This is a genomic window from Gemmatimonadota bacterium, assembly GCA_041390125.1.
GTDB lineage: Bacteria > Gemmatimonadota > Gemmatimonadetes > Longimicrobiales > Gaopeijiaceae > JAGQIF01.
Genome location: JAWKQN010000009.1, coordinates 57672 through 113191, shown reverse-complemented (window position 1 = coordinate 113191; position 55520 = coordinate 57672). Strand labels below are relative to the sequence as shown.

56 protein-coding genes (2 of these 56 cut by a window edge) are annotated in these 55520 nt (G+C 71.3%); 15 read left to right on the top strand and 41 right to left on the bottom strand.

Annotation, left to right across the window (positions count from 1 at the left end; genetic code table 11):
* The 4 genes from R3E98_11030 to carA all read right to left on the bottom strand — a co-directional run.
* A protein-coding gene (locus R3E98_11030; GenBank protein MEZ4423938.1) for a glycosyltransferase family 9 protein crosses the window boundary here: on the bottom strand, positions 1 to 14 show its 5' portion. Its footprint begins 1135 nt before the window's first position; only the first 14 of its 1149 coding nucleotides appear in the window; its start codon is at positions 12 to 14; its stop codon lies beyond the left edge, outside the window.
* Between the two features lie 6 nt (positions 15 to 20).
* Positions 21 to 272, bottom strand: a complete 252-nt coding sequence (moaD, locus tag R3E98_11025) for a molybdopterin converting factor subunit 1 (GenBank protein ID MEZ4423937.1) — start codon at positions 270 to 272, stop codon at positions 21 to 23.
* A gap of 149 nt (positions 273 to 421) precedes the next feature.
* A complete protein-coding gene (locus R3E98_11020; GenBank protein MEZ4423936.1) occupies positions 422 to 730 on the bottom strand; it encodes an HU family DNA-binding protein in 309 nt (102 codons plus the stop codon).
* 170 nt (positions 731 to 900) lie between these two features.
* The gene (gene carA / locus R3E98_11015) at positions 901 to 2034 is read right to left on the bottom strand and encodes a glutamine-hydrolyzing carbamoyl-phosphate synthase small subunit (GenBank protein MEZ4423935.1); all 1134 of its coding nucleotides are present in this window, start codon (positions 2032 to 2034) and stop codon (positions 901 to 903) included.
* Between the two features lie 162 nt (positions 2035 to 2196).
* Here carA and R3E98_11010 point away from each other — a divergent pair, with 162 nt between their 5' ends.
* Positions 2197 to 2748: an RNase H family protein gene (locus R3E98_11010; protein ID MEZ4423934.1), complete on the top strand. Its 552-nt coding sequence runs from the start codon at positions 2197 to 2199 to the stop codon at positions 2746 to 2748.
* A gap of 28 nt (positions 2749 to 2776) precedes the next feature.
* Here the strand turns inward: R3E98_11010 and lipB are convergent, their stop codons facing one another.
* From lipB to R3E98_10975, 7 genes are all read right to left on the bottom strand, one after another.
* Positions 2777 to 3451, bottom strand: coding sequence for a lipoyl(octanoyl) transferase LipB (gene lipB, locus R3E98_11005; GenBank protein MEZ4423933.1), 675 nt, complete (start codon positions 3449 to 3451; stop codon positions 2777 to 2779).
* A gap of 7 nt (positions 3452 to 3458) precedes the next feature.
* Positions 3459 to 4856: a dihydrolipoamide acetyltransferase family protein gene (locus tag R3E98_11000; GenBank protein ID MEZ4423932.1), complete on the bottom strand. Its 1398-nt coding sequence runs from the start codon at positions 4854 to 4856 to the stop codon at positions 3459 to 3461.
* A 145-nt stretch (positions 4857 to 5001) separates the two neighbouring features.
* Entirely contained in the window at positions 5002 to 6066 is a 1065-nt protein-coding gene (locus R3E98_10995; GenBank protein ID MEZ4423931.1) for an alpha-ketoacid dehydrogenase subunit beta, read from the bottom strand.
* A 9-nt stretch (positions 6067 to 6075) separates the two neighbouring features.
* Entirely contained in the window at positions 6076 to 7134 is a 1059-nt protein-coding gene (locus R3E98_10990) for a thiamine pyrophosphate-dependent dehydrogenase E1 component subunit alpha (protein ID MEZ4423930.1), read from the bottom strand.
* A 10-nt stretch (positions 7135 to 7144) separates the two neighbouring features.
* Positions 7145 to 7549 (bottom strand): preprotein translocase subunit SecG, encoded by a 405-nt coding sequence (secG, locus tag R3E98_10985; GenBank protein MEZ4423929.1) that lies wholly within the window; start codon positions 7547 to 7549, stop codon positions 7145 to 7147.
* 134 nt (positions 7550 to 7683) lie between these two features.
* Complete coding sequence (tpiA, locus tag R3E98_10980; GenBank protein MEZ4423928.1) at positions 7684 to 8433, bottom strand: triose-phosphate isomerase; 750 nt, start codon at positions 8431 to 8433, stop codon at positions 7684 to 7686.
* The gene (locus R3E98_10975) at positions 8430 to 9647 is read right to left on the bottom strand and encodes a phosphoglycerate kinase (GenBank protein MEZ4423927.1); all 1218 of its coding nucleotides are present in this window, start codon (positions 9645 to 9647) and stop codon (positions 8430 to 8432) included. The genes tpiA and R3E98_10975 overlap by 4 nt, the downstream gene beginning before the upstream one ends.
* A 230-nt stretch (positions 9648 to 9877) precedes the next feature.
* On the opposite strand from R3E98_10975, the gene R3E98_10970 reads away from it, so the two are divergent.
* A complete protein-coding gene (locus tag R3E98_10970) occupies positions 9878 to 10600 on the top strand; it encodes a YebC/PmpR family DNA-binding transcriptional regulator (protein ID MEZ4423926.1) in 723 nt (240 codons plus the stop codon).
* 112 nt (positions 10601 to 10712) lie between these two features.
* Here R3E98_10970 and R3E98_10965 read toward each other — a convergent pair whose 3' ends face one another.
* From R3E98_10965 to R3E98_10890, 16 genes are all read right to left on the bottom strand, one after another.
* Entirely contained in the window at positions 10713 to 11477 is a 765-nt protein-coding gene (locus tag R3E98_10965) for a TonB family protein (GenBank protein ID MEZ4423925.1), read from the bottom strand.
* 44 nt (positions 11478 to 11521) lie between these two features.
* Positions 11522 to 12100, bottom strand: coding sequence for a sigma-70 family RNA polymerase sigma factor (locus R3E98_10960; GenBank protein ID MEZ4423924.1), 579 nt, complete (start codon positions 12098 to 12100; stop codon positions 11522 to 11524).
* A 94-nt stretch (positions 12101 to 12194) separates the two neighbouring features.
* A complete protein-coding gene (gap, locus tag R3E98_10955; protein ID MEZ4423923.1) occupies positions 12195 to 13214 on the bottom strand; it encodes a type I glyceraldehyde-3-phosphate dehydrogenase in 1020 nt (339 codons plus the stop codon).
* A 14-nt stretch (positions 13215 to 13228) separates the two neighbouring features.
* A complete protein-coding gene (locus R3E98_10950) occupies positions 13229 to 13963 on the bottom strand; it encodes a double zinc ribbon domain-containing protein (GenBank protein ID MEZ4423922.1) in 735 nt (244 codons plus the stop codon).
* Positions 13960 to 14793, bottom strand: a complete 834-nt coding sequence (gene aroE, locus R3E98_10945) for a shikimate dehydrogenase (GenBank protein ID MEZ4423921.1) — start codon at positions 14791 to 14793, stop codon at positions 13960 to 13962. Before aroE ends, R3E98_10950 begins: the two co-directional genes overlap by 4 nt.
* Positions 14790 to 15293, bottom strand: coding sequence for a low molecular weight protein arginine phosphatase (locus R3E98_10940; protein ID MEZ4423920.1), 504 nt, complete (start codon positions 15291 to 15293; stop codon positions 14790 to 14792). The genes aroE and R3E98_10940 overlap by 4 nt, the downstream gene beginning before the upstream one ends.
* Complete coding sequence (ispD, locus tag R3E98_10935; protein ID MEZ4423919.1) at positions 15274 to 16575, bottom strand: 2-C-methyl-D-erythritol 4-phosphate cytidylyltransferase; 1302 nt, start codon at positions 16573 to 16575, stop codon at positions 15274 to 15276. The genes R3E98_10940 and ispD overlap by 20 nt, the downstream gene beginning before the upstream one ends.
* A gap of 4 nt (positions 16576 to 16579) precedes the next feature.
* Entirely contained in the window at positions 16580 to 18004 is a 1425-nt protein-coding gene (gene dnaB, locus R3E98_10930) for a replicative DNA helicase (protein MEZ4423918.1), read from the bottom strand.
* On the bottom strand, positions 18001 to 18813 hold the full coding sequence (locus R3E98_10925) for a uracil-DNA glycosylase (GenBank protein MEZ4423917.1): 813 nt from the start codon (positions 18811 to 18813) through the stop codon (positions 18001 to 18003). Before R3E98_10925 ends, dnaB begins: the two co-directional genes overlap by 4 nt.
* Positions 18810 to 20048, bottom strand: coding sequence for a bifunctional phosphopantothenoylcysteine decarboxylase/phosphopantothenate--cysteine ligase CoaBC (gene coaBC / locus R3E98_10920; GenBank protein MEZ4423916.1), 1239 nt, complete (start codon positions 20046 to 20048; stop codon positions 18810 to 18812). The genes R3E98_10925 and coaBC overlap by 4 nt, the downstream gene beginning before the upstream one ends.
* Before the next feature lie 4 nt (positions 20049 to 20052).
* On the bottom strand, positions 20053 to 20268 hold the full coding sequence (gene rpoZ, locus R3E98_10915) for a DNA-directed RNA polymerase subunit omega (GenBank protein MEZ4423915.1): 216 nt from the start codon (positions 20266 to 20268) through the stop codon (positions 20053 to 20055).
* Positions 20269 to 20361: 93 nt separating this feature from the next.
* Entirely contained in the window at positions 20362 to 20982 is a 621-nt protein-coding gene (locus tag R3E98_10910; protein MEZ4423914.1) for a hypothetical protein, read from the bottom strand.
* 59 nt (positions 20983 to 21041) lie between these two features.
* Entirely contained in the window at positions 21042 to 21689 is a 648-nt protein-coding gene (gmk, locus tag R3E98_10905) for a guanylate kinase (protein ID MEZ4423913.1), read from the bottom strand.
* 67 nt (positions 21690 to 21756) lie between these two features.
* Positions 21757 to 22647 carry a YicC/YloC family endoribonuclease gene (locus R3E98_10900; GenBank protein MEZ4423912.1) on the bottom strand — a complete coding sequence of 297 codons (891 nt, stop codon included), beginning with the start codon at positions 22645 to 22647 and terminating at the stop codon, positions 21757 to 21759.
* Positions 22648 to 22682: 35 nt separating this feature from the next.
* On the bottom strand, positions 22683 to 24347 hold the full coding sequence (locus R3E98_10895; GenBank protein ID MEZ4423911.1) for a TonB-dependent receptor: 1665 nt from the start codon (positions 24345 to 24347) through the stop codon (positions 22683 to 22685).
* 158 nt (positions 24348 to 24505) lie between these two features.
* Positions 24506 to 25996 carry a leucyl aminopeptidase gene (locus R3E98_10890; GenBank protein ID MEZ4423910.1) on the bottom strand — a complete coding sequence of 497 codons (1491 nt, stop codon included), beginning with the start codon at positions 25994 to 25996 and terminating at the stop codon, positions 24506 to 24508.
* A gap of 731 nt (positions 25997 to 26727) precedes the next feature.
* Between R3E98_10890 and R3E98_10885 the strand changes: the two genes are divergently transcribed.
* Positions 26728 to 28068, top strand: a complete 1341-nt coding sequence (locus R3E98_10885; GenBank protein ID MEZ4423909.1) for a DNA polymerase Y family protein — start codon at positions 26728 to 26730, stop codon at positions 28066 to 28068.
* A gap of 72 nt (positions 28069 to 28140) precedes the next feature.
* Here R3E98_10885 and R3E98_10880 read toward each other — a convergent pair whose 3' ends face one another.
* Complete coding sequence (locus R3E98_10880) at positions 28141 to 28572, bottom strand: carboxypeptidase-like regulatory domain-containing protein (GenBank protein MEZ4423908.1); 432 nt, start codon at positions 28570 to 28572, stop codon at positions 28141 to 28143.
* Between the two features lie 327 nt (positions 28573 to 28899).
* On the opposite strand from R3E98_10880, the gene R3E98_10875 reads away from it, so the two are divergent.
* Together R3E98_10875 and R3E98_10870 are read left to right on the top strand one after the other, a co-directional pair.
* A complete protein-coding gene (locus tag R3E98_10875) occupies positions 28900 to 29124 on the top strand; it encodes a hypothetical protein (GenBank protein MEZ4423907.1) in 225 nt (74 codons plus the stop codon).
* Between the two features lie 23 nt (positions 29125 to 29147).
* The gene (locus R3E98_10870) at positions 29148 to 29345 is read left to right on the top strand and encodes a hypothetical protein (protein ID MEZ4423906.1); all 198 of its coding nucleotides are present in this window, start codon (positions 29148 to 29150) and stop codon (positions 29343 to 29345) included.
* A 33-nt stretch (positions 29346 to 29378) separates the two neighbouring features.
* Here R3E98_10870 and R3E98_10865 read toward each other — a convergent pair whose 3' ends face one another.
* Genes R3E98_10865 through R3E98_10850 form a run of 4 tightly spaced genes read right to left on the bottom strand, consistent with a single transcriptional unit; the run spans position 29379 to position 32883 of the window.
* A complete protein-coding gene (locus tag R3E98_10865; GenBank protein ID MEZ4423905.1) occupies positions 29379 to 30830 on the bottom strand; it encodes a sodium:solute symporter family protein in 1452 nt (483 codons plus the stop codon).
* Complete coding sequence (locus tag R3E98_10860) at positions 30827 to 30952, bottom strand: hypothetical protein (protein MEZ4423904.1); 126 nt, start codon at positions 30950 to 30952, stop codon at positions 30827 to 30829. Before R3E98_10860 ends, R3E98_10865 begins: the two co-directional genes overlap by 4 nt.
* Before the next feature lies 1 nt (position 30953).
* Positions 30954 to 31640: a hypothetical protein gene (locus R3E98_10855; GenBank protein MEZ4423903.1), complete on the bottom strand. Its 687-nt coding sequence runs from the start codon at positions 31638 to 31640 to the stop codon at positions 30954 to 30956.
* Positions 31641 to 31653: 13 nt separating this feature from the next.
* Positions 31654 to 32883: a membrane dipeptidase gene (locus tag R3E98_10850; protein ID MEZ4423902.1), complete on the bottom strand. Its 1230-nt coding sequence runs from the start codon at positions 32881 to 32883 to the stop codon at positions 31654 to 31656.
* A gap of 118 nt (positions 32884 to 33001) precedes the next feature.
* On the opposite strand from R3E98_10850, the gene R3E98_10845 reads away from it, so the two are divergent.
* The 4 genes from R3E98_10845 (at position 33002) to R3E98_10830 (ending at position 36166) form a co-directional block, all read left to right on the top strand.
* Positions 33002 to 34081 (top strand): aromatic ring-hydroxylating dioxygenase subunit alpha, encoded by a 1080-nt coding sequence (locus tag R3E98_10845; protein ID MEZ4423901.1) that lies wholly within the window; start codon positions 33002 to 33004, stop codon positions 34079 to 34081.
* A 126-nt stretch (positions 34082 to 34207) separates the two neighbouring features.
* Positions 34208 to 34480 carry a hypothetical protein gene (locus R3E98_10840; GenBank protein ID MEZ4423900.1) on the top strand — a complete coding sequence of 91 codons (273 nt, stop codon included), beginning with the start codon at positions 34208 to 34210 and terminating at the stop codon, positions 34478 to 34480.
* A complete protein-coding gene (locus tag R3E98_10835) occupies positions 34470 to 35744 on the top strand; it encodes an aconitase X catalytic domain-containing protein (GenBank protein ID MEZ4423899.1) in 1275 nt (424 codons plus the stop codon). Before R3E98_10840 ends, R3E98_10835 begins: the two co-directional genes overlap by 11 nt.
* Positions 35741 to 36166 (top strand): DUF126 domain-containing protein, encoded by a 426-nt coding sequence (locus tag R3E98_10830; GenBank protein ID MEZ4423898.1) that lies wholly within the window; start codon positions 35741 to 35743, stop codon positions 36164 to 36166. Before R3E98_10835 ends, R3E98_10830 begins: the two co-directional genes overlap by 4 nt.
* Positions 36167 to 36183: 17 nt before the next feature.
* Here the strand turns inward: R3E98_10830 and R3E98_10825 are convergent, their stop codons facing one another.
* Entirely contained in the window at positions 36184 to 36903 is a 720-nt protein-coding gene (locus R3E98_10825) for an SIMPL domain-containing protein (protein MEZ4423897.1), read from the bottom strand.
* 140 nt (positions 36904 to 37043) lie between these two features.
* On the opposite strand from R3E98_10825, the gene R3E98_10820 reads away from it, so the two are divergent.
* Positions 37044 to 40121: a hypothetical protein gene (locus tag R3E98_10820; GenBank protein MEZ4423896.1), complete on the top strand. Its 3078-nt coding sequence runs from the start codon at positions 37044 to 37046 to the stop codon at positions 40119 to 40121.
* Between the two features lie 212 nt (positions 40122 to 40333).
* Positions 40334 to 41206, top strand: coding sequence for a DUF4097 family beta strand repeat-containing protein (locus R3E98_10815; protein MEZ4423895.1), 873 nt, complete (start codon positions 40334 to 40336; stop codon positions 41204 to 41206).
* Between the two features lie 3 nt (positions 41207 to 41209).
* On the opposite strand, the gene R3E98_10810 is transcribed toward R3E98_10815, so the two are convergent.
* On the bottom strand, positions 41210 to 42205 hold the full coding sequence (locus R3E98_10810; protein MEZ4423894.1) for an aldo/keto reductase: 996 nt from the start codon (positions 42203 to 42205) through the stop codon (positions 41210 to 41212).
* Between the two features lie 330 nt (positions 42206 to 42535).
* On the opposite strand from R3E98_10810, the gene R3E98_10805 reads away from it, so the two are divergent.
* A complete protein-coding gene (locus R3E98_10805) occupies positions 42536 to 42898 on the top strand; it encodes a type B 50S ribosomal protein L31 (protein MEZ4423893.1) in 363 nt (120 codons plus the stop codon).
* Positions 42899 to 43021: 123 nt separating this feature from the next.
* On the opposite strand, the gene R3E98_10800 is transcribed toward R3E98_10805, so the two are convergent.
* From R3E98_10800 to R3E98_10780, 5 genes are all read right to left on the bottom strand, one after another.
* The gene (locus tag R3E98_10800; protein ID MEZ4423892.1) at positions 43022 to 44620 is read right to left on the bottom strand and encodes a DHA2 family efflux MFS transporter permease subunit; all 1599 of its coding nucleotides are present in this window, start codon (positions 44618 to 44620) and stop codon (positions 43022 to 43024) included.
* Positions 44617 to 45708 (bottom strand): HlyD family secretion protein, encoded by a 1092-nt coding sequence (locus R3E98_10795; protein MEZ4423891.1) that lies wholly within the window; start codon positions 45706 to 45708, stop codon positions 44617 to 44619. Before R3E98_10795 ends, R3E98_10800 begins: the two co-directional genes overlap by 4 nt.
* A gap of 43 nt (positions 45709 to 45751) precedes the next feature.
* The gene (locus tag R3E98_10790) at positions 45752 to 47104 is read right to left on the bottom strand and encodes a TolC family protein (GenBank protein MEZ4423890.1); all 1353 of its coding nucleotides are present in this window, start codon (positions 47102 to 47104) and stop codon (positions 45752 to 45754) included.
* Positions 47101 to 47748, bottom strand: coding sequence for a TetR/AcrR family transcriptional regulator (locus tag R3E98_10785; protein ID MEZ4423889.1), 648 nt, complete (start codon positions 47746 to 47748; stop codon positions 47101 to 47103). The genes R3E98_10790 and R3E98_10785 overlap by 4 nt, the downstream gene beginning before the upstream one ends.
* Positions 47749 to 48046: 298 nt before the next feature.
* Entirely contained in the window at positions 48047 to 49690 is a 1644-nt protein-coding gene (locus R3E98_10780; GenBank protein ID MEZ4423888.1) for an amidohydrolase, read from the bottom strand.
* Between the two features lie 138 nt (positions 49691 to 49828).
* On the opposite strand from R3E98_10780, the gene R3E98_10775 reads away from it, so the two are divergent.
* On the top strand, positions 49829 to 51622 hold the full coding sequence (locus R3E98_10775) for a M1 family metallopeptidase (GenBank protein ID MEZ4423887.1): 1794 nt from the start codon (positions 49829 to 49831) through the stop codon (positions 51620 to 51622).
* A 106-nt stretch (positions 51623 to 51728) separates the two neighbouring features.
* Here R3E98_10775 and R3E98_10770 read toward each other — a convergent pair whose 3' ends face one another.
* Both R3E98_10770 and R3E98_10765 read right to left on the bottom strand, forming a co-directional pair.
* Positions 51729 to 53123, bottom strand: coding sequence for an MBL fold metallo-hydrolase (locus R3E98_10770; protein ID MEZ4423886.1), 1395 nt, complete (start codon positions 53121 to 53123; stop codon positions 51729 to 51731).
* Positions 53124 to 53211: 88 nt separating this feature from the next.
* Positions 53212 to 53898 (bottom strand): methyltransferase domain-containing protein, encoded by a 687-nt coding sequence (locus R3E98_10765; protein MEZ4423885.1) that lies wholly within the window; start codon positions 53896 to 53898, stop codon positions 53212 to 53214.
* 95 nt (positions 53899 to 53993) lie between these two features.
* Here R3E98_10765 and R3E98_10760 point away from each other — a divergent pair, with 95 nt between their 5' ends.
* Positions 53994 to 54797, top strand: coding sequence for a succinate dehydrogenase (locus R3E98_10760; protein MEZ4423884.1), 804 nt, complete (start codon positions 53994 to 53996; stop codon positions 54795 to 54797).
* A protein-coding gene (locus R3E98_10755) for a fumarate reductase/succinate dehydrogenase flavoprotein subunit (GenBank protein ID MEZ4423883.1) crosses the window boundary here: on the top strand, positions 54797 to 55520 show its 5' portion. The gene runs 1088 nt beyond the window's last position; only the first 724 of its 1812 coding nucleotides appear in the window; the start codon lies at positions 54797 to 54799; its stop codon lies beyond the right edge, outside the window. Before R3E98_10760 ends, R3E98_10755 begins: the two co-directional genes overlap by 1 nt.

Genomic DNA, 55520 nt, shown 5'->3' with positions numbered 1-55520 from the left:
TCGAACCGCTCCACCGTGGATCAGCCCCCGGCGACGGGGGGGATCAGCGCCACCTCATCGCCGGCGGACAACGGTCGGTCCGGGCGCGCGTAGCGGTGGTTGACCGCCACGGCGGGCTGCTCCGGGAGGCGCGCGAAGCCGCCGCCCCGGGACCGGAGGGCGCTGACCAGGTCGGCCACGGTGGCGCCGTCCCGGAGGTCGACCTCGACCGAGCCGGTGCCGGCCAGGTCCCGGTAGGCGGCGAACAACAGGGTCTGGACGCGAAGGCTCATGCGTGCGCTACACCGGCGTCCGCGAGCGGGGTTCCGGGCTCGTGTCGGACCGCGCGGGTCCGCCGGGTCGGCCGCTCGTCATGGCGGAGATGAAGTGGATGCGCCCAACACGATGTACGCCAACGTGTTCGGCGGCGACGCTCCCGCGGCTATTCCTCGTCGTCGTCCGGAAGCTCGAGCCGAGCGACCCGGGCCCGCAGGTGCTTTGAAGGCTTGAAGACCGGGACGGCACGCGACGGGACGCGGACCGCATCCCCGGTGCGGGGATTGCGCGCCATGCGGCTACGGCGGCCTCTCACCTTGAAGGTGCCGAAGCCGCGGATCTCGATGTTCTCGCCCTTGGCGAGGGCGGATTTGAGGGCGTTGAGGAATCCATCGACGACGAGGGCACAGTCCTTCTTCGTGACCCCCGGCCCGATGGCCTCTGCCACCTGTTCCACCAGATCGGCCTTCGTCATGCCAACCTCCTCGCTGCCAGCCCTGGGGCGGGGCTGCCCCCGGGGGCAGGGCCGGTGACGGGGGGTGTTGAGGTCCCCCTGAAAGGCCGAAGGGTAACGGGGCGATCGTCCCAACGTCAAGTGGGAAGCGGACCTACGGTCCCCGGTCGGCCCCGGGGCCGACCGCCGTCTCAGCCCTGGGGTCGTCCGGCGCGGGATTCGAGGAGCGCCAGGAAGTCGTCGAAGAGGTAGCGGCTGTCGTGGGGTCCGGGTGCCGCCTCGGGGTGGTACTGCACGCAGAAGACGGGTCGGCTCCGGTGACGGGCGCCTTCGCACGTGCCGTCGTACAGGTTGACGTGCGTGAGCTCCAGGTCGGGAGCGCCCGGGATCTCGCGCCCTTCCCCCATGCGGACGGCGAATCCGTGGTTCTGGGCCGTGATCTCGACGGTGTCCTTGTCGAGGTTGCGCACGGGGTGGTTACCGCCGTGATGCCCGAACGGAAGCTTGTAGGTGTGGCCCCCGAAGGCGCGGCAGATGAGCTGATGCCCGAGGCAGATCCCGAACACCGGGACGTCGCGGGCGGAAAGCTCGCGGATCGCGTGGGCCGCCTGCCCGACCGCCGCGGGATCTCCCGGCCCGTTCGATACGAACAGGCCGTGGGGTCGCAGCGCGTCGATCCCGGCGAGGTCGGTCCCGGCCGGCACGACCGTGACGCGGCACCCACGCTCGGCGAGCAGCTTCGGAGAATGCGCCTTCACGCCGAAGTCGTAGGCGACCACGTGGAACCGCTCGCTCCCCTCCGCGGGGATCTCGTACGGTTCGAAGGTGGAGACGCCCGTGGCGAGGTCGAGCCCTTCCATCGCCGGCTGCGCGCGGATGCGCTCGAGCAGGCCGTCGGCGTCCTCCGTGGTCGGCGCGATCGCGCCGCGCATGGCACCGACCGAGCGGATGTGGCGCGTCAGCGCCCGCGTGTCCACGTCGGTGATGCCCACGACGCCATGGCGGGCCAGATAGTCGGGGAGGGCTTCGGTGGCGCGCCAGGAGCTGTGCAGACGCGCGATCTCCCGCACGACGAACCCGGCGACGCGCGGGAGCGCGGACTCCTCGTCTTCGGCATTGACGCCGTAGTTGCCGATCAGCGGGTACGTCATGGTGACGAGCTGCCCGGCGTACGACGGATCGGTCAGCACTTCCTGGTAGCCGCTCATCGAGGTGTTGAACACCACCTCACCGAACGCCACGCCCTCCGCACCGAGGGCGGTGCCGTCGAAGCGACGGCCGTCTTCCAGGAGAAGGTAGGCGGGCGTTCCCGCGGGTCTGACCATGTCGGCCCCAAAGCTAGAGCACCGCACCGCGCGGTCAACCCGTCCGCGCCGACACGGGGCTCTGCGCGGCCCCTCGGGCCCTGCGGGGCTCTGGCCGACGCCGGGACATCGTCACAAGTTGCGCCCGCCCGACCGCCCTTCCCTACCACGCCCCGAGGTCCGATGCAGACGGTGGTCATCCACGTGGACGAATCCTGCCTGGGCAACCAGTTCCAGCACCGGGCGACGCCCGGGGGCGCAGGAGGCCTCCTCGAGATGCAGATCGACGGTCGTGTGGCCCGGCGCGACCTGTGGATCTCCGAGCCCGACACGACGAACAACCGGATGGCGCTGCTCAGCGCCATCGAGACGCTGTCGGCCCTGAGCCGGCCCTATGCCGTCGAGCTCGTCTCGGACTCCCAGTACCTGGTGAAGGGCATGAACGAGTGGATCCACGGGTGGAAGCGACGGGGGTGGCAACGCAAGGGCGGTGCGATCGAGAATCTCGAGCTGTGGAAGCGGCTGGACGGGGTCGCCGCGCAACACCAGGTGCGCTGGAGCTGGGTGCGCGGCCACGCCGGCCACCCCAGGAACGAGTACGCCAACCATCTCGCGACCCGGGCCGCGCAGGAACAGGACACGTCGGGCGGGCTGGTCGAATCGGGATTCCTGGCCTGGCTCGCGGAAGAGCGGGCCCGAGGACGCTACACCACCTTCGACCCCGACCGCGGCTAGCCGCCCCGGACGTCCGGCCCCGCCGCGCTCAGCGTGCCACGCGCCCGAAGCGGTGCGCGAAGGCCGCGACGACCACGTCCTCCACCTCCGCGACGTCGATCCCACGACCGAGTGCGTCCGAAACGCTGGTCACGCGCTCGTTGTCGATCCCGCACGGGACGATCGTCCTGAAATAGGCGAGGTCGGGCGCGACGTTCAGCGCGAAGCCGTGGCTCGTGATCCAGCCCGACGAGACGCGTACTCCGATCGCGGCCACCTTGCCCGTCGGCAGCCACACGCCGGTCAATCCCTCGCGCCGTCCGGCTCCATCGACCCCGAGCGCCTCCAGCGCGTCGATCAGGACCGCCTCGAGGTCACGCAGATAGCGATGGAGGTCCTTGCGGTCCGGCTTCAGATCCAGGATGGGATAGCCGACGAGCTGGCCGGGTCCGTGATAGGTGACGTCGCCCCCACGTCCCACTTCGTGCAACTCGATGCCCAACCGCGCGCGCTCGCCGGCGTCCGCCAACACATGGGCCGTATCGCTCGACGCGCCCAGGGTGATGACATGGGGATGCTGCAGCAGCAGGAGTTGATCGGGGATCTCCTCGCTGCGTCGCTGGGTGACAAGGTCGGCCTGCAGCGCGAGCGCGTCCGGATATGCCACGGTCCCGAGCCGGCGCACCTCGAGGGTGCGCACGGCGCTCGGGACCGTTCCGTCCATGGTGCGCCTACGCGTCTTCGGGGAACGCCTCCAGCAGCTCCTTGAGATCGGAGAGGAAGCGCGCCGCGTCGGCACCGTCCACGATCCGGTGATCGTAGCCGAGCGAGAAGAACGAACGCTTGCGGATGGCCAGCGAATCCGCACCCGTCGTGGGATCGCTCACCACCACCACGCGCTTCTCGATGGCGCCCGTGCCCAGGATGGCCGACGTCCCCTTGGGGATGATGGGCATGCCGACCAGCGTACCGAGCACACCGGGGTTGGTGATCGAGAACGTGGCGCCCTGGATCTCCTGCGGCTGGAGCTGGCGGCCACGCGCGCGCTCCGCAAGGTCGATGATCTTGCGGCCCAGGCCCACGAGCGACAGGTCGGCCGCGTCGTGGATGACCGGGACGATGAGGCCCGGATTCAGGTCCACGGCCATGCCCAGGTTCACGCGACCGCGGTAGATCACGTTGTTGCCGGACACCGCCGCGTTCACCATCGGATACTGGCCCAGGAGGCGCGCGCAGGCCCACGCGACGAACGTGGTGTAGCTGACCTTCACGCCCTGCTGATCCCACGACGCGCGATGCTGTCGGCGCAGGTCGTCGATGCGGGAGAAGTCGATCTCGATGAACGAGTGGACGTGGGGCGCCACGCGCTTGGCCAACACCATGTGTTCGGCCGTGAGTCGACGGATCTTGTCCATCGTCTCGACGCGGTCACCTTCGCGCACCGGGAACTCCGGATGGTGCACCTCCCCGTAGAAGCGCTGCCACAGGTCGGACGGCGCAGCGGAAGGCGCCGAGGCCGCGGGTCGCGCGGGCGCCGCCGGGGCGGACGCCGCGGCCGCCGGAGCGGCGGGCTGCGACGGAGCGGAGGGCCCCTCCTCGATGTGCTTCAGGATGTCGCTCTTGGTGACGCGACCCGCGTGCCCGCTGCCGGAGACGGACGCGATGTCGATCCCGTGCTCCTCGGCGATCTTGCGCACCACGGGCGTGGAGCGCTGGCGTAGCCGCTCCTCCGCGCTGTCGGGCGCCTGACCGGTTCCGTTGGCGGGCGCGGCCGCCGCGGCAGGTGCCGCGGCCGGGGCGGAGGGCGCGGGCTCGGACGCCTCGGCCGGGCTCGGGGCCGCCGCCGGCGCGTCCGGCGCCGGTGCGGCCGGGGCGGCGGCGGCGCTGACGTCGGTCTCGATGTAGGCGACGACCGTGCCCACCTCGACCGTCTCGCCCTCCCCCACCTTCACCTCGGCCAGGACCCCGGCGGACGGCGCGGGGATCTCGGCGTCCACCTTGTCGGTGGAGATCTCGAGGATGGGCTCGTCGCGCTCGACGGGCTCGCCCACCTGCTTGAGCCACTTCGACACCGTTCCCTCAGCGATCGATTCCCCCATCTGGGGCATCGGAACTTCGATGCGAGCCACGCGTCACTCCGTCTGTTGGGTCTTCTCGGGCGTCCGGTCACCCGGGGGCGGTGCGGCCCGCACATACCCCCCGGTCGCGCCGGGTTTCCTCGGTCATCCGTCCGAACGCTCCCCGCAGGCACGCGACGTGCCCGTCGGGAGCGGCCTAATAGCGAGCCAGATAGCGTCCCGCCGTGACGATGTCGTCCGTCTGCGGCAGGAAGTAGTCCTCCAATGTCCCCGCGTAGGGCACGGGCGCGTCGATGGCGGTGACACGCAGGATCGGCGCGTCCAGCCATTCGAAGGCCTGTTCGTTCATCCGCATGGCGATCTCGCCGGCGATGCCCCCGGTGCGGGTGTCCTCGTGCACGATCAACAGCCGGCCCGTCTTGCGGACCGAGTCCCGGATGGCTTCGTCGTCCAGCGGGAGCAGGGTCCGCAGGTCCAGCACCTCCACCGAGACCCCGTCCTCGGCGTGCAGCACCTCCGCCGCCTCCAGGCTCCGGTGGACCATCATGCCATACGTCACCAGGGTCAGGTCCGTCCCCTCCCGCACGACCCGTGCCTTGCCCAGCTCGACCGTGTAGTCCTCCCGGGGCAGGACGGCCCGCAGGGCCGGAGCCCGGTAGAGGGCCTTGTGCTCCTCGAAGATCACGGGGTCGTCGTCGCGGATGGCGGCCTTGAGCAGCCCCTTGGCATCGTACGGGTTGGACGGATAGACGATCTTCAGCCCGGGCGTGTGGAAGAACGCCATCTCCACATTCTGCGAGTGGAAGGGTCCGCCCCGGTTGCCGCCGCCGACGGGACCCCGGATCACGAGCGGCATGGGACCGCTACCGCGGTACAGCGACGTGGCGATGTAGTTGGTGATGACGTCGTAGGCCGGGGAGACGAAGTCCATGAACTGCATCTCCACCACGGGCCGCAGCCCCATGTGGGCCGCGCCCGCGGCCGCGCCGGTGAACCCGGCCTCGGAGATGGGCGTGTCGATCACCCGCTGCTCGCCGAAGCGGTCCAGGAATCCCTTGGTGACCTTGAAGGCGCCGCCGTAGACCCCGATATCCTCCCCCATCAGGAAGACCCGCGGGTCGCGCTCCATCTCCTCCCACAGCGCCTCGGCGATGGCCTCCAGCATGGTGGCCGGCTCGCCGCGCTCCGTGCGCAGGGTGTGCTCCGGCCGTTCGGGCGCGGTCCCGGCGCCCGCCGGCGCTCCCTCGAAGTTGAAGGACATCGTCTCGTATCAGGCAGGAAGGGGCGGTTGGGCACGCGTCCAGGGGATGGGCGCGTCGAAGTCGCTGCGCACCTGCTCGCCGGCCTCCCGGGCGTCGGGCGCCGGCTCGCCCACGGCGCGCTCGGCCGCGATCCGCACCTCCTCCTCGGCGGTGCGGACGTGATGGTCCAGCTCGGAGCCGGGGATGCCGTGCTCCTGCTCCAGCACGTGTCGGAAGCGTGTGACCGGGTCGCGCGCCTCCCAGTACGCCAGCTCGGTGGCCGGAACGTAGTCCTGCGGGTCGTGCTGGGCATGCCCGAGGCGCCGATACGTGCGCAGCTCCAGGAGGGCCGGTCCGGCTCCGCGTCGCGCATGCTCGACGGCGCGGACCGCCGCCGCATGCACGGCGAGCACGTCGTTGCCGTCCACGGACTCGGCGTGCACCCCGTAGCCGGCGGCCTTCCCGGTGAAGCTCTGCAATCGGGTCTGCCGGGAGGTGGGCGTGGAGAAGGCCCACTGGTTGTGCTCCAGGGCGATCACCATGGGACACCGCTGCGCGGCTGCGAAGTTCACGCCTTCGTGCCAGGCACCCGTCGACGTCTGTCCGTCGCCGCCGAACACGAGGCCCACACGGTCCTCGCCGCGCAGCTTGAACGCCAACGTGATGCCGGCCATCACCTCGGCCATGGTGCCGAGCGGTGAGACGGGGCCCAGCAGCCCGCGCTGGAAGTCGGACCAGTGCACGTTGGCCTCGCGGCCCCGGGTGGGACCGGTCCCCCGCGAGAGATACTGCCGGAAGTAGTCGACGGGTGTGCCCCCCATGAGGAAGACCGCGCCCGTGGCGCGCACCGTCTGCCCGATGATGTCCCCGGTGCCGTCGGTGCGGCGGCGCAGGGCCCAGGCGGCTCCCACGGCGGACGCCTCCTGCCCCAGACCGCGATACACGCCCCCCTTCACGTGCCCCTGCTTGAAGAGCAGCTCGAGGCGCTCCTCGGCGGCGCGACCGAGCACCATGGCCCGGAAGATCGCGACGAGATCGGTGCGGGAGAGCCCCGGAGCCGGGTCCCCGTCGGACGCGCCTGGGGCCACCGACGGCCCTCTACTGCCCGGGGTTGCCCGGGTCGTCGGACGGCGGGGTGTCCCCGCCGGGCGTGTCGGTGGTCGGCAGCGGCTGATCCGTCACGCCGGGCAGCACCGGTGCGGGCTGGCTGGTCACGGGAGCCTGGGGCTGCAGGATCGACTGCGGCGCCTGGGCCCGCGAGGACATGATGGACAGGATGAGCGCCAACGCCATGAAGACGCCGCCGGAGATCCACGTGGCCCGGGTCAGGACGGTGGTGGCCTGGCGGCCGCCCAGCACGTCACCGGTGCCCGAGCCACCGCCCATGGCGGCCAGCCCGCCACCCTTCCCCGCCTGGAGGAGGACGACGATGCCGAGGAAGATCCCGACCAGGACCATCAGGGCGAGCAGGAGTCCGTACATGGGCTGCCAGAACCCGCGCATGCGCGCAGTTGGGGTGACGACTGGAACAGTCGAAAAAGCTCTCGAAGGGGTCCGGACCCGTCAACCCGCGGCGGCCCGGACCCGACGGCCCCAGGGTCGGCCGGGGCTCCGGTGGCGGCCCCGATCGCGGAGCCTCAGCCGCCCGCCTCGACGATGCGGGCGAAGTCCGTGGGCTTCAGGCTGGCGCCGCCCACCAACAGCCCGTCCACGTCCGCTTCGGCCAGGAGCTCGGCGGCGTTGTCCGGCTTGACGCTGCCTCCATACAGCAGGGGCACGGCGTCGGCGCGCTCGGTGCCGAGGGCCGCGCGCAGGTGGCGGCGCAACGCCGCATGCGCGGCCTGGGCATCCCCGGGGGTGGCGGTCTCGCCCGTCCCGATGGCCCAGACGGGCTCGTAGGCCACCCGCACCCGCGCCTCGGGGGCGCTCCGGAAGGCGTCCAGCACCGCGTCCAGCTGGCCCAGGATCACCTGCTCCACCCGCCCGGCCCGGCGCTCCTCGAGGGTCTCTCCCACGCAAACGACAGGCACGAGCCCGGTGTCGAGGATCCGCTGGGTCTTGCGGGCCACGTCCTCGTCCGTCTCGCCGAACAGGTGGCGACGTTCGGAATGACCCACCAGCGCGTGCGTGGCGCCGGCCTCCACCGCCATGTCGGCCGACACCTCCCCGGTGAACGCGCCCGATGCCTCCCAATGGACGTTCTGCACGCCCAGGGCGATCCGGTCGGGGGCGGCCTCGCGGGCCGCGGCGAAGCTGAGGGTGGGTGGAAAGACCAGGACCTCCGCGCGGGCGCCGGACAGGTCGGGCAACCCCTTGAAGAACGCCGCCGCGGCCGCAGGCGCATGGTTCATCTTCCAGTTTCCGGCCACCACCACCGCGCGGCTCATGAGGCCTCCGCGGGGCTCAGGGCCTCCACGCCCGGAAGCGCGGCTCCCGCCAGCAGCTCGAGCGAGGCCCCCCCACCGGTCGACACGTGCGTCATCCGCTCCGACACCCCGGCCACCTCCGCGGCGAGCGCGGAGTCCCCGCCTCCGATCACCGCCAGGGCACCCTGGTCGGCGGCCCGGGCCACGGCTTCTGCCAGCGCGAGCGTACCGGCCGCGAAGGGCTCCATCTCGAAGACCCCCATGGGGCCGTTCCAGACCAGCGTACGGGCCCCGGCCACTTCGTCCGTGTACAGGCGCACGGTGTCGGGGCCCACATCACCGATCCGGTCGCCCGGCTGCACAGCCGTGCGGGAGACCACACGGGTCCGGGCATCCGCTGCGATCCGGTCCGCCACCACGCAATCCACCGGCAACAGCAGCCGGTCCCCGGCCCGGTCGAGCAGCTCCTTGGCCATGTCCACGCGGTCGGGCTCGACGAGGGAATCCCCGGTCTCGAGGCCGAGCGCGAGGAAGAAGGTGTTGGCCATCGCGCCGCCGATGATGAGTCGGTCCACCCGGCCCAGCAGGGCTTCCACCACGTCGATCTTGCCCGAGATCTTGGCGCCGCCCAGCACCGCCACGAACGGACGCTCGGGATCGGCGAGGGCGCTGCCCAGGAACCGCAGCTCACGCTCCATCAGCAGACCGGCGACCGCTGCCCCGCCCTTGGCCCGAACGGCGCGCGGCAGCGCCTCGGTGCTGGCGTGCGCGCGATGCGCAGCCCCGAACGCGTCATTGACGTAGACGTCCGTGAAGGACGCCCAGGCCTCGCCCAGCGTCCCGTCGTTGTCCGTCTCCCCCGGGTCGAAGCGCGTGTTCTCGAGCAGCAGGAGCTCCCCGTCCGACAGCGCCCCGACGGCCTCCGTGACGTCGGGCCCCTTCCAGTGGGGCAGGAAGCGCACAGGAGCGCCCAGCAGCGCGGAGAGCCGCTCGGAGACGGGGGCGAGCGAGTAGCGGGGGTCGGGCGCTCCCTTGGGACGACCGAAGTGGGAGAGCAGCACCAGACGCGCCCCGGCCTCCCGCAGACGGCGCAGCGTGGGCAGCACGGCGGTGATCCGGGTGTCGTCCTGGACCTGCCCGTCGTCGGAGACGGGAACGTTCAGATCCAGACGGACGGTGACCGTTCGGCCCCGCAGAGCCGCCTCGGGAAGGTCGTCGATCGTCTTGCGTCGCATGGATGTCGGGGCGGGAAGGTCGGGCCGGGGCGGGCCCCCGGGTCGGTGTCCCGAAGCTGTCACGCGACCCGGCGGAAGGGAAGCGCACGCGGGTTGGACCGGGAGCCGGGGCGGCGGCGCGCCTCCGACGGACTCCGAGGTCCCATTCGGCCGGGCCGGCCCTCGCTCCCGGCGCGCAATGGTGTAGCTTGGTCGCCGTGACCTGAATTCCTCTCGGATCCGACATCGGCATGGGACGTATCTTCGAGACCCGGAAGGCGACGATGTTCCGCCGCTGGGACCGTATGGCGAAGCAGTTCGCCCGCATCGGCAAGGACATCGCGATCGCAGTGAAGGCGGGCGGGCCGGTGCCCGAGAACAACCCGGCCCTCCGGCGCGTCATCCAGAACGCGCGCGCCGTGAACATGCCCAAGGACAAGGTGGAGGCCGCGATCAAGCGTGCCTCCGGACAGGGCGCGGAGGTCTACGAGGAGATCCTCTACGAGGGGTACGCGCCGCACGGTGTGGCCATGCTCGTCGAGACCGCCACGGACAACCCGACCCGCACCGTGGCCAACCTGCGCTCGCTCATCAACCACTGGGGCGGAAGCCTCGGCACGACGGGAAGCGTCGCGTTCGCGTTCAAACGCATGGGGGTCTTCCGTCTCGATCCGGAGGGCATCGACGCCGAGGCCCTGGAGCTGGACCTCATCGATCACGGGCTGGAGGAGATGGGGGAGGGCTCCGGCGAGAAGGGCGAGCCCCACCTCGTCATCCGCTGTGCGTTCGCGGACTTCGGGCAGATGCAGCGCGCCTTCGAGGAGCGGGGAATCGCGCCGCTGTCGGCCGAGAGCGAGTACATCCCGCTGAACCCCACGGAGCTTCCGGAGGACCAGGCCAACGAGGCGCTCGAGCTGCTCGACCGGATCGAGCAGGACGACGACGTCCAGCGGGTCTTCCACAACCTGGCGTAGGGGCGTCCGTCGGCGGACCACGGACGCGCCCGTCGGGCGTACCCTCCGCGCGGCAGCGACCTCCAGCGACGGCGGATGCGCCCGCGCAGGGACGCCGATCCGCGGACGCCGGCTAGGGGATCCGCCCCGGCTGCACGGATTCGATCCCCGAGAGCGTGCGGCTCCCCGGGGCGGCCTGCACGTTCACGTCGAACTCGACCCACGTGCCCACGGGCTGTCCGCGTCGGCGCGCCGGCGTGAACCGGAAGTGCTCCGCGGCGCGCAGCGCGGCCGCATCCAGCGCGGCGTTGCCGGAGGTGCGCGCCACCTGGCGGTCGGCCACGCTGCCGTCGGCCTCGACCCACAGGATCAGGCGCACCACCCCTCCCACCCCTTGCCGCTCCAGGCGGTCGGGATAGAACCAGCGCACCAGGTCGTCGACGCCGTCTCGATCGAGCAGGGATGGATACGCGTCGTACGGCGCCAGGTCGGCGAGCGTGCCCGACCACGGTGCCGGCGTCTCCACGGGCTCGGCCTCCGGTTGGGCCGCGGCCAGGGGGATGAAGACCGGGTCCTGCTCCAGGTCGGTGCTGCCGGGTGGCTCGAGGGACACCGGCACGGGCCGCGGAGCGACCTCCGGGGCGCCTCCAAGCCGGGTCTGCACGGCGCCGAGCAGCTCGACGATCGACGCCCGCGCCGACGGCGCGGCGATCAGGCCGCACAGCAGCACGATCGAGGCGGCCATCAGCATGGGCACCCGCGTCCGCGGGCGGGGGCGGGTCCAGCCGCGCCGGGCGGCGTCCTCCAGCTCGGCCCGGAGCTCCGGTCCGAACGAGGGCCGCTCGTGGATGTCGATCGTCTCCAGCTCCCGATGGAGCTCGAGCAGGTCGGCAGGCATCTGTTCTCTATCGCGAGAGGCGAGCATCTCGTCCTCGTGGAGGGTCAACTCCGCTCGACCGCATCGAGGTCGAGCGTGTCCTTCAGCCGCTTGAGCGCCCGGTGGATCCGGACGGCCACGGCGTTCTGGCTCACGTCCATGGTCTCGGCGATCTCCTGGTTGGAGAGGCCGGTCCCGTAGCGGAGCGAGAGGATCTCCTGGTCCGAGCGCCGAAGGCGCTTGCTGGCGTTCAGGATGCGCTGCACGCGCTCTTCCCGCACCAACCGTACCTCGGGCGAGTCGTCGCCCGACACGAGGTCCGGCACCTTGTCCAGCGAGACGTGCAGCGAGCCACGCCGCCGCAGCGCCCGCAGGTGGTCGGTGACCGCGTTGCGGGCGATCCGTAGCAGCCAGGTACGCGGCGAGGCCTTGGCGGGATCGTAGCGCCCGAAGGACCGCAGCGCTTTCAGGAAGACCTCCGAGGTCACGTCCTCCGCCGCCTCGCGGGTGGCAAGGCGGAACCGCACGTACCGGAAGACCGTGGGCCGGTGCTCATCGTACCAGACGACGAAGTCGGCCGGAAGCGCGCTGCCCGGCGCCGCCTGCGCGTCGGTGCGCGCCCTCGAGAGCTTGGAGTCTCGCATCGGCCGGACCATACGAGGAGGAGGAGAGGCTCGTTACACCCTGGAGCCCGACCCGCGGGCCCCGGCGCGTGCCGGGACCCACGGAGGTCAGCCGTCAGACGTTCACGCCCAGGCGCTCGCCCACGTAGGCGGTCAGATCGACCACGCGCTGCGAGTAGCCCCACTCGTTGTCGTACCAGGACATGACCTTGACGAGGGTCCCGGACACGTTCGTGGACAGCCCGTCCACGATCGAGCTGGCGGGGTGGCCGGTGTAGTCGATGGACACCAGCGGCTCGTCCGAGTAGGCCAGGATGCCCTGCAGGTCGCCTTCGGCGGCCTCGCGGAAGGCCTGGTTGACCTCTTCGGTGCTGGTGGCCTTTCCGACCGTGGCCACCAGGTCCACCACGGACACGTCCGGTGTGGGGACCCGCATGGCGATGCCGTCGATCCGTCCCTTCACGGTGGGGAGCACCAGGCCGGTCGCCTTGGCCGCGCCCGTGGTGGTGGGGATGATGGACATGGCGGCCGCGCGCGCGCGCCGCAGGTCCTTGTGGGGCGCGTCGAGGATCTGCTGGTCGTTCGTGTAGGAGTGGACCGTGGTCATGAAGCCGTTCTCGAAACCGAACCGGTCCAGCAGGACCTTGACCACCGGCGCGAGACAGTTGGTGGTGCAGCTGGCGTTGGAGATCACGTGGTGGCTGTCGGGATCGTAGGCCTCGTGGTTGACGCCCATGACCACGGTGATGTCCTCCTTCTTGGCCGGCGCGGAGATGATCACCTTGCGCGCCCCGCCCTCGAGGTGCGCGGCGGCCTTGTCCCGGTCGGTGAAGCGACCCGTCGACTCGATGACGATGTCGATCCCCAGATCCTTCCAGGGAAGCCGGGCCGGGTCCTTCTCGGAGAGCACCTTGAGCGCGTCGCCGTCCACGACGAGCCCGTCGTCGGAGAGCTCCACCGTACCCGGGTAGGCCCCGTGGACCGAATCGTACTTGAGCAGGTGCGCCAGCGTGGCGTTGTCCGTCAGGTCGTTGACGGCCACGAAGTCGAGGTCCGTGCGGCCGGATTCCTTGGCCGCGCGCAGGACGTTGCGGCCGATGCGGCCGAAGCCGTTGATGGCGACGCGAATGGCCATGTGCGGTGGAGCTCCTATGGAGGCGTCGCCCGGGCTCCCGGAGGAAGGGTCCGTGCGAACGTGACGATCGCGAGGCGGGCGAGGCCGGCCCGGGAGAGCGCGCCCGCGACGGCGGCGGCGGTCGCTCCCGTGGTGAGGACGTCGTCCACCAAAATGAGTTCGGCCCCCCGGAGCCCGCTCCGCGCCGCGGACCGCACCCGAAAGGCCTGCACCACGTTAGCCATGCGCTCCAGGCGAGGCAAGGCGACCTGGGAGCGTCGGGCGGGGGCCCGCTCCAGCACGTCGAAGACGTCCAACCCCGCCTCCAGGGACAGCTTACGTGCGATCAGCTCAGCCTGGTTGTAGCCCCGGATCCGGGCGCGGCCGGGCGTGGTCGGCACCGGGACCAGCACGCCGCGCACCCCCGCCAACAACGGTGCCATGTGCGCGGCCATGAGGTCGGCCACCCGCCACCAGCCCTGGTACTTGAGGCCGTGCACCAGCCGCACGGCGGGACCGTCGAAGGCGACCGCGCTCCGGGCCCACGCCAGCGACGCGGGCCAGCCGGCGCACTCCCGACAGGGCAGCCCCTCCGCACCCGTGCCCCGGGGCACCCCGCACCGGTCGCAGCGGGGCCACGGGAGCGGGGCCAACCGGAGCCTGCAGCGGGCGCAGAGCGGGTCGGATGGGACGGCGAGGGGGCCGAGGCAACCCGGGCAGGCGGGCGGGAGCACCCGGTCCAGAAGCCGGGCCCACCCGCCGGGCCTCATGCCGGTGCCGGAAGCCCCAGCGCGCGCTCCATGGCCTCCACGGGAGCCGGCTCCCCCCACCAGCGCTCGAACGCCACCGCACCCTGGTGGAGCAACATGGCGCTCCCGTCCGCGCTCGGCAGTCCCGCCGCACGAGCGTCCCGGAGCAGCGCGGTATCGCGTCCGTAGAGGAGGTCGAAGACCGCGCCCACCTCCCCGACCTGGCGCAGGTCCAGGGGCCGGGCATCGCTCGCGCCCAGCCCGAGGGAGGTGGAGTTGACGACCAGGTCGAAGCGCTCGCGGGCCAGGGACTCCACCGATTCGACGACCCGCACGCGCTCGCCGCCGATGCGCCGCGACACCGAGCGCGCGCGCTCCACGGTGCGGTTGAGGAGGGCCACGTGCTCCACGCCTTCGTCCAACAGGGCCACCAGGACGGCGCGCGCGGCGCCGCCGGCGCCCAGGAGCAGCACCCGCCAGCCGACGCGCGATCCGGGGAACGAGAGGTCCAGGGCGCGGCGGAAGCCCTCCACGTCGGTGTTGTCTCCGCAGATCCGCCCGTCCTCCAGCCAGAAGGTGTTGCAGGCCCCGGTGCGGCGGACATCCTCGGTGCCTTCGTCGACCACGCGTGCGGCGCGCTCCTTGTGCGGCAGCGTCACGTTCCCGCCGCCGCCGGCCAGCGCGATCCCCCGGAGCATGTGCGGGAAGGAGGCCTCGTCGCAGCGCAGCGCCACGTAGACCCCATCCTTGTCGGCGGCCGCCAGGGCCGCGTTCTGCATCAGCGGCGAACGCGAATGAGCGACCGGATCGCCCAGCAGGGCGAAGATCCGTGTGGCCGATGTCACGCTCATGGGGCCACCACCGGCTCCAGACGGGTCAGCACGCCGTCGATCCAGCGCTCGAGCACCCGCCACGTGGCCCGGTAGGCGTCGATGCCCTGCCCGATCGGATCGGGGACCGATTCGGCCACGCCCCCTCCCAGCTCCGCGAGGAGCGCCACCCGCTCCCCCGCCCCGAGCCCGGCCGCCATCTCCACGTGGCTGGCGGTCATCCCCAGGATGACGTCCGCGCGCGTCACGTCCTCCGCGGACAGCGGCCGACTGCGGTGGTCCTCCAGGTCCAACCCGTGCTCCGCCGCCACGCGACGGGCCTCCTCGGCGGCCGGGCCTCCGCGGCTTGCGAATGTCCCAGCCGACCCCACCTCCACGTGCGGCCAGCCCCGCCGCCGCACCTGCTCCCGGGCGATGACCTCCGCCATCGGGCTGCGACACGTGTTGCCCGTACACACGAACAGGAGCCGGTAGGGCTCCGGGTGGGGAGCCTCGGGGACGTCAGCCGTCGAGTCGGACATGCTCGCGGATCCTCGCGGGAGGGAGCGCGCCTGCGCGTATCAATCTGGGCGTGGGCCCGGTCATGTCCACGAGCGTCGAGGAGGCGCCGCCGGAGACCGGCCCCGCGTCGATCACCCAGACGGAGGCGTCGGCGCCCAGCGCCTCCAGCGCCTCCAGCGCACCCCGGCCGTCCGTGGCCGGCGGCTGTCCCGGCGCGTTCGCGCTGGACGACGTCAGGGGGGCCCCCAGCCGCCGGACGATCTCGGTGGCCACCGGGTGGGCATCCACCCGGACGGCCACCCCGCCTTCGGGCCCACGCACGCCGGCCGGAAAGGTCCGCCGGGGATCCCCGACGATCAGGGTGAGCGGGCCCGGCCAGAACGCCCGGGACAGCCGACGCGCCTCCTCCGACCAGGCCAGGCCGGGCGCCGCATCCGGACCTTCCAGCAGGATCAGGAACGGCTTCCGGGCCACTTCGCGGTGCTTCAGGCGCGCGAGCGCCGCCACCCCCTCCGGGGTGGCCGCGCCCCCGAACCCGTACACGGTGCCGGTCGGGTAGGCGATCAGGCCGCCCGACCTGACGTGGGTCACGAGGGCCGCCCAGCCCCGCTCGGTGGAGGGCGGGGCGCTCCGCCTCGGCGCACGCGCCAGCAGGCTCTCCGCCACCGCCCGGTCCTCCGGCACGGTCACCTTCAGGTTCCAGCGGCTGCCCTCCACGACCTGCACGGGAAGCCCTGCCCGCTCGAGCAGGGCGGCGTCGTCGGTCCCGTCCACGCCGGTGGCGCGGGCGGCCGCGTGTGCGTGCTGCAGAAGCGTACGCGGGAAGACCTGCGGCGTCTGGACCTGCCAGAGGCGACGTCGGTCGGGCGTCCCCTGCACCACTCCGTCCTCCACCTCCTTGATGGTGTCCACGGCGGGATGACCGACCACCGCCGCGATGTCCTGAGCGGCGACCGCAAGGCAGCGGTCGAGCGCACCCAGGTCCACGCGCGGTCGGGCGGCGTCGTGTACCACGACCGTGTCGATCCCATCCGGAAGGACATCCAGCCCGGCCGCCACGGATGCCGTGCGGGTCTCCCCGCCGGGCGCGACGCGGACGCGCGGGGCCAGCTCCTCCACCCAGTCGGGGACCGCGGCGCCGGGGGGCAGCAGCACCACGACGACCTCGACCCGCGGATCGGCCAGGAAGACGTCCAATGACCAGGCCAGGAGGGGACGGCCGGCCACCTCGAGGAACGCCTTGGGCGCACCGCCCATGCGGACGCCCGCACCCGCCGCCGGAAGCACCACACCGACGCGCACGCGCTCAGAACTCGCCGAAGTCGTCGGCCGCCGCCACCGGCGCGGTGGCGTGCCGGTCCACCGAGTCGAAGCGCGTGTACGCCTTGTTGAAGTAGAGCTCCACCCGGCCGGTGGGGCCGTTGCGCTGCTTGGCCACGATCAGATCCGCCTGTCCCTCCACGTCACGCGCACGGTCCAACTCGCCTGCCTGGATGAGATAGTACTCCTCGCGGTACAGGAACATGACGATATCGGCATCCTGCTCGATCGAGCCGGATTCCCGCAGGTCGGAGAGCTGCGGCCGGTTGCCACTGCGCTGCTCCGGCGCACGACTGAGCTGGGAGAGCGCGATCACGGGCACGTCCAGCTCCTTGGCCAACGCCTTGAGCCCGCGCGAGATCTCACTGACCTCCTGCTGGCGGTTCTCGGAGCGCTTGCCGCCCGACATGAGCTGCAGGTAGTCGATCACCACCAGGCCCAGGTCGGTCTCCGCCTTGAGGCGCCGCGCCTTGGCGCGCATCTCCAGGAGCGAGATGCCGGCCTGATCGTCGATCCAGATGGGCGCCGTGTTCAGGTGCGCCGCAGAGGCAGCCAGGCGCTGGTACTCGTCGGCATCCAGCTGTCCCTTGCGCAGCTTCTGCAGATCGATGCGCCCTTCGGCGCAGAGCAGGCGCTGGACGAGCTGTTCCTTCGACATCTCCAGCGAGAAGATGCCGACCTTCACCTGGTGGTCGATGGCGGCGTTCTGCGCCACGTTGAGCACCCACGACGTCTTCCCCATCGACGGACGCGCCGCCACGATGATCAGGTCGCCCGCCTGGAGCCCGGACGTCATCTTGTCCAGATCGGAGAATCCGCTGGGTACGCCGGTGATGCCGGACTTCGACTGCTGCAGATGCTCGATGTGCTCGAACGCCGGCCACAGGATCTCCTTGATCCAGACGAAGCCTTCGCGTTCCTGGCTCTGCGCCACCTGGAAGATGCGGGACTCCGCTTCATCCAGGATCTCCTCCACGGCGCGCTCGCCCTGCTCGTACGCATCCTGGATGATGGAGGACGCCTGCTCGATGAGGCGCCTCAGGATGGCCTTGTCGCGCACGATGCGCGCGTGGTAGGTGATGTTCGCGGCGGTCGGCACCGCGTCCAGCAGCTCCGACAGGTACTGCACTCCGCCGGCCGATTCGAGCTCGTTCGTCTTCTTGAGCTCTTCGGAGACCGTGATGACGTCGATGGCCTGCGCCGTCTGGAACAGGCGCACCATGGCGCGGAAGAGCCGGCGGTTGGCTTCCCGCGAGAACATGGCGTCGTTGAGGATCTCGACGACCTTGGTGACCGAGTCCGGATCGATCAACATCCCACCCAGCACCGACGCCTCCGCCTCCAGCGACGAGGGTGGGCGCCGATCGAAGCGCGGTGCGGCGGCCGAGTACGCGTCGGGGACGGCGGTCATGCGGAAGCGTCCATCACGTCACGCAGGAGTTGCAGGTCGTCCCACGTCAGACGCGTCCAACCCTGGTTGCGTAGCAACGCGGCTGGATGGTAGGTGACGACGAGCGGTGTGCCTTCGTAGGTATGCACCGTGCCGCGCAGCTTGCCGATGGGATCCGAGGTGCCGGTGAGAAGTTGGGCCGAGAACGTCCCCACGGCCAGTAGCGCTTCGGGCTGCACGAGCGCGAGCTGGCGCTTCAGGTAGGAGGAGCACGCTTCGATCTCGTCCGGGAGCGGATTGCGGTTCCCCGGCGGCCGACACTTGAGCACGTTGCAGATGTAGACCGATTCGGTGCGGGAGAGGCCCACCGCCGCCAACAACAGATCGAGGAGCTGCCCGGCGGCACCGACGAAGGGCAGGCCGGTCGCGTCCTCGTTCGCACCGGGTGCCTCCCCGACCACGACCAGGCGCGCATCGGGCACGCCGTCGGAGAACACCACCTGCGTGCGCCCTTCGGCAAGGCGACAGCGCGTGCAGCCCAGCGCCTCCTCCCGTAGCGCCTCGTAGGCGTCGCCGGCAGGAGGAGTGGCGTGGGCTGGCGACCCGGCCCCGCGAGCGGAAGCCGTGGACGACGGCGCGGTCCGCGGAGTCGCGACGGACGGCGCGGATGCGTCCCGGTGCGGTGCCGTCGGAGGCGGGGCGGCCACGGGCAGCGACAGGCCGCCTGCGAGCAGAGCCCGCAGCGTACCGGCCTCGGCAGTGTCGAGGAAGACATCCCGCCCCCCCAGCTCGATCTGCTGCGCCAGGTACCGGCGCAGGGCGTCGCTCACGCGGGCAGGCGCGAGCGCGCCGCGCCCACGCGGTCGAGGATGAGTTCGGCGAGCTCCGTCTTGGGCATCAGCGCGACAGCCTCGATGCTCCCGTCCGCTGCGACGAGGGTCGCGCGATTGGTCTCCACGTCGAGACCGGCATCGGGCTCGTCCGCGGGATTGGCGACGATCAGGTCGAACCCCTTGCGCGCCAGCTTGCCGCGCGCGCGCTCGACCAGGTCCTCTGTCTCCAGGGCGAATCCCACGGCGAAGCTTCCGCTCTTGCGCAACGGGGTGAGGCTCGCGGCCACGTCCGGGTTCTCGACCGTATCGACGGTGGGCGCACCACGCTCGCGCTTGAGCTTCTGCGCGGCCGGGCTCCGGGGCCGGTAGTCGGCCACCGCGGCCGCGAAGATCAGCACGTCCGCGTGCGGGACATGGTGGGACGCCGCCTCCAGCATCTCCTCCGCGCGCTCCACGCGCTCGACCCGTACGCCCACCGGGTCGGGGAGCGCGGTAGGCCCCGCGATCAACGTCACCTCCGCACCCCGCCGCCAGGCGGCCTCGGCCAGCGCCCACCCCATGCGTCCGGAGGAGCGGTTGCCCAGGTACCGGACGGGATCCAGCGGCTCGCGCGTGGGCCCGGCCGTGATCAGGACGGAGCGCCCGTGCAGCGGTCCGGGGCTCTCCAGGGCTCGGCCCACGTGCGCCACGATGTCGTCCGGCTCCAGCATGCGACCCGCCCCGGAGGCCTCCCCGTGGGCGAGCGCTCCGGTGCCCGGTCCGGCGATGCGGTAGCCGAGGACGTCCGCGAGATGGCGGACGTTGGCAGCCGTCTGCGGATGCTCCCACATGGCGGTGTTCATGGCCGGGCAGAGCACGACCGGAGCGCGCGTCACCAGCAGCGTGGTGGTGAGCAGGTCGTCGGCGCGCCCCTGGGCCGCGCGCGCCAGCAGGTCGGCCGTGGCAGGGGCCACGCAGACCGCGTCGGCGTCTTGACCCAGCCGGATGTGGAGGGCCGCGCCGTCCGTCTGGAAGAGATGGGTATGGACGGGCCGACCGGTGACGCCTTCGAACGAGAGTGGCTGGACGAACCGGGTGGCACCCTCCGTGAGGACGACATCCACGACGCAGCCGAGGCGGGTCAGGTCCCGCGCCACCTGGACGGACTTGTACGCAGCGATGCCCCCCGAGACGCCGAGCACCACCCGGCGACCCCTCCAGGGGCGACGTGGGGTCAGCTCCCGTGGGGCCACGGGACTACTCGTTGCGGCGGCGGCGCTTGACGAGCCGGAATTCGATCTGACCGGAGGTCAGAGCCTCCAGCGCCCGCGTGGTGAGCTTCTTCTGCTCCCCGAGGCTCATGGCCTCGTGCGGGAGCGCGTTCAGCTCGCGGGCATACTTGGCGGAGACCAGAACGCCCAGGTACTTGCTCTGGGTGCTGGCCGCGATCTCGGCAGGGGTGAAGACGCGCATCGGGGCTCCTTCGGGGTCGTGCGGGCCGGTGCGGGAAAGATCGGAAGTATAACCCCCCGTGGGGTGTGCGGTCAGGGGGGCGGCCCCGGGCGCTCAACGGGAGCGGACTGCGTCTCCTCCTCCTTCTCCGGACGGGCGGGTCCCTCGTTCCGGGAGCCGGGCCACCCCGAGCTGCCGGGCACAGGCGTCCGCGTAGGCCCGGACCCGCTCTCCGGCGATCGTGTCCGGATCCGCGGTCAGGAGGCGGACGGTGCGGCGGCCATCCCGGTGGACCAGCTCCACCTGCTGGACCGTTCGTCCCACACCGTAGCGGGCGGGAAGCAGCACGCGCCGCAGGGCGATACCCTCGAAGCCGGAGTAGGGCTCGGTCCACCCCGCCCTCCCGGTGAGCCCACGGCGCGACATCGTCACCGTGTCGGCGTCGAACCGAAAGGTCCGCTCGACGAGCAGCGTGCGCGCGGCGGTGACCGCCATCCAGGCGCCGAAGACCGCGAACGCGGCCAGGGGCAGCACCAGGTCCCACGGACGGGGCGTGCGGGGGAGCACCCGCGCGAGGCCGACCGCCCCCAGGAGCAGGAGCCCCACCCCCAGGATCAGGAGCACGGCCCCGGTGACCCTGGCCGCGGGCACGACGAGGAGCGCGGGACGCTGCCCCAGGTCCACGAAGGGGGTGTCCCGGGTGAGCATCTGGGGTCGGGGGACCGGACTCGACATCGAACCAGAGTATCGGGGAGAGGCGCCGGGAGGCACCCCGGCCCCGCCCACACCAGGGCTCAACCGCCCTCGCGGGCCAGCTCGCCCTGGAGGGTCGCGGCGATCTCCGTGACCCGGTCGCGGAGCTCCGGGGCCGCCGCCGTGGACGGCGGTCCGCTCTCCGCCCAGCCCCGCAGTACCCGCACCGTGTCCTGGACGTCCTCGTTGACCAGCAGATGCCGGAAGCCGCTCGCCTGGTCGAGCTCGTCCAGGGCGGTGCGCAGCCGCGCCCGGGTCTCGGCCTCGGTCTCGGTGCCCCGACCGCGCAGGCGCTCCAGGAGCACCCGGCCCGAGGGGGGCAGCAGGAAGACGCAGACCGCGTCCAGCACCTTCGCCTGGACCTGGAGCGCGCCCTGGACGTCGATGTCCAGGACCAGGGTGCGACCCTCGCGGCGCGCGGCCGCGAAGTTCTCCAACGGGGTGCCGTACAGCCGACCGTGCACCTGGGCCCACTCGGCCAGCTCGCCCCTGGAGATGCGGGCGCGGAAGGTCTCCTCCTCCAGGAAGTGGTAGTCCACCCCATCGCGTTCCTGGCCGCGGGGGGCGCGCGTGGTGGCCGACACGGAGAAGACGTAGCGGGGATCCGTGCGCACCAGCGCGTGCGCCACCGTGGTCTTGCCCGTCCCACTGGGCGCCACGAGGACCAGCGCCGACGCGCGTCCGCTCATGGCCCCGTCTGCGGGCGGGCGGCGCCGGAGGGCACCGCGCTCGAGGGAAGCCGCCGTCCCGAGCGGCTCACTCGACGTTCTCCACCTGCTCGCGGATCCGCTCGATCTCCTCCTTCATGCCCACCGCCGCACGCTGGATGGTCGCGTCGTTGGCCTTGGAGGCGATGGTGTTGGCCTCGCGGTTCATCTCCTGGACCACGAAACCGAGGCGCTTCCCCACCCCCTCGTGATCGGGGCCGTCCAGCGCCTCGGTGAAGAGCTGCACGTGCGAGCGCAGCCGCACCAGCTCCTCGTTCAGGTCCCAGCGCTCGGCCAGATAGGCCACCTCGCGCGCCAAGCGGTCCTCGTCCACCTCCACACCCTCGGTGAGCTCGCGGATCTGCGTCCGCAACCGATCGCGCTCGGCGAGCAGACGTTGCGGTGCGCGCTCCTCCACGACCGCGGCCAGCTCCAGCAGCACGCCCAGGGCGCGTCGCAGATCGGCCTCGAGACGCGTGCCTTCGGCGCGCCGCTGTTCGACGAAGCCCACCAGCGCGGCGCGTGTCATCTCCACGAGGAGGTCTTCCTCGATCTCGAAGACGCGCGCCCCCGGATCCGCGCGGAAGAGGTCGCTGAAGCGCGCCATGGTGCGCAGGTCCGGAGGGCCGGCCAGACCCAGCTCCTCCTGCATCTGCAACAACGCACCGTGATAGGCACGGGCCCGCTCCAGATCCAGCTCGGGGAGCGTGCCGTCGCGGGAGATGCTGCCACGCTCCCAGCCGAGCGAATACGTCACGTGTCCGCGCTGCACGGACTCCTTCAGCAGCTCCACCACGCGGGCCTCCCAGCGGTCGGCGCCGGAAGGGAGACGGATGCTGGAGTTGAAGAAGCGGTGGTTGACGCTCTTGATCTCGACGCGGAGGGTGCCGCGCTCGGTCTCGCGCGTGCATTCTCCGAATCCGGTCATGCTGCGGATCATTCAGATCTCCGGAAAGCGGTGCGGCCAGCCGCCGTTCAGTTCCACAAGGCCCAGCGCACGCCGTACGCCGCGCGTGTGAGCGGAAGCAGCCGGTCGGGGAAGTCCTGGTTGTTGCGGCGGATGGTCAGGTTCTCCCAGGTCACGAAGAGCTGGACGGAGACGATCCGGATGTGCAGGCGCGCGAACCAGCTCTGGTGGAAGGGCACCTGGGCGAGCGTCGGCGCCGCACCCGCGGTGCTGGTATCGGCGACGAACACGTCCATGGCCTCGCGCTCGCGCACGCCCGTCTCGATGAGCACCTCCAGGTTGCCCGTCGGCAGGAAGGTGTCATGGAAGAGCACGCTGGCGTCGTACTGCAGTCGCGGCAGGTAGGGCCAGGGCGCCTCGTCGTCCCAGAGCACCGCGCTCCCGCGCGCCGACAATCCGTCGAAGATCAGGAGCGGGAGGGTGGCCTCCGCCTCCCAGCCCTGCCGCTCGCCACCCGCGACCCGGCCTTCGGTGGCGTCGAAGACGAGGCCGTACGGGGAGATGGAGTCGACGTCCAGCGACAGCCGCGCGCCCCGCAAGGTGACGCCGGCAGCGGCGAAGGACGCGCCCAGACGTCGCGTGGTGCGCTCGTCGAGCGCGCGCGGCGTGGACGGAAATCCCGCGAAGAGCGAATCGTCCGGCGAGATGACTCCTCGCCAGGGCACGCCGACGCTGCCCCGGTCCAGCTCCGCGAAGACGGACACGCCGTACAGCGGGGCCGACCACGCGGACAGGTGTGTGCGCAGTGCGCTGACGCCCTCCCACGATTCGCGACGGAGCCCGGCACCGACCCCGCCGAACGTGGTGGAGGCGAGCGTGGCACGCGCGTCCATCGTCCAGGACGGAAGCCCGTCTCCGTCGATCCGCCGGACCGAGCCGTCGACGCGCGCGCCCTCGCGTGACCATCCCGCCTCGAGTCCCACCTGGCGCACACCGGGAACCGAGAACGAGTCGCTGGCCTCCACCGACGAGGACGTTCCGAACACACCCAGCGTGAGATCCTCCGTGGGCGCGAAGCGCATGCGTCCGATCCAGTCCGTGCGGTCCACGTCGGCGGGCGCGTAGACGCTGCGCTGGGCCGAGCGCTTGAGCAGGGACACCTCCGCGCCGAAGCGCTCACGCGGCGCGATCGTGTAGCGCAGGAAGGCGCCACTCGCGACGCCGCGGTCCTCCCCACCCCGCCCGCGGGTATCCACGCGGTCGAGCGTGGCCACCAGCGAGCCACCGGGTGCCCGCGGCAACGCGAAGGTGCCCCGGAAGAAGTTGGTCTCCAGGTCGCCGGTGCCGGCTTCGATCTGGCTGTAGGGACGCGGATCGTCGAACCGCCGGCTGTCGAGTCGGATCTCGACACCACCGGGAGCACGCTCCACGCGCACGCGGTCCAGCCCCGCGAGCCCGACCAGGGACAGGTCCACGACGCCCCCCTGGAGCGGCACCAGCTCCACGCCGTCCTGGATCACGCGCACGCGCCCCGCCGTGGCGCCGAAGGCGGCCGCGACCATCGGCGCGCCGTAGTCGCCGCCCTGCACGATCCGGAGGCCGGGGACGGTGCGCAGCAGGTCCGCCAGCGTCAGCCCCGGAGCGAAGTAGATACCGTCGCGCTCCCACACCCACACCCCGGCACGCTCGGGCCGGAGCGCGACCGGATCGGCGAGCCCGGGGAGGTTCACCACCGCGGCAGAGTCAGCCGGCGCAGCAAGAGCAGTCGTGTCCGCGGGTAGGCTGTCAGGCGCGGCCTGCGCGCCGAGACCCGCCGCGGCGCACGCGAGAACGACGAGCGCTCCGGCCGGAACGGACGCCGGCCGGAGCGCTGCGTAGCTCCTGCGGGGACTCAGGCGGCGCGCGTCCGCACCCATTCGAACAGGAGGCGGGTGGGCACGCCCAGGGCGCCTTTCCGCTGATAGGGAAGAGCGCCGTCTCCGTACGCGGTGCCCGCGATGTCGAGGTGCGCCCACGGGACGTCGCCCACGAACTCCTTCAGGAACATGGCGGCCGTGATGGTGCCCGCCGGTCGGCCGCCCACGTTCTTGAGGTCGGCCACGTCGCTGTCGAGCTGCTTGCGGTATTCGGGATAGAGCGGCAGGCGCCACACACGCTCGCCGCTGCGCGCTCCGGCCTTCTCCAGCTCGGACACGAGGCGGTCGTCGCTCCCGAGCACGGCGGCGGCCTGGTGGCCGAGCGCGATGACCACGGCACCCGTCAGCGTGGCGCAGTCCACGATGGCCGCGGGTTCCTGCTCGACGGCGTAGGCGAGGGCGTCCGCCAGGATGAGACGGCCTTCGGCGTCGGTGTTGATGACCTCGATGGACTTGCCGCCGTAGCTCCCGATGACGTCCCCGGGCTTGGTGGCGCTTCCCGACGGGAGGTTCTCGCTGGAGGGCACGATGCCGATGACGTTGGCGCGCACCTTGGCCTCCGCGATGGCCTGCATGGCGCCGATGACGGCGGCGCCCCCGGACATGTCGTACTTCATGTCCTCCATGCCGGCGGCGGGCTTGATGGAGATGCCACCGGCATCGAAGGTCAGCCCCTTGCCCACCAGGATGAGGGGCGGATCGGCAGCCCGCCCGCCGTTGTGCCGCATCACGATCAGCCGCGGCTCCTCGACGGACCCGCGCGAGACGGACAGCAGGGCGTGCATGCCCAGCTCCTCGAGGGCGGCCCGGTCGAAGATCTCGATCTCCAGTCCGGCCGCCTCGGCCATCTCCCGCGCCTGTTCGGCCAGGTGCGTGGGCGTGGCCACGTTGCCGGGGCGGGACTGCAGGGTACGCGCGAGGTTGGCGCCCCGGGCCGCGGCCAGGCCGTCGCGCACCTCGCGGTTGAGCTGCCCCCGCGTGCCCCCCGGTACGATCAGCTCGAGCGCCTGCACGCGAGGCTTCTCCTTGCCCGGTTCGGCCGGAGCCTTCAGCTCCTCGAAGCGCCAGGCGGCCAGCACCGCACCTTCCACGGCGGCCCGCGCCAATTCGCCCGCCCGTCGTCCCACGGTGGGAAGCAGGAGCGACACCGTGCCGGTCCGGGCCCCTTCCGCGGCACGCACGGCCCGGCCGGCCGCGCGGCGCATGCGCTCCTCGTCGAAGTCCCCCTTGGCACCCAGACCCAGCACCAGGACGCGGAACCGCTCCTCGCCCCTTCCTCCGGCGAGCAGCTGCTGCTCCCCCTCGTCGGTGCGGATCTCGTTCGCGGCCAGGGCGTCCTCGACGACGGCGCGGATGGTGTCCGGGACCACGGCGGGGACGGCGTTCTCGCCGGAGAACAATCCGAACGCGAGGAAGGACGGAGCGGTGCGGGCGGGCGTGGAACGGGTGCTCAGCGAGACATCCATGGACCCCCTCTACTGGCTCTCGTGGATGGCGGTTCCGGCCGGATCCGCCACGGGTTCGTGGTCGGCAGGCGCGAGACGCCACGGCTCCCCGGAGACGCGTGCGGCTGGAACCCGGAGGCCGGGCTGCCACGGACGCTCACCGGCTCCGCTCCTCCGACGTGAAGACGGGGGCGGACGCGGGGGAGGTCATGACGGGCTCGTGGCTCCGGAAGATGGGTCGGGGTGCGCGGCGGGCCGGCGTGGAGGCCCGAAGCTAGACGGACCCCGGAGGAGCGACAAGGCGAGACGGACGACCGGTCGGAGGTCGGTTCCGCGCGTCCAGGGAAGCGCACCGGAGCACGCGGCGGGCTCGAGCCGAGCCGGCGGAGCGGGCACCTGACCGCTGGCGGTCACCGGGTGGCCCATTTCGTGCCAATCCGTCTTGACGAAGGTGCCGTCAGGATCAATGTTGTACGGCCCCTACGCGAAGCGAACGCGAGTCGGCTTCCAAGAGAACTGACGACCGGGAAAGCGTTGCCGGTACAGGGTTTTGAACCGGGCCCTGTGATCGGATCCCGTCTCTTGGAAGCCGACTTTTCGCGTCTCGGCGGCGGACCGTTCGCCGCGCTCTCGTTGCAAGATCGCAACAACCCGGTGTAGCACTCCCACACCCTTGCTGCCTGTCCCACCCGCCCTCTATCTTCGACTTTCGGTTTTTGTTCGGTCACCCAAGGCTGTCTGGGACCTTTCCCATGTCGGACGCCCTCCATGCGCACCTGTCCCAACTGTCGATCCGCCAGGGCCGCTACGCCCATACCGAAGTGCGCCGCGAGCCTGGAAGCCGTCTGGCCCTGTGCCTGTGGCTGCCCACCTTCGAGCTGCGCCTGGAGCTGGCCCGCACTCCCGAGCTGGACACCACCTCGGTCGCGCTCCTGTCTCCCCGTGAGGGAGCGCGTCGGGAGATCTGGCAGGTCTCGGAGCGAGCCGCCGAGGCCGGTGTCCGCCCCGGCATGCTCGTCTCCCAGGCGGTGGGCCTCTCCCCGGCGCTGACCCTGCTCGAGCCCGACCCGGCCCACTACGATGCGGCCATGGACGAGATGCTGGAGGCGCTCTCCGGCGTGAGCCCGGTCCTGGAGCCCGCGGGTCGCGGGCGCATCTATCTGGGGATGGACGGGCTGGGACGGCTCTACGGCTCGCCGGTCCAGCAGGCCCACCGGGCGCTCCGGACCCTGCTGGCCGTCCTGCCCCGCCCCCTCGTGGCCTCCATCCGGGCCGGGTGGGCACCGGGCCGCTTCGGGGCCTGGGTGGCGGCCGTCTCCGCCCCGCCCGGTCGGCCCCGGGTGGTGCGGGAGGAGGAGCTGACCGCCTTCCTGGCCCGCTGTCCCGTGAACGCGCTTCCGCTGGAGCCCCTCACCCTGGAGCGCCTGGAGCGGCTGTCCCTGGGCACGCTGGGAGAGCTGTGCGCGTTGCCCGAGTCCTCGCTGGTGGCCCAGTTCGGGGAGGATGGCCGCAACGCCTGGGCGTGGGGCACCGGTCGCCGCATCGATCCCGTCCGGCCCTGGCACCGTCCCCGCCCCATTCGGGCGGCGCTGGACTTCGCCACGCCGATCGGGCAGTCCGAGACGCTGCACGGGGCGCTGGACCGCCTGCTGGAACGCGTGCTGGGACGGCCGGAACGGCGCGGGCGCAGCGTGCAGGGTCTCCGCATGGCGGCCCGCTTGGAGGGGGGTGGATCGTGGGGGGTGGAGGCGGTGCTGAAGGACCCCACCTCCGAGCGGGCCCGCCTGGCGTTCGTGCTCAAGAACAAGATGGCGCTCTCCCCCCCGCCCCGGGCGGTGGAGGCCCTGATGGTGGAGGTCTTCGAGTTCGGCGCCCCAGCCTCCCAGTCCGAGCTGTTCTCGCGGGCGGAGAACTCCGGCCGTGCGGCCGACGGCTACGGCCTGGCCAGCGGCGAGGTCCCGCGGGGGCTGCGCGAAGCCGTGCGCGAGCTCAAGCTCAAGATCGGCTTCTCACCCCTGTTCCGGGTGGTGGAGGTGGATCCGTGGTCGCGGTTGCCGGAGCGCCGGCACGCGCTGCTGGAGTTCGATCCGTAAGGGGCTGGGTCGTGCTCTTCACCCGCATGCGCTGAGCTCGTCCACGGCGCCGGGACGAACCCTGGCGCCACCTCACAGGCTCGCCAGCACGAAGCTCTGTCGCACCACCGCATCCGCCACCAGGTCGATCTGCCGCTGCAGCGTCTCCCCCGCGATCGGCACGTAGCCGAGCGGCGGCTCCACCGTCAGGGTCCAGAAGCCGGGATCGATGGCGCTGAAGCGGTACTGGCCGCGGGAGTCCGTCACGGTGCTCCGGGCCACGCCGTCGCCGCCCACCAGGGTGACGCGCACACCGGCCACGCCGCCGCCATCCGTGTCGAGGACGTCCCCTTCGATGGTGGCGCCGTCACCGAAGGCGGTGAGCGCCCCGGTCTGGCCGTCCCGGCAGGCCGCCACGCCCACACCGAGCGCGAGGGCGACCACGAACCAGCGGACGGTCGCAGCGAGGAGGGAGCGCGAGACGGTCAGGGGGGCGGATGGCCGCCCCGGGTGCGATGTGCGCATGGAAGACGACTCCTGCTGTGGCGACCCCGAGAGATCCTCTCTACCCGACGGGGACGGGTCGGAGCCACCGGGCCAGGGGGTGGAGCCCGGGGGACTGGACAGCGGACGCGTGTGGCGGGCGGTCCCGCACCTGCCGCGGCGCCTCCGCGACAGGCGAGGGCGAGCGATGGAGCGTCACCTCAGAAGCAGGTTCGGACCAATCGATCCATGACACTGACAGACAACAGGTTATGACTTCCCGCATGGCCAGCCCGGCCCGCGGAACGCGGATTGCCAGGTGCGCTCGGAAGACTGCTGCCCGCGCCTCCTGGAGATCGTCAGCACCTCATGATCCGTTTCCGCATCGTGCTTCCGCTGCTTCTCCTGACCGCGACCGCCTGCGCCGGCTCCTCCCCGCTCGCCCCCGAGACGGAGACCGCACCCACGGACGGGCCGATCCTCCCGACCCCGGACGAGCTGGGTGGCCCCAAGATCAAGAAGGGCGGATTCGATGAGGTCGAGCGCGTCCTCCTCGTCGGAGCGTCGGCGCCCGCGCCGTCGCGCACGCGCTGAGCTCTCCTCTCCACCTCGACGCCATGCGCCCCGCCACCGACCGTCCCGACCTGTTCGACCTCACCAGCGACGGCGAACGCGCGCTGCGCACCGGCGATCGCTCCGCGCTTCGGACCATCCTGCACGACCTCGCCGATCTCTGGGACCGCACGGGTCAGGCGGAGCTGGCTCGGGAGGTCCGACGCTACGCCCAGGACACGATCCCGCGCGACCGGGAGTAGACCGGCGGCCGGAGCCTCGTCCCGGTTCGCGACCTACCCCAGCGCCGATTCGTCCGGGGTCCCCGCGCCCGTCCGGAAATAGGGCTCCCAGGCGCTGGCCGGGGGTGGGGGCGTGAGCAGGCTCACCGTCACCAACAGCACCGCCGAGACCAGGAAGCCGGGCAGCACCGGATCCAGCGTCCCGGGCCCCCATGCCTTCCACCCGAGCGTGGTGATCAACCCGCCGAGCATGGCCGCCGTGGCCCCCTCCCGGGTGGCCCGGCGCCACAGCACCCCGCCCACCACCGGCATGAAGAAGCACGCGGCCATGAGCGCCGTGAAGAGCAGCACGATGAACTGGACCAGCTCGCCCTCCCCCACCCCGGCGAGCACGAGCACGACCGGCAGCGTCCCCACCACCAGGATGCCGATGCGGTCGACCCAGCGGCGGCGGGCGACGCTGCCGTCGGGGGCCACGAGGTTCTGGTAGAGGTCCACCGACAGCGCGGAGCCGGCCACGATCAACAGCGAATCCACCGTGGACATCATGGCCGAGACGATGGCGGCCAGCAGCACGGTGCCCATCACCGGAGGCAGCACGGCGGACGCGACCATGGGCATGGCCAGGTCTCCCGTGGAGAGCCGCGGGAAGAGCACGATGCTGGCGAGCGCCAGGATGAACACCAGCAGGTTGATGCCGGTGCTCATCAGGATGGCGAAGAGGATCCCGCGGCGGACCTGGACCATGTCCCGCATGGCGAAGAGCCGCACGAGCCGCTCGGGCGTGGCCACCGATCCCAGCAGGAACGAGAGCCCCATGGTGAACAGCAGGGCCGGCGGCAGCCCCTCCCACGTGAACACGGTGGGCCGGGCCGCCTCCACCAGCTCGAAGAGGGCGGCGGTGCCCCCCACCTGCCGCAGTGCGAGCGGAACCGCGAACAACACCCCGGCGGCCATGATCAGGAGCTGCAGGAAGTCCGTGTAGACCACCGCCACCATGCCACCCACCACCGTGTACAGCAGCAGGATGGCGGTGAAGCCGATCATGCCCCAGGACGTGGGGATACCGAAGATCGTATGCGCGATCAGGCCGCCGGCCACGATCTGCGCCTGCACGTACACGACGGTGGCGATGAGGATGATCACGGCCGCGAGCCCGCGCACACGCTTCGAGTAGTAGCGCCGCTCGATGAAGGCCGGCAGCGTGAGCTGCCGGACACGCGTGAAGCGGGGCGCCAGCACCGCGGCCAGGAACCAGTAGGCGAGCGGGATGGACAGCACCAGCCACGTGAACGACCACCCTACCGTGTAGATCACACCGATGGTGCCGATGAAGGTGCCGGCGCTCACGTGCGTGGCCGCGATGGTGGCCCCACCCACCAGCCAGCCCAGCTTCCCGCCGGCGATCCAGTAGTCGGCCTCGCTCTGCGTGCGCTTGAGGCTCAGCCACCCGATCGCGAACACCAACGCGAAGTAGGCCGCGAAGACCATAACGCGCGTGCTCATCGGTCCCCGTCCCCGCCGTGCTCCTGCCGCTCCCGGCGCTCGGTGCGCACCATCCAGAGCGAGTACGCGACCACGATGACCGCGAAGGCGACGAACACGCCCCAGAAGACGAAGCGGTCCACGTCACACGCTCCGACGTAGATGACGCCAGCCGAGCATGCCCACGCCCGCGATCACTGCCACCACGAGCGCCTCGAACACCCCCACCCCGGTCAGGGCGCTCGCATCCGCCGGACGGGCGCGCACGCGCACCAGGGCGGGCATGGTGGACAGGTCCAGCCGGTAGCGCCCCTCCCCATCCGCGCGGAAGCCGGACGGAAAGCTCTCCACCAGGCGGGTGTTCGACGCCAGACGGATCTCCGCGGTGAAGAAGTCCGCGGCCACAGCGCCCACGCCGGTCCCGGGCACGAACAGCGGCACGGCCGCGCGCGCATCCGCGTCGCCCGGACCGGGCACGGGCACGGGCACCACGTAGCGCAACTCCACCTGCGCGGTGTCGAGGCCCACCGCAGGCGCCTCCGCCATCCACCGGCGGCCCTCGGCGCGCACGGCCAGCGGAATGGTCCTTCCGTCGCGCACCAGCACGAGGTCCTGCGGCGCCGCGTCCGTGAACGCCAGGGCGGTGAGCGGGAACGCCCGTCCCACGTCCGACATCCGCGCCTGGAGACGCACCTGGACCTGCGCCTCCGCGAGGGTCACTTCCGCGCGCATTCCGTGCAGCATGCCGGCCCCGGCGGTGTCTTGAGCCGCCGCCGGCAACGCCGCAGTGGCAAGCAGGACGCTCACCCCCCACGCGTGCTTCAGGACCATGGACCGGTCCGGCTCAGGGCCACACCTGGTCCAGCACGCGCAGCACGTTGCCGCCCATCACCTTGGCGATGTCCTCGTCGGAATGGCCGGCCTTCACCAGCCAGCGCAACAGGTTGTGCGAGCCTTCGGTGGGGTTCTCCAGGCCCCGCACGTACGGGACCCGCTCGAAGCCCGGAGCGGCCGGACGGTCGGCGGCCGCATTGCCGGCCCGCGACTCCTTGATGGAGAGGTTGGCCGCGTACACGTCGTGCAGCCCCACGTGGTCCCCGTAGAGGGTGTCGGGGCCGAACGCGACATGATCGATCCCCACCAGCGCCCGGATGTGCTCGAAGTGGTCCATGAACGATTCGAGCGAGTGCTTGGGATGGTCGGGGCTCACCGTGGTGTGGGGCGCGCACTCGATCCCGATGACGCCTCCCTTGGCCGCGCACGCTTCCAGCACGTGGTCCGGCGCCAGGCGGTTGGAATCCCACAGCGCGCGTGCCCCGATGTGCGAGAGCACGATGGGTCGCTCCGACCACTCGATCGTATCCAACGTGGTCTGGTCCCCGCAGTGCGAGCAGTCGATCAACATGCCCACCTTGTTCATGCGCTCCACCGCGCGGCGGCCGAACATGGTCAGGCCACCGTCCCGCGGCTCCTTGAGTCCGGCGCCCAGCTGGTTGCCCTCGCTGTACGCGATCCCGAGCGCGCGCACACCCAGCCCGAACAGGATCTCGATCCGGTCCAGCTCGTTCTCGATCATGGCGGCGCCTTCCATCGACGCCACCCACGCCACCTTGCCCTCGCGCTTGGCGCGATGGATGTCGGACACACGCGTGGCGTGCAGCACGAAGTCCTGGTGGGCCAGATCGCAGAGCCGCATGCCCAGGTCGTGCACCACCTCCGTCCACTTCCATCCGTGCTGGGAGTGGATGGTGCAGATGCCGTCCATGAGGTTGTCGAAGACTGCATCCCACTGCGCGTGCGCCAATCCCTCGAAGGCGGTGGGCATGCGCCCCGTACGCATCATCTCGGGCGTCTGGTGGATGTCGGCCGGGAAGAGGCCGAGGTGTTCGTGCAGGGACACGAGCGGCACGCGGCTGGCGATCCGCTCGGCCCGTCGCTCCTCCTCTTCCTCGAGCGGGACGCTCCAGCCCGGCACGCGCTCCAGCTCGGGCGTGAGCTCGAAGGCATGGTAGTCGGTCCCGGGCTCCAGGTAGTCGAAGGAGCGGTATCCCTTGTAGGCGGTCTTCGGCGGCATGGCAGTCGGGGACGGGGAGCGAAGGGTGGGACGGGGGGCAAGCTACGGCGCGTCCACCCGGGCGGCGACCTCGGGCAGCCGCTTGCCACGAGGCCCGCGCCCCCGCTATCACGGCGGCATGGACCGACCCGTCGTCGACCCCGACATCCGCCGCGCCTGGACCACGCCGTCAGCCACCTACGGCGATCCGGCCGCCTTCGAGCGCCAGCGCGAGCGCGTCTTCGCGCGTTCCTGGCAATGGGTGGCCGACGCGGACCGTGTGAAGGCACCCGGCCACGTCCTGCCCTTCACGCTGCTCGAGGGCTGCCTGGACGAGCCGCTGGTGCTCGCGTGCGGTGAGGACGGCCGGACGCGTTGCCTCTCCAACGTGTGCACGCACCGGGGCGCGCTGGTGGTGGAGGGGGAGGGACACGTGCACGCGCTGCGCTGCCGCTACCACGGTCGGAAGTTCGGCCTGGACGGCCGCTTCGCGTCCATGCCCGAGTTCGAGGGCGCCGAGGGCTTCCCCTGTGCATCGGACGACCTGCCCGCGCTGCCGCTCGAGCGCTTCGGGCCGCTGTGGTTCTCCGCGCTGGATCCCGCGGTGTCGTTCGCGGAGTGGATCGAGCCCGTGCGGGCCCGCACCGCCTTCCTGCCGTGGGAGCGCGCGGTCTTCGACGCGTCGACCGCGCGCGAATACTATCTCGACGCGCACTGGGCCCTGTACGTCGACAACTACCTGGAGGAGTTCCATATCCCCTACGTGCACGGCGGCAGCCTGCAGGGCCTCGACTACGGCGCCTACCACACCGAGTGCTTCGACCACGGCAACCTCCAGATCGGTGTGGGGCGTGAGGGGGAGCCCGCGCTGGACCTGCCGGCCGACCACCCGAACGCCGGAACGCGGGTCGCGGCGCTCTACTTCTGGCTCTTCCCCTCCACGATGCTCAACGTCTATCCGTGGGGTCTGTCGCTGAACGTGATCGAGCCGTTGGGTCCGTCGCGGACGCGCGTGCGCTTCCGGCCCTACGTCTGGGACGCGTCCCGACGCGCCGGGGTGGGTGGGGATCTGCACCGCGTGGAGATGGAGGACGAGGAGATCGTCGAGTCCGTCCAGCGCGGGGTGCGCTCGCGACTCTACGACCGGGGCCGCTTCTCGCCCCGGCGGGAGGTAGGCACCCACCACTTCCACGTGCTGCTCGAGCGGGCGCTGGGCTGACGCGGGAACGCGGATCCGGCGCGCCGTCGGGACCGTGGCGCTCGCGTGTCCCCCTCTTCACCGGCCCTTGGCACCCCGTCTCGCCCCCTCCATATTTCGGTTTTTATTCGGGTACCGGATGGCTCCATGCGCGCACGTTCCACCTCCTCCCAACGCCTCCGCCCTCTGGGCGGTCCCCTTCCCGTCCACGTGGACGCGGACCGCAGCGGCACACCCCTGTCCGTGCGCGCCCGGAGTGGTCGTGGCCAGCGCGTGGCGCAGGTCCGTGAATGCTGGCGCGTCGACGACGAATGGTGGCGCGCCCCGGTCTCGCGCCTGTATTTCGAGGTGGTGCTGGAGAACGGCCGTCCCCTGACGCTGTTCCACGACCTCGTCGCCCGGAGATGGTTTGCGCACTGACGGCCCGGTCCTGACCGCCGAGGAGCAGGCGCTGCTGGCCGGTGAGGGCGGCGCGGGCGTGGCCCGCGCGCTGCGCGTGGTCGTGGCGGCGGCCCGCTTCCTCGATGCGCCCCGTCTGGTGGCGGTGAGCTCCGCGCACGTGGACGGCTGCCTCTACCACGGGGACGGCGGCGTGGAGTACGCCGAGCGCCTGGTCCGGGAGGGCGCGCGTGTGCGTGTCCCGACCACGCTGAACGTCGGGGCGCTCGACCTGCTGCACCCGGAACGGGTGCGCGCGGACCCGCACGCCACCCGCATGTCCGCCCGGTTGATGGAGGCGCACGTCACGCTGGGCTGCACGCCCACCTGGACCTGCGCCCCCTACCAGGCGGGGCACCGGCCCGCGGTCGGCAGCCAGGTGGCCTGGGGCGAATCCAACGCGGTCGCGTTCGTGAATTCCGTGCTGGGCGCCCGCACCAACCGCTACGGCGACTTCCTGGACGTCGCCTGTGCCATCAGTGGACGGGCCCCCTGGTCGGGCCTCCACACGGACGAGGGTCGGCTCGCCACGCTCCTGGTGGAGCTGGGTCACCTCCCCGCCGACCTGCGGGCCGCCGACGTCTTCTACCCGGTGCTGGGCTCCTGGCTGGGACGGCACGCCGGTGGTCGGGTGGCGGCCCTGGACGGGCTGCCCCTCCCGGTGTCGGAGGACCGGCTGAAGGCGCTCGGTGCGGCCGCCGCCTCCACCGGCGCGGTCGGCCTCTTCCACGTGATCGGTGCCACACCGGAGGCGCCGGACGTCGCCACGGCGTTCGGGGGACGCGCGCCCACCGCGGTGCTCCGTCCGAGCCGGTCGGAGCTGGCGCGCACGCTCTCCACGCTCAGCTCCACCGAGCGGACCCGCCTGGACGCGGTCGCAGTGGGGAGCCCCCACTTCTCGCTGGACGAGTTCTCCGACCTGGAGGCGCTCCTCCCCGAGCGCCCCTTCGCCGTCCCGTTCTATGTGTGCACCGGCCGGGGCGTGCTGGAACGCCTGGAGACCGAGGGACGCCTGCGCCGCTTCGAGGACGCGGGCATCCGTCTGGTGGCCGACACCTGCGTCGTCGTGGCGCCCATCCTCGACGCGGCGGGGGGGACCCTGATGACGAACTCCGGCAAGTTCGCCCACTACACACCCGGGACGACGGGCTACGACGTGGTGTTCGGAAGCCTCGAGGAGTGCGTGCGCTCCGCCCGCGAAGGGCGGGTGCGCCGGGACGCAGCGTTGTGGGGCGCCGCGGAATGAGCGAAGGACTGGAGATCCGCACGCGCGTCCTCGTAGACGGCGAGGGCCGGGGCCCGCTGCTGGTGCTGGAGGCTCCGGTCAGCTTCTGGGGCGGCGTCCACCCCGGGAGCGGACGCATCGTCGACCCCCGCCACCCGCAACACGGCGTGGCGCTGCACGGTCAGGTGGTGCTGGTGCCCGCCACCGTGGGGTCGAGCTCGTCCAGCTCCGTCCTGCTGGAGCTGTTCCGCGGCGGCCGGGCCCCCGCGGCGCTGTTGCTCGGCACCATCGATCCCGTGCTGCCCATCGGTGCGGTGGTGGCCGAGGAGCTGGGGTACGCGACCTGTCCCGTGCTCGCCGTGGCGCCGGGAGATCTCGTCGGGGTGCCCTCCGGCACGGAGGTGCTGGTGCGGCCGGGCGGACGGATCCGGATCGGGACCTGAGGGTCGGCCCGACCGGATCAGTGCACGCGGAAGGTGGCGTGCACCGTGACGGTGATCTCCTTCTCCCGCGTCCCGGTCGAATGCATGCCGTAGCCCTCGACCGCCGTCGAATACGGCTCGCGGATCTGGAAGACGCCCGCGCGCGCCGACACCATGGTCCCCACCTCCGCGCCGGTCACGCCCACGATCTCCTGCGCACGTGCCTGGGCATCCTGGGTGGCGGACGCGAGCAAGGTGTGCTTGAGCTCGGTGATGCCGCTGAAGTAGTACTCGAGCTGGGAAGACTGGAGCACGACCCCGGAGCGCAGCAGCGCGCCCGGGCTCAACGCCAGACGCTCGACGGCCTCCACCTGCGGGGAGATCAGGAAGAGCGACTGCCACAACTGATACCCGACGATCTCCCCGCCCTGTCCCCACTGCTGGTTGACCGTCACGGGCTGCACGGCCACCTGGTCCCGATCGACGCCAGCGGCGACGAGCTGATCCACCAGGAACGCGATGTCGTCCCCGAGCGCACCGTAGCCCTGCTGCAGCCCCGTCAGGGAGACCGGCCGCGAGAGCGAAAGGCTCCACTTCACCACGTCCGACTCGAAGCCCTGGGTGGCGGACCCGACGACCTGCACCGTCGCATCCCCCCGCCGCGCCGCCAGGAAGAAGCCGCCGAAGACCACGGCCGCCAGCACCATCCCGAGCGCGAGCAACAGGGCCGGGAACGCTGCGCCACCCTTCCGATCCATGCCACCCATCCCGCCTCCTCGTGGGGTACGGCGCATCCTACACCGGCTGCTCCACCGTGGTTCGGGGCCCGGAGCGCTTGCCGGGCGCGCGGCCCGTGACCATTGTGACGGCACGTCCGCCCTCAACCCCGGTGTGCCCGATGACCCGTTCCGCTCCGCTCCGTCTTGCCCTGCTCCTGGGGGCCCTGCTCGCGCAGGACACCCTCCCGGTGGCGGCCCAGGCCCGCTCGGCTTCGGCCCAACCGATGCCCACGTCGCTGATGTCCGGCCTGCGCTACCGTCTGGCCGGACCGTCCCGCGGGGGCCGCGTGACCGCGGTGGCCGGGCACCGTGCCCAGCCGCACACCTTCTACATGGGCGCCACCGGCGGCGGCGTGTGGAAGACCACGGACGCGGGCAGCACGTGGGTGCCCATCTCCGACGGCTACTTCGCGTCCGGCTCCATCGGCGCCATCGCCGTCGCGGAGTCGGACCCGAACATCGTCTACGTGGCGACCGGATCCGACGGCATCCGCTCCAACATCATCATCGGCAAGGGCGTCTACAAATCGACGGACGCCGGCGAGACCTGGACCCATGTCGGGCTGGAGAACACCGCCAGTACGGGCGCCGTGCTGATCCACCCGAGCAATCCCGATCTGGCCTACGTCGCCGCCATCGGCAATCCGCACAAGGACAACCCGGAGCGCGGCGTCTTCCGCACGCGCGACGGGGGCCGGAGCTGGGAGAAGGTGCTCTTCGTCTCCGATTCCACGGGGGCGGTCGACCTGGAGTTCGCTCCGGACGACCCCAACACGATCTACGCGACCACCTGGACCGTCGACCGGAAGCTCTGGACGATCATCTCCGGCTCGCGCGAGGGCGGACTCTACAAATCGACGGACGGCGGAGACACCTGGGAGCTGAAGACGCAGGGGCTGCCCAACGACCTCCGGGGCAAGGCCGACCTGGCCGTATCCGCCGGCGACCCCGACCGCGTCTACGTCCTCTTCGAGGCGCCCGACGACGAAGGCGGCGTCTATCGCTCCGACGATCGGGGTGAGACCTGGACGCAGGTGAGCGACTTCCAGCCCATCCGCAACCGGCCGTTCTACTACACGAACCTGAACGCCCACCCGGTGAACCCCGACATCCTCTGGGGCATGGCGGAGGGTCACTACCAGTCGACCGACGCCGGGAAGACGTGGACCGCGCAGCGCACACCGCACGGCGACAACCACGACCTGTGGATCAATCCGGACAACCCGGACATCATGATCCAGTCGAACGACGGCGGCGCCAACGTGAGCCTGGACGGAGGCCGCACCTGGTCGACGCAGAACAACCAGCCCACCGCCGAGCTGTACCAGGTGGACGTGGACACCGGCTTCCCCTACCGCATGTATGCGGGGCAGCAGGACAACACGACCATCTCGGTGCCCGCCTTCGCGCCCTTCGACTCCCCCACGGGCGCCGAAGGCCATTGGGAGATCCACGGTGGTTGCGAGACCGGTCCCGCCGTGCCCAAGCCCGGCGACCCGGACGTGGTCTACGCCAACTGCAAGGGCCGCTTCGGGGTCTACAACCGCCGCACGGGGCAGGAGCAGCAGTACTACGTCGGGTTCGAGAACCTCTACGGGGCCAACCCGAAGGACCTCAAGTACCGCTTCCAGCGTGTCGTGCCGGTGCACGTCTCCCCCCACGATCCCAACACGGTCTACCACGGCTCGCAGTTCGTGCATCGCACACGGGACGGCGGGCGCACCTGGGAGACCATCTCGCCGGACCTGACGGCCTTCCCGCCCCAGTACCAGGTGGTCTCCGGGGAGCCCATCACGCGTGACGTGACGGGCGAGGAGCACTACAGCGTCCTCTACGACATCCAGGAGTCGCCGCACGAGCCGGGCGTCATCTGGGCGGGCTCCAACGACGGACTGGTCCACGTCACGCGCGACAACGGGCGCAACTGGACGGACGTGACGCCCGACGTACCGCCGTTCGGCCGCGTGCAGAACATCGAGGTGTCCCCGCACGATCCGGCCAAGGCATACGCCACCGTGCTGCGGCAGCAGGTGGATGGCGACTTCGCGCCGTACGGCTTCAGGACGGAGGACTACGGCGAGAGCTGGACGCGCATCACCACGGGCAGCAACGGCATCCCGGCCGACTATCCCGTCCGGGTCATCCGCGAGGACCCGGAGCGTGAGGGCCTGCTCTATGCCGGCACCGAGTTCGGCATGTTCGTCTCCTTCGACGACGGCGCCCGCTGGCAGCCGTTCCAGCTGAACCTGCCGGTCACCCCCATCACCGACATCGCGCTGGTGCGGGGAGACCTGGCCATCTCCACGATGGGCCGGTCCTTCTGGATCATGGACAACCTGCAACCGCTGCGGGAGATGACGCCGCAGATGGCGTCGCAGCCCGCGCATCTGTTCAACGTCGCAGATGCGTACCGCCTGCGTCTGGGTGGCGGCTTCGGCGGACGTCTCCCCCACGAGCCGGAGAACCCGCCGGCCGGTGCCATGATCGACTACTCGCTCGCGTCCGACGCGCAGGGCGAGGTCACGATCGAGATCCTCGACGGGCGCGGGAGCGTCATCCGCTCGTTCTCGAGCGAGGGTCCGGGTCAGACCACGGTCGAGGTCCCGACCATGCGCGAATTCCAGACCCTGACGCTGGGCACGGCGCGCGTGCCGAAGACCGCAGGCGCGCACCGCTTCGTGTGGGACCTGCGCCTGCCCGGCCCGTGGGATCCGAACCCGCGGCGCTTCGGCGCCTCGGGTCCGCTGGTCAAGCCCGGCGAGTACCAGGCGCGGCTCACGGTGGGCTCCTGGAGCGACACCAAGACGTTCCAGGTCATGGCCGACCCCCGTGTCCTGGCCAACGGCGTCACCATGGCCGACCTGAACGCGCAGGTGGACAAGGCCGTCGAGGCGCGCGATGCGCTGACCGAGGCCCGCCTGGCGCTCGTGCGGCTGAATCGTGCGCTCGACAACGGCGCGAGCGGCAACGCCAAGCGGACGCTCGAGGAGATCAAGGGCATGATGGAGACGGCGCCGATCCGGTACAGCCGCCCCATGCTCGTGGACCAGCTCGAGTACCTCTACGGCAACCTCCTCAGCGCCGACCAGGCCCCGGGGGAAGAGTACGAGATGCGCTACGACGAGCTGTACTCGCTGCTCCAGGAGTACATGCAGGACCTCGAGCGCGTGCTGCGCACGGTGACCGAGCAGGACTGAGCCCGGAGCGCCTCCGGCACCGCGCGGGGCGGTGGGACCCAGGGTCCCGCCGCCCCGTTCTCGTTGTGCACCTGCCCCGCTTCCGAGGACCGGCAGCGGGGAGCGACGGATCGCCACGCTCCGGCGCGGCCCCGCCCTCCAACCGACACCGCCTTCCACCTGTCCAAGGGAACACCCGGCCGCACCGGAGCCGGCGCCACCTTGGAGACTCCATGCGCGCGCTTCCCTTCCCGACCCTGGCCGGCCTGCTGCTCCTCGCCGCTCCGCTCACGGGGCAGGACCTGGGAGACGTCCTGCTGCAGCGCACCCTGGACGTCGGCGACGGCGGGCGCGTCGTCGTGGACGTCGCGGACGCGGACATCCGGCTGGTCAGCGGGGGCGCGAACGTATCGGTGACCGTGTACGTCCGTGCCCGCGACGACGCCTGGGGACGCGAGGTCTTCGAGCGGATGGCGTTCCACGTCGAGGCCTCCGGCACGGAAGCACGCATCGAAGCGACCGATGCCCGCATCGACGGACGGGATTGGCGGAGGCACGGCGGCGTGGGGGTCACCGCGGTGCTTCGCGTCCCGGCGGGGGCGGCGCTCGATCTGACGAGTGCCGACGGTGACATCGACGTCGAGGGCGCGTTCGCGGAGGCGCTGCTCGTGCGTACGTCCGACGGCGACGTACGGGTGCGGGGCGTGCGACCGACGCGCCTCGAGCTGCGTTCCTCGGATGGAGACCTGGTGGTGGAGGACGCCACCGCGCCCGAGCTGCGCCTTCACACCTCCGATGGCGACGTGCGCGTGGAGGGCGTGGCCGGCCGTCTCGACGTGGAGACGAGCGATGGAGACGTCGACGTGCGGATCCGCGAGTTCCACGGCGCCCGCCTCCGGTCCGGGGACGGAGACATCACGCTCTGGCTCCCGTCGGACGCGGACGCCGACGTGGAGCTGCGCGGCGAGGACCTGAGCATCGAGCGCGCCTTGACCATCCGCGGACGGATCGGCGAGCACCGCATCGAAGGCACGCTGGGCGCGGGCGGCCCCCGCCTGGAGGTCGCGACGGGAGACGGCAGCATCGAGCTGCGCGACGCACGCTGAGGCTCAGGCGCGCACACCGTAGCCGCCGTCGATGCCCTCGTCGTTGCGGTCCGTGGCGGGCGCCGGCGTCGGGGACAGCGCGGAGATCGCGCTACGCTCCTCCGCGGCGAGTCGGAGCTCCATGCTGGCGAGGCTGTCGGAGAGCTGATCGACGGAGCGGGCGCCGATGATGGGTGCGGTCACCGCCGGATGTGCGGCGACCCAGGCCACGGCCAGCGCCGCCGGGCTGTGGCCCCGTTCGCGCGCGTAGGCCGTGAAGCGCTCGGCGATCTCGAAGTTCGACGCCTCCCCGTAGCGGCGGCCGTACATCCGGCTCTCCAGCAGCCGGCCGGAGTCCGGGCGACGCTCGACTCCGTACTTCCCGGTGAGCAGCCCACCCCCCAGCGGGCTGTACGGCAGGACGCCCAGGCCCTCCGCGGCCGCCAACGGGAGGATCTCCACCTCCGCCTGCCGCTTGACCAGGTTGTACATGGGCTGCACGCACGCGAACCGTGCCCATCCGTTGCGCTCCGCGATGCCGAGTCCCTTGGCGGTCTGCCAGGCTGCGAAGTTGCTGGCCGCCGGATACAGGACCTTCCCCTGCTGCACCAGCAGCTCGATCGCCCGCAGCGTCTCCTCGAGCGGGACCGTGTCGTCGAAACGATGCAGGAAGTACACGTCGATGCGATCGGTCCCCAGACGGCGCAGGCTGCCTTCCACCGCGCGCACGATGTGATAGGCGTTGGTGCCCGCCGCGTTGTGCCCCGGGCCGGCGGGGAAATAGACCTTGCTGGTCAGCACCACCTCGTCGCGGCAGCCGGCCGCGAGGCGGCCCAGGATCTCCTCCGAGCGGCCCTGGTTGTACACATCGGCGCAGTCGAAGACGTTCACACCCGCGTCGCGGCACGCCGCGAACAGCTTGGCCGACATGGCCTCGTCCGCGTCGCCCCCGAAGGACATGGTGCCGAAGCAGAGCGGAGAGACCTTGACGCCCGTCCGCCCCAGGAAGCGGGTCTGCATGGTGGATCGCCCCCAGCGTGTCGGGGTGCGCCGAGGCGATGCGGCCCGGGGCACCCCGCTCCCGGACCGCCGCCCAACATGCCCCGGGGGCGGGGGTGGATCCAGGGTGGACCGGCGTCCCCACCCCCCCGCAGGGCCACCGGGAACCCCGGTCGTCGGGAGCGGCAGGGACCCCCGGCCCGCGTGGGGTCGCCGCCTGCCGGGGCGGCAGTGGCCGGGTCCGACCGCCGGGCGGCGGAGGTCATTGACCCCCGGTCCGGTTCTGGATAGGGTTGAAGGCTCGATCCTCACGTGCGGGGGCCAGCCCCGCCGCCGACCCGACCGACAGCCATGAAGCCCGGAATCCATCCCGAGTATCGCCCCGTCGTCTTCCGCGACGCGTCCAACGGCATGGCCTTCATCACGCGCTCGACGATCAAGACCGATCGGACGATCGAGTGGGAGGACGGGCAGGAGTATCCGCTCTACACGCTGGAGATCTCGGCCGCGTCCCACCCGTTCTACACCGGCACCCAGCGGATGCTGGACACGGCCGGACGCGTCGAGCGCTTCAAGCAGCGCTACTCGGACCAGCCCAAGGCCAAGAGCGCCACGCCTGCCGCGGAGGCCGCCGAGCAGCCCAAGGCCAAGGCTGCCGCCAAACCCAAGGCCGCCGCCAAGAAGGCTCCGGCGAAGAAGAAGACCGCCGAGTAGGGCACCCCGCCCCGCGGGACCTGACGCGGCGCCGCCCGGGAGGGGCGGCGCCGCGTTCGTCGTATGGGGGGGCGACGGCGCGGCGCAGCCGCGCCTCGCACCGCCGGGTGTGTCCGGGAGACGCTACTCCGCGTGTACCGTCGCAGCGCCGCGCCCCCGGGGCGCCGGCCGGCCCTGGCGGAACAGCAGCAGTAGCGGGAGCGCGCCGACCAGCAGGGCACCGCTCAACAGGTAGATCCTGGCGAAGGCCAGAACATTGGCCTGGAGGAGCACCTGTCCGTCCAGCGCACCCATCGCGGCACGAGCGGCGCTCGCCGCGTCCATGCCGCTGGCCATGAGACCGCGGGTGATCGCCGCCAGACGCTCCTGGGCCAGCGGCGAATAGGCCGACACCTGGGACGCCAGGATATCGTGCTCCTGACCCACGAAGCGGGTCAGCAGAGAGGCCATGGCGGCGATGGAGAAGGACCCTCCGAGCTGGCGGAAGAAGTTGTTGAGGCCCGTGGCCTGTGCCAGGTCACGAGGTCCGATCTCCAGCAGGGTCAGATTGGTGAGCGGGACGAAGATCAACCCCAGGCCCAGTCCCCTCCAGATCAGCGGCCAGAAGAGATCGTCTCCACCCGTGGCGGCGGTGATGTGCGAGAGCTGCCACATCCCCAGCCCGAAGAACAACGAGCCGATCAAGATCAGCAGGCGATTGTCCACGGTGGCGCTGAGCCGTCCGACGAATCCCATGGAAATGGCCGTCGCGATCGCGCCGGGCAGGATGATCAGCCCCGTCTGCCACGCCGTCATGTGCAGCATGCCCTGCAGGAAGATGGGCAGGATGAAGACGGACCCGAACAACCCCGCTCCCAGCACGATGCCCATGAGGGATCCGGCGGTGAACTGCGGTTGCTTCAGCAGGCGGAGGTTGATGACCGGCTCGCGCACCCGCAGCTCGTGGACGATCAGCCAGATCCCCGATAGCAGGGAGAGAGCCGCCAGACCCACGACCAGGGGCGAGTCGAACCAATCCAGCCGTTCGCCCCGTTCCAACATGAGCTGCACCGAGCCCACGGCCACGGTCAGCAGCGCGATGCCCATCCCATCGATGCGACGGCTGCGCGGCTGATCCGGGTTGTCGTGCACATAGGCCATGATCATGGCCACGGCCAACGCCCCCACGGGCACATTGATGAAAAAGATCCACGGCCACGAGTAGTTGTCCGTCAACCAACCGCCGAGCGTAGGACCGAGGGTCGGGCCTACCATGACGCCGATCCCGAAGAAGGCCATCCCCGTCCCCACTTCCTCGCGGGGGAAGGACTCCCAGAGGATCGCCTGCGACGTGGAGATCAAGGCGCCGCCCCCGATCCCCTGCACGATTCGCCAGAGCACCAGCTGTTGCAGGCTGCCCGAGATTCCGCACAGGAACGAGGCCACCGTGAAGAGGATGATGGATCCCACGAAATACCGCTTGCGACCGAAGAAGCCGGCGAGCCATCCCGTGAGCGGGATGACGATCGCCGCCGCGATGATGTAGCCGGTCGATACCCAGGAGACCTCCTCCACCGTGGCGCCCAGGTTCCCCATCATATGGGGGATGGCAACGTTCACGATGGACGTGTCGATCACCTGCATCATGGACGCGAGCGCCACCGCCGCGGCGATGATGTAGCGGTGGCGGTAGACCCGCTCCTGCGGGGTCTCCACGCGGGCGGCCAGGGTCGCGCTGGTCACCGGACCGCGATGTGCGCCACCACCGACATCCCCGGCCGGAGCGGACGCCCCTCTCCGCAGCCGCCCTGCACGGCGATGCGCACCGGCACACGCTGCACGACCTTGGTGAAGTTGCCGGTGGCGTTGTCCGGAGGCAGGAGCGCGAACATGGAGCCGGTGGCGGGGCTCAGGCTCTCGACCACTCCGTTCGCCTCGCATCCCGGGTAGGCGTCGACCTCGATCGCGACGGGTTGACCCTGGCGGATGTTCGCCGTCTCGGTCTCCTTGAGATTGGCCGTGACCCAGACGGCGGAGTCCGCCACGACGGCCGCGAGCGGCTGGCCAGGCTGGATGAGCTGGCCCACCTCCACCTGCGCCCGGGACACGACGCCACCCACGGGTGCGGCGATATGGGCATAGGACAGGTCGAGCCTGGCGCGCTCGACGGCGGCCTGCGCGCGCGCCAAGCGAGCGTCGGCAGCCCGCACGGACGCACCGGCGGAGGACTCGGCGGCGTGTGCCGCCACCACGTCCTGCGTGAGGGCGTCCAGCTCGGCACGCGCGGCAGCCGCGGCCGTCTCCGCCGCGTCCAACTGCTGCCGCGAAGCGATCCGTTTCTCGGCCAGGTCCCGTATCCGTTCGAGGTCGCGGGCGGCGCGGTCGCGTTGAGCCCGCGCCGCACCCATCCGCGCCTCGAGCGCCTGACGCCGCGCCCGGCTCGCAGAGGCGTCCGAGGAAGCCTGTCCGGCTTCCCCTTCTCCGCCCGCCGCCGCCCGCGCGGCGGCCAGATCGGCTTCGGCCTCCGTCAACCGCACACGCAGCTCACGGTCGTCCAGCACGACCACGTCCTCCCCGCGCCGCACGGTACCGTTCTCCTCCATGAGCACCGCGTCCACGTAGCCGCCCACCTTGGCGAGGACCGGGACGATGTGACCATCCACCTGCGCGTTCTCCGTGGAGATGTGCGCCCGCGCGTAGCGCGCACGTCCGACACCCCACACGAGCAGCACCCCTCCCGCCGCGACAGCGACCACCATCAGCAGCCGCCGCCGGGTCCGCACGCCCGCCGCCGCCAACCCTTCCATTTCACCCTCTGTCTCTCGACTCACCGATGTCCTCTCATCCGTGCCCCCTGTCGCAGCCCACCTGCGTTCAAGGCAGCTCCGTGACCGTGCCCGTGGCCGCCGCGAGCGCGATGCGCGCGGCCTGCTGCGCCTGCAGCACATCCAGGAGGGCCGTGCGCGCTTCTCCCAGGCGGAGCGCCGCGCGAACCACATCTGCGGTCCCGGCCACGCCGGCCCGCACCCGCTCCTCCTCCTGCTCGACCTCGAGCTCCGCGAGGCGCAGCCGTTCCTCGGCGGCGGCCACCTGTTCGGAGGACGCCTCGAGCTCCAACAGCGCCGCACGTACCTGGAACCGGACCTCGTCTTCGAGATCGGCCGCGCGAACCTCCAGCTCACGCACCTGCGCCTCGCCCTCGCGGAGCCGGGCCCGGCGCTGCAACCCGTCGAAGACGGGCACGCTCAGGCGCACGCTCCACGTGTAGGTATTCAGCAGGGAGCCGAACCCTCTTCCAAAGAACCCTTCGTCGAGCGCCGCGCTCACCCGCGGCAGCCGGGCCGCCCGCTCGGCGTCGACACCCTGCTGCGCCGCGGTCCGTCTCGCTTCCGTGCGCGTGAGGTCCGCGCGCTCCGCACGCGCACGCCGCAACGCTTCGGGCTCGGTCGGCACCGGCTCGGGAGGACGCTCCATGCCGTCCGTCAGAACGACACGCACGTCCTCGGGCAGGTGCAGGGAGCGCTGTAGCGCCAACTCCGCCACACGCGCGCGTTGTCGGGCCGCGAGGAGACGGGCACGCATGGTGGCGACCTGGGCTTCGGCCCGCGTCACGTCGATCGCCACCGCAACGCCCGCTTCCACCTGCCCTTCGGCCACAGCGGTCAGCTCCTCCGCCAACGCCAGGTCACGCTCCCGCGCCGTTACCTCGGCCTGGGCCCGCAGCGCTCGGACGTAGGCCAGCGCCGCCGCTCCCGCCGCTGCTTCCGACACCGCCTCCCGGTCCGCACGCGCCGCGTCGGCACCCGACCGGGCGCTGCGGCGTTGCGCGAGCGCTGCGAGGTCGAGGAGCGGGACATCGAGGTGCGCACGCACATCCGCGCTTGCGACCGGTCCCACCACCTCACCGGCTGGATCGAAGAGGGGCGGCTCGCCTGGCGGCGCCGGGAACTCCAATCCGAAGGAGGCGGTGTTGAACGTGCGCGCCCCGCGAACGACGTCGGCATCCAGGGATGGGAGCAAGGCGCCGGTGCGCGCCGCCACCCGCGCCTCGGCAGCGTCGATGCGGGCGTCGGCCTCGAGGACCGGCGCGGCGCGCTCGGCGGCGAGGCGGGCCGCGTCGCCCAGGGAAAGATGCAGTGTATCCGCCGACGTCTGGGCGGCCAGGCCGCGCACACCGGACCCGAGCGCAAGGACGAGACTCAGTGGCGCCAGCCAGTGGGCGCTCATCGGAGGAGGTCCTGCGAGGGTGGGGCAGCTCCCAGGGCCGCAAAGGCAAACTCGCTGATCTCGCTCAACAGTTCCTCGTCATCCTTCTGGCGCAGATGGGGAAAGAGGTCGCGCCGGCTGGCCCAGACGGCGTGCTGGCCCAGCAGAGCCGCGATCATGCGTCCCGCCACGCGGGCGTCGAGGAGGCGGAAGACGCCCTCCCGGGCGCCTTCCTCGAGGACGGGCATGAGCAGCGCGATGGCGCGGCCGGAGATCTCGTCCGCCCAGAAGCGCGTCAGGTCGGGGAACTGGTGCAGTTCCGCCAGAACGAGGCGGTACAGGCCCGCGAAGCGTGGCCCCCGCATCACCGCCCAATAGGCCGCGAGGAAGCGGGCGAGCCGCTCACGGGCATCCCCGGGCGCGGAGGCCGTCGACAGCGTTTCCAGCGTACGCCCCACATGTGCGAGGATGGCTTCGCGAAAGAGCTCCTCCTTCCCCTGGAAATAGAGGTAGAGCGTCCCCTTGGAGACGCCCGCCCGCTGGGCGATGTCCTCAACCCGGGCGCCGGCCAGCCCCTCCTCCACGAACACGTCGAGCGCCGCCCTCAGGATCTCCTCGGGCCGCTCCGTGGGCCGACGGCGCCAGCGCGGGGCCGGTTCGCTCATGATCGCTCCCTGGTAAATAACTGACCGGTCGGTAATTTATATGTCGAACCAACAGCGTCAAAGGGGCGCTGGGGCCCGGCGACCGCAGCCGGTCGTGCGCGCGGGGGCGGACTGGCGCGCCATGGCTGCGGACCCGGCCGCCGCCCTCGGACGACGAAGGGGGGCCGCGGACCCGGCCGCCGCCCTCGGACGACGAAGGGGGGCCGCGGACCCGGCCGCCGCCCTCGGACGACGAAGGGGGGCCGCGTCCCCGCGGCCCCCCTTCGATCCAAACGAAACGGTCCGGCCTCGCCGATCCTCAGACGGCGCCCGGGTGGTCCTCCTGCGACACCGATCCGGCCTTGGCCTTCCGCACCATTTCCCGCACGTCCTCGAGCATCTGCTTGGCGTCGTAGACGATGCCGTCCTTGATGGTCCACACGATGCCGCCGACACGCTCGACCTCTCCGGTCTCATCGTTCAGCTTCACGGCGCCGGTGCCGTAGAGCACCTTGAGGTTCTCGAGCGGGTTCTCCGCCACCATGATCAGGTCGGCGCGCATGCCCGGCCGGATGATTCCGAAGTCCGCGGGCGCGTCCGCGTACTTGTGGAGCTGCTGGGCGCCGTACATCGTCGCCGACCGCAGCACCTCGATCGGATGGAAGCCGGCTTCGCGGAGCAGCTCGAGCTCACGCAGGTAGTCGAAGCCGTACAGCTTGTAGATGAACCCCGAGTCCGATCCCGTGGTGACGATCCCGCCGGCGTTCTTGTAGTCGTTGAGGAAGTGCATCCACTTCTCGTAGAACTTCTTCCAGTGGTACTCGTCCTCGCTGGTCCAGTAGAACCAGTACGACCCGTGGGCCTGCCGGCTGGGCTCGTAGAACTCCATCTGGCTGGGCAGGGTGTATTCGTCGTGCCACTCCGCCTCCCGGGCCCGCATGACGTCACGACTGGCCTCGTAGATCGTCATGGTGGGATCGAGGGCGAAGCCCAGCTCCAGGAACTTCTGGATCAGCGCGTTCCATTGCTCGCTGCCCGGCTCTGCGGCCTGGAACCAGAGCCGCGCGACGTTGCCGAACCGATGCTGCTCGTCGTTGTAGTTGTAGTCGAGCGGCCAGTCCTGGATGGAATAGCCGGTCAACAGGGATTCCATGAGGCCGTAGTAGTGCGTCATCATGTCCAGGCCCAGCTCCGCGGCGTCCAGGGCCGTCATCCGCGCGATCCCCATCTGGTCCAGATGGGCCACCGTCTCGAGCTGGTGTTGGTGGGCCTCGTCGATCAGGGCCTCCATGATGTCGGGATCGAACGCGCCGAGCTTGAGGCCATCGATGCGCTGCCCCTCGATCTCCTGGCCCGCGGCCCAGCGCACCCACTCGCGCGCCGCCTGCGGCGTATCGATGGGACGTCCGCCCCACCCCTGCCCCGACCCCGGCCGCACATAGGCGAACATGTGGGGGGCAACGATCTCGTTGCGGGCGCTCAAGGCCTTCTCGCGCAGCTGCCATTCGAAGTCCCCGTGGGGAACGCCGCGCGAGGTGGTGATGCCGTTGGCCATCCAGAGCTTGTAGACGTATTCGGCCTGCGGCGCCTTCCCCGAGCCGCCCGTGTGGGCGTGCATGTCCACGAGGCCGGGCAGCACGTACATGCCGGTGCCGTCGATCTCGCGGGTGGCCCCCTGCGGACGCGAGCGCTCGTTGATCGGGACACCGGGAAAGCCGACCGAGCGGACCTCGGTGATGCGGTCCCCCTCGATGACGATGTCCATGGGGCCACGGGGAGGGGCGCCGGTGCCGTCGACGACGGTCGCGCCCCGGATGATCAGCCGCTCGTGGGGGCCATCCCCTTCCCCGGCGGCGCGCCGCGTCGTGGGCTCCATCTGGGCGGCCAGCGCGGTGGTGGTCGTGAGCAGGACGGCGCAGGCGCCGGCCAGGCGCGCCGCGCTCCGCAGCGGACGAACGGTCATGTACCTCCTCCAGGATCGGGAAACCGGCGGCGAATGTAGGCGCGGGTCCGACCCCTCGCGAGGCCGGGCCGGGGAACCGGGAGCGGTCTCCACCCGTACCGGAACACGCCGCCGAACCCCTCCACACGGAGCTGCTGGATGCCCCGGTCCCCGATGCTCGCCGCCGCGCTCGTCCTGTCGTCCGCCCTGCCCCTGGCCGCGCAGGCACCCGCCCCGTACTGGCAGCAGGAGGTCCACTACACCATCGAAGGGAGGCTGGACGAGGCGCCGGGGGTGTTCTCGGGCTCCGCGCGGGTCGAGTACGTCAACCACTCCCCGGAGACGCTGTCGGAGCTGTTCTTCCACCTCTACCTGAACGCCTTCCGCCCGGGCAGCCGCTGGGCCGAGGTCGAGGAGCGAGCGGACTACGACTTCGCGGGCCTCGCGGATCCCGACTACGGGTTCGAGCGGTTGCGCAGCGTGCGCGTGGGCGAGCAGACGGTGCGGCCCGAGTACCCGGGGGCCCCGGATTCCGTGGTGGTCCGCATCCCGCTCCCCGATCCGCTGCGCCCGGGGCAGCGCACCGTGGTCACGCTGGAGTGGGACGCCCGCCTCTCCACGCTCTGCCGCCGGCAGTGCCGCCAGGGCCGCCACTTCGATTTCGCACAGTGGTATCCGCGCATCGCCACCTTCGACCGGGGCGGATGGCAGGCGCACACCCTGTACCCGCAGGGCGAGTTCTACGGGGAGTTCGCCACCTACGACGTGACGGTGGACGTGGCGGCCGACCAGGTCCTCGGCGGCACGGGCGTCGTGGTCTCCGGCGATCCGGGCTGGAGTCCGGTTCCCGGGAGCCCGCTCCCGGAGCCCGTGCTGCAGCGCGACTGGTACGACGCTGCACCTCCGCCGTCTCTCGGCGTGTTGACCGGCGAAGCGTCCAGCGGGCGCAAGCGCGTCCGCTTCCGCGCCGAGGACGTGCACCACTTCGCCTGGACCGCCAACCCCGACTACCGCTATGAGGGCGGCGCCTGGGGGGACATCGCCATCCATGTGCTCTACCGCCCGGGCGACGAGGACGAATGGGGCTCCGGTCAGGTGGTCGAGCGCACCGCGCGCGCGCTCGCGTTCCTGAACGAGGTCTTCGGCCCCTATCCCTGGCCGCAGCTCACGAACGTCCACCGCCTCGAGGGCGGCGGGACGGAGTTCCCCATGATGCTGATGGACGGCAGCGGCGGGCTCGGCCTCATCCTGCACGAGGGCACCCACCAGTACGCACACGGGATCCTGGCCAACAACGAGTGGCGCGAAGGCTGGATGGACGAAGGCATGGCCTCCTTCGTGACGAGCTGGTACGCGGAGCGTGAAGGCGGCGCCTCCCGCGGCGAGATCTGGGACCGGCTGGTGGAGCAGGTCGGCGCGTTGGATGTCCCCCATCCCATCGGGCAGGTGGCGGAGGACTTCCCGGACTTCCAGACCTACGGGCTGATGACCTACACGAAGCCTTCCGTGGTGCTCTACATGCTGCGCGAGGAGCTGGGCGAGGAGACCTTCCTGCGCGGCCTGCGCGCGTACTTCGCAAAGAACGCCCTGCGGCACGTCACGCAGCGGGACCTGCGCGACGCCATGGAGTGGGTGTCGGGCCGCGACCTCGGATGGTTCTTCCACCAGTGGATCGACCAGGCCGCGACGCTCGATTACGCCATCGCCGAGGCGCAGACCCGGCAGGCGGGGAGCGGCTGGCAGACCACGGTGCGCGTGACGCGCACCGGTGAGGCCTGGATGCCGGTGGACGTCCGGGTCGGCGAGCGCACCGTGCGCCTCGAAGGACGCGAGCGCACCCAGACGCTCACCGTCGAGACGCCGGACCGGCCCGCGCGCGTGGAGCTGGATCCGGACCGCAAGATGCTCGACCGGGATCGCAGCAACAACGTCCGCGAGCCGGGCGGCGACTGAGCGGACGGCGGCCGGGCCACATCTCCGAGCGCTCCGCGGCAGAGCCGGGGGGTGGGATCGCGCAGCCGACGACCGACGCGTCCCCTCGCGGGCAACGGCCCCGCGTCTACAGCTCGACGCTCTCCCCCCGCTCCGGGATGCGGACGCTGCGGTAGCCCTCCGACCGTAGCCGGTCGCGCAACGCCTCCTGCCGCGGCAGGTCACCGTGGACCAGGAACACCTCCCGCAGGCGTTCGCGGTCGAGAGGGGCCAGGAAGTCGACCAGCTCCGGTTCGTCCGCATGCGCGGAATAGCTGTTCATCACCTCCACCTGCGCCTTGAGCTCGTAGGGCTCCCCGAAGATCCGCACGGTCGGCTGCCGCTCCACGATGCGCCGACCCAGGGTGTGCTCCGCGCAGAAGCCGACGATCATCACGGTGTTGCGGGGGTCTTCGATCCCGTTCTTGAGGTGGTGCAGGATGCGACCCGCCTCGCACATGCCGGATGCGGAGATGATCACCATGGGGATCCGCGAGTGGTTCAGCTTCTTGGAGTCCTCCGCGTCCCGGATGTAGGTGAGCTGCTCGAAGCCGAACGGGTCGGCGTCCGTGCGCAGGTACTCGTGCATCTCCCGATCGAAACACTCCGGGTGGAGCTGGTAGACGGAGGTGACGCTGATCGCCAGCGGGGAGTCGACGAACACCGGGATGCGGGGCAGCCGGTCTTCGGCAGCCAGTTGATCGAGGGCATGCACGATCTCCTGCGTGCGGCCCACGGCGAACGCGGGGATCAACACCCGACCGCCACGTCGGCTGGTCTCCGCCACCACGGCCTGCAAGCGCGCCTTGGCGCGATCGCGCGGCTCGTGCACCTTGCCGCCATAGGTGGACTCGCAGATCAGCCAGTCGCAGTCCGCCATCGTCTGGGGATCGCGCAGGATCGGACGGTCGGGCCGCCCGACGTCCCCGGTGAACCCCACCCGTGTCGTGCGACCGCGCTCCGTGACCTCGATCTGCACCGTGGCCGAACCCAGGATGTGGCCCGCGTCGCGGAACTCCACCTTCATCCCGGGCACGGGCTCGAACGTCTGCCGGTAGCCCACCCCGACGAACAGGTCGAGCGCCCGCTCCGCGTCGACGGCCGTGTAGAGCACCTGCACGTCCACGCGTCGGGCGTTGCGCCGACGGCGCAGGTATTCGGCGTCCTTCTCCTGGATGTGCGCGGAGTCCAGGAGCATCACGGCGCAGAGGTCGTACGTGGCGTGCGTCGCCCAGATCCGGCCCTGGAAGCCCTCGCGGACCAGACGGGGGAGCAGGCCCGAGTGGTCGATATGCGCGTGCGACAGGATCACGGCGTCGATGGACGACGCGGCGAACGGCAGCTCGGAGTTGATGCGCCAGGCATCGGCCCGCCGGCCCTGGTAGAGCCCGCAGTCCAGGAGCACCCGACGGCCGTTGTCCAGCTCCAGGAGATGCATGGAGCCGGTGACCGTGCGGGCAGCTCCCCAGAACGTGAGTTTCATCGGACGGCAGGGCTCCTGTGGAGGGCGCGGGACGGGGCGGCCGCAGGATAGGCCGGCCCGGGACCTCCCACAACCGCGCGCGCTCCCTTCAGCCCACCACCGCCGTGTCAACGGCGGTATGGTCCTCCTCGCTGCCGCCCCGACCCCAGATCGCGACCTGCCAGATGCCCTGGCGGGCGTGGTGCAGGCGCTCGAGACCGGCGGAGCGCAGGGTGCCGTCGACGACCGCGTCCGGATGGACGAACACCCGGAACGGGTTGCGGCGGATCCAGAGCCAGGCGTTGACGACACGGGTCCCGATCCGAACCCACCAGCGGTCCAGCGGCCACACCAATCCCAGACGGACGCCGGCGCGCGACGCCGTGGCCGAGAGGAGACGATCCGGGAACGGATAGCAGCACACCACCCGGTCCAGGCTCACCAGGTCGTGGACGCGCAGGTCGGGCGCCAGCTCCACCACGTCCCCGAAGCGATAGGCGATCCGATCCTCCACCCCGGCGTCGGACGCCACGCGGCGCGCCACGTCCAGATAGTCCGTGCTGGCGTCCACGTGGGTGGCCCGCGCCAGTCCCCGCTCGAACAGGGCGAGTTGCACCATCCCGATCCCGGCCCCGACGTCCAGAAGGGTGCGGCCCGGCGTTCCCGCCCCCGCCAACCCCTCGACGAGGGCCCGGGTGGTACCCCGCAGGCCCTTGCGCCGATATCGGCCCGACTCCATGCGGGCGACCCGGCGGCCGAAGACCTTCTGCGCGCCCCGACAGTGGGGACAAGTCATGTGGATCCCTCCCTGGCCACTCGGCTGGCCGGTGTCCGCCGGCCCCCGTATCTTCGCCCCCGGTCCGTCGCAGCGACCCAGATCGAGGAGCAGGAATGCCTCACGCGGTGACGCAGCTCCAGCCCCGCCGGGGCTTCGGTCAGACCTCACGGTCGGACCCCTGGTGGGTCCAACCCACGGCCATCTTCCTGGGCCTCGGCGCGTTCGTGGTCTACGCCACCTGGGCCGCCTTCCAGAACGCGCACTACTGGTGGGGAAACTACCTCTCCCCGTTCTACTCGCCAGAGATCTGGGGCGCCTCGCACCATGCGCTGCTCGGTCCTCAACCCGAGTGGTGGCCGGGCCTGCTGCCGTTCTCGCCCGCTCTGGTCATCCTGATCTTCCCACTGGGCTTCCGGCTCACCTGCTACTACTACCGCGGCGCCTACTACAAGGCCTTCTGGGCGGATCCGCCCTCCTGCGCCGTCGGCGAGCCGCGCAAGAGCTACCTGGGGGAGCGCCACTTCCCGCTGATCCTCCAGAACGCGCACCGCTTCTTCCTCTACTTCGCGCTCCTGTTCCTGCTGCTGTTGGGTCACGACGCCTGGAACGCCATGTGGTTCGAGACCGCTGGCGGGGGGCGGGAGTTCGGCGTGGGGCTGGGCACCATCGTGCTCACGCTCAACGTGGTGTTCCTGTCCGGCTACACGCTGGGCTGCCATTCGCTGCGGCACCTCGTGGGCGGTCGGCTGCGCCGCTTCTCGGACAAGCCGGTCCAGTACAATGCCTGGCGCTGCGTCACGTGCCTCAACGCACGCCACATGGCGTTCGCGTGGACGAGCCTGGTCTGGGTGGGGTTCAGTGACTTCTACGTCCGCATGCTCTCGATGGGCGTCTGGACGGACTGGAGGATCTTCTGATGGGGGCGGAGCGCCACGCGTACGACGTCCTCATCATCGGTGCCGGAGGCGCCGGGCTGCGGGCGGCCATCGCCGCGTCCGCCGTCGGCGCGAAGGTGGGGGTGGTCTGCAAGTCGCTTCTCGGTAAGGCCCACACGGTGATGGCCGAAGGCGGCATGGCGGCCGCGATGGCCAACGTGGACGAGCGGGACTCCTGGCGGGTGCACTTCGCGGACACCATGCGCGGGGGTCAGTACCTGAACAACTGGCGCATGGCCGAGTTGCATGCGAAGGAGGCACCGGAGCGGGTCAAGGAGCTGGAGGCGTGGGGCGCGCTCTTCGACCGTACCGCCGACGGACGGATCCTGCAGCGCAACTTCGGCGGCCATGCCTACCCGCGTCTCGCGCACGTCGGCGATCGCACCGGCCTGGAGATGATCCGCACCCTGCAGGATCACGGCATCCACCAGGGCATCACCTTCCACATGGAGTGCACGGTCACGCGCCTCCTGAAGGACGGCGAGCGGGTCTGCGGCGCGTTCGGATATGATCGTGAGCTGGGACGATTCCGCGTGTTCGAAGCGAAGGCCGTGGTGCTCGCGACCGGCGGCATCGGGCGTGCCTACAAGATCACGTCCAACTCGTGGGAGTACACCGGCGACGGCCACACCCTGGCCTACGACGCGGGCGCCGAGCTCCAGGACATGGAGTTCGTCCAGTTCCACCCCACCGGGATGGTCTGGC

Excerpts from the sequence above, each read along its gene's own strand:
- R3E98_10785 (MEZ4423889.1), bottom strand. The coding sequence starts at position 47,748 with ATGAGCGAACCGGCCCCGCGCTGGCGCCGTCGGCCCACGGAGCGGCCC.
- R3E98_10830 (MEZ4423898.1), top strand. The coding sequence starts at position 35,741 with ATGAGCGAAGGACTGGAGATCCGCACGCGCGTCCTCGTAGACGGCGAG.
- R3E98_10810 (MEZ4423894.1), bottom strand. The coding sequence starts at position 42,205 with ATGCAGACCCGCTTCCTGGGGCGGACGGGCGTCAAGGTCTCTCCGCTC.
- R3E98_10850 (MEZ4423902.1), bottom strand. The coding sequence starts at position 32,883 with ATGCCGCCGAAGACCGCCTACAAGGGATACCGCTCCTTCGACTACCTG.
- tpiA (MEZ4423928.1), bottom strand. The coding sequence starts at position 8,433 with ATGAGCCGCGCGGTGGTGGTGGCCGGAAACTGGAAGATGAACCATGCG.
- R3E98_10840 (MEZ4423900.1), top strand. The coding sequence starts at position 34,208 with ATGCGCGCACGTTCCACCTCCTCCCAACGCCTCCGCCCTCTGGGCGGT.
- R3E98_10805 (MEZ4423893.1), top strand. The coding sequence starts at position 42,536 with ATGAAGCCCGGAATCCATCCCGAGTATCGCCCCGTCGTCTTCCGCGAC.
- R3E98_10865 (MEZ4423905.1), bottom strand. The coding sequence starts at position 30,830 with ATGAGCACGCGCGTTATGGTCTTCGCGGCCTACTTCGCGTTGGTGTTC.
- R3E98_10880 (MEZ4423908.1), bottom strand. The coding sequence starts at position 28,572 with ATGCGCACATCGCACCCGGGGCGGCCATCCGCCCCCCTGACCGTCTCG.
- lipB (MEZ4423933.1), bottom strand. The coding sequence starts at position 3,451 with ATGGACGGAACGGTCCCGAGCGCCGTGCGCACCCTCGAGGTGCGCCGG.
- R3E98_10950 (MEZ4423922.1), bottom strand. The coding sequence starts at position 13,963 with ATGAGGCCCGGCGGGTGGGCCCGGCTTCTGGACCGGGTGCTCCCGCCC.
- R3E98_10960 (MEZ4423924.1), bottom strand. The coding sequence starts at position 12,100 with ATGCGAGACTCCAAGCTCTCGAGGGCGCGCACCGACGCGCAGGCGGCG.
- gmk (MEZ4423913.1), bottom strand. The coding sequence starts at position 21,689 with ATGAGCGGACGCGCGTCGGCGCTGGTCCTCGTGGCGCCCAGTGGGACG.
- R3E98_10825 (MEZ4423897.1), bottom strand. The coding sequence starts at position 36,903 with ATGGATCGGAAGGGTGGCGCAGCGTTCCCGGCCCTGTTGCTCGCGCTC.
- moaD (MEZ4423937.1), bottom strand. The coding sequence starts at position 272 with ATGAGCCTTCGCGTCCAGACCCTGTTGTTCGCCGCCTACCGGGACCTG.
- R3E98_10870 (MEZ4423906.1), top strand. The coding sequence starts at position 29,148 with ATGCGCCCCGCCACCGACCGTCCCGACCTGTTCGACCTCACCAGCGAC.
- R3E98_10780 (MEZ4423888.1), bottom strand. The coding sequence starts at position 49,690 with ATGACCGTTCGTCCGCTGCGGAGCGCGGCGCGCCTGGCCGGCGCCTGC.
- R3E98_10995 (MEZ4423931.1), bottom strand. The coding sequence starts at position 6,066 with ATGTCCTTCAACTTCGAGGGAGCGCCGGCGGGCGCCGGGACCGCGCCC.
- R3E98_10970 (MEZ4423926.1), top strand. The coding sequence starts at position 9,878 with ATGGGACGTATCTTCGAGACCCGGAAGGCGACGATGTTCCGCCGCTGG.
- R3E98_10890 (MEZ4423910.1), bottom strand. The coding sequence starts at position 25,996 with ATGGATGTCTCGCTGAGCACCCGTTCCACGCCCGCCCGCACCGCTCCG.
- R3E98_10815 (MEZ4423895.1), top strand. The coding sequence starts at position 40,334 with ATGCGCGCGCTTCCCTTCCCGACCCTGGCCGGCCTGCTGCTCCTCGCC.
- R3E98_10900 (MEZ4423912.1), bottom strand. The coding sequence starts at position 22,647 with ATGATCCGCAGCATGACCGGATTCGGAGAATGCACGCGCGAGACCGAG.
- dnaB (MEZ4423918.1), bottom strand. The coding sequence starts at position 18,004 with ATGACCGCCGTCCCCGACGCGTACTCGGCCGCCGCACCGCGCTTCGAT.
- R3E98_10775 (MEZ4423887.1), top strand. The coding sequence starts at position 49,829 with ATGCCCCGGTCCCCGATGCTCGCCGCCGCGCTCGTCCTGTCGTCCGCC.
- R3E98_10910 (MEZ4423914.1), bottom strand. The coding sequence starts at position 20,982 with ATGTCGAGTCCGGTCCCCCGACCCCAGATGCTCACCCGGGACACCCCC.
- aroE (MEZ4423921.1), bottom strand. The coding sequence starts at position 14,793 with ATGAGCGTGACATCGGCCACACGGATCTTCGCCCTGCTGGGCGATCCG.
- R3E98_10855 (MEZ4423903.1), bottom strand. The coding sequence starts at position 31,640 with ATGGTCCTGAAGCACGCGTGGGGGGTGAGCGTCCTGCTTGCCACTGCG.
- R3E98_11020 (MEZ4423936.1), bottom strand. The coding sequence starts at position 730 with ATGACGAAGGCCGATCTGGTGGAACAGGTGGCAGAGGCCATCGGGCCG.
- R3E98_10845 (MEZ4423901.1), top strand. The coding sequence starts at position 33,002 with ATGGACCGACCCGTCGTCGACCCCGACATCCGCCGCGCCTGGACCACG.
- secG (MEZ4423929.1), bottom strand. The coding sequence starts at position 7,549 with ATGCGCGGGTTCTGGCAGCCCATGTACGGACTCCTGCTCGCCCTGATG.
- R3E98_10770 (MEZ4423886.1), bottom strand. The coding sequence starts at position 53,123 with ATGAAACTCACGTTCTGGGGAGCTGCCCGCACGGTCACCGGCTCCATG.
- R3E98_10760 (MEZ4423884.1), top strand. The coding sequence starts at position 53,994 with ATGCCTCACGCGGTGACGCAGCTCCAGCCCCGCCGGGGCTTCGGTCAG.
- R3E98_10940 (MEZ4423920.1), bottom strand. The coding sequence starts at position 15,293 with ATGTCCGACTCGACGGCTGACGTCCCCGAGGCTCCCCACCCGGAGCCC.
- carA (MEZ4423935.1), bottom strand. The coding sequence starts at position 2,034 with ATGGTCAGACCCGCGGGAACGCCCGCCTACCTTCTCCTGGAAGACGGC.
- R3E98_10965 (MEZ4423925.1), bottom strand. The coding sequence starts at position 11,477 with ATGCCTGCCGACCTGCTCGAGCTCCATCGGGAGCTGGAGACGATCGAC.
- rpoZ (MEZ4423915.1), bottom strand. The coding sequence starts at position 20,268 with ATGCGCGTCTTCACCCCTGCCGAGATCGCGGCCAGCACCCAGAGCAAG.
- R3E98_10875 (MEZ4423907.1), top strand. The coding sequence starts at position 28,900 with ATGATCCGTTTCCGCATCGTGCTTCCGCTGCTTCTCCTGACCGCGACC.
- R3E98_10885 (MEZ4423909.1), top strand. The coding sequence starts at position 26,728 with ATGTCGGACGCCCTCCATGCGCACCTGTCCCAACTGTCGATCCGCCAG.
- R3E98_10765 (MEZ4423885.1), bottom strand. The coding sequence starts at position 53,898 with ATGACTTGTCCCCACTGTCGGGGCGCGCAGAAGGTCTTCGGCCGCCGG.
- gap (MEZ4423923.1), bottom strand. The coding sequence starts at position 13,214 with ATGGCCATTCGCGTCGCCATCAACGGCTTCGGCCGCATCGGCCGCAAC.
- R3E98_10975 (MEZ4423927.1), bottom strand. The coding sequence starts at position 9,647 with ATGCGACGCAAGACGATCGACGACCTTCCCGAGGCGGCTCTGCGGGGC.
- R3E98_11010 (MEZ4423934.1), top strand. The coding sequence starts at position 2,197 with ATGCAGACGGTGGTCATCCACGTGGACGAATCCTGCCTGGGCAACCAG.
- R3E98_10790 (MEZ4423890.1), bottom strand. The coding sequence starts at position 47,104 with ATGAGCGCCCACTGGCTGGCGCCACTGAGTCTCGTCCTTGCGCTCGGG.
- R3E98_10820 (MEZ4423896.1), top strand. The coding sequence starts at position 37,044 with ATGACCCGTTCCGCTCCGCTCCGTCTTGCCCTGCTCCTGGGGGCCCTG.